This is a genomic window from uncultured Gilvimarinus sp. (assembly GCF_963975215.1).
In the GTDB taxonomy this organism is placed as follows: Bacteria; Pseudomonadota; Gammaproteobacteria; order Pseudomonadales; family Cellvibrionaceae; genus Gilvimarinus.
On the sequence record NZ_CAXBFW010000012.1, the window covers coordinates 1 to 56,720 of the forward strand.

Sequence of the window (56,720 nt, forward strand, 5' to 3'; positions counted from 1 at the left end):
CCAGCGAGCAGCGCATCACACCAGCGTGCAGCCATTTTGGTCAGTGTGGTGGTTGCCAGTTACAACATTTGGCTGCGCCCGATCAGCTGATGGTTAAACAGCAGGGCGTGTTGGATCAACTGCGCCGCTTTGCTTCGTTAGTGCCCGAGCAGCTTGCCGAACCTTTAACCGCTGAGGCGTTTGGTTACCGCGCTCGCGCTCGGTTGGGTGTGCGTTTTAACAAGCTGGGTGAGGTGACGCTGGGCTTTCGTCGCGCCGGTGATAAGCAACTGGTAGCACTGTCGCAATGCCCGGTGTTGCAACCCTCCTTGCAAGCGGTATTGGCGCCACTAGCCCAGTGGCTTGAGCAATTTAATGCGCTGGCCGTGTCTCATGTAGAGTTGGTGGCCAGCGCGCCGTGCACCTTAGTGTTACGTCTGATCCGGCCACTCGCGGCGCCGGCGCTGGAGGCTTTGCAGTGCTTGGCTGATGAGCATCATTGGCAGGTATTTTTGCAGCCCGATCGAGACAGTAAAGCGCTGACGCAAGTTTCTGGTACACCGGTGGACCCGCGTTTGTACTATCAGCTGACGGCCGCTGATAGCAACAATGAGCCGTTGCGTGTTGGCTATCACCCCACCGACTTTACTCAGGTAAACCCGGCGCTAAACGTCAAGATGGTGGCCCAGGTGATGGATTGGCTGGCGCTTACGGCCAATGAGCGGTTGTGGGATTTATTTTGTGGTGTGGGCAACTTTACCTTGCCTGCCGCGCAGTACGCAGCGAGCGTGGTGGGGGTCGAGGCCATCGAGGCGATGGTGGCGCGCGGCCGGGAAAACGCCCGCGCCAACCAGCTTGATAATATTGAGTTTGTTGCGGCCGATTTAACCCAGTCATCAATCGATCGCCTGGTGCAAAAAGCCGGTCGCCCGGACGCTATTTTACTTGACCCGCCCCGCGATGGCGCGCGCGAGGTTTGTGAGCAGTTGGGGGCATTAAAGCGGGCGCGGATCGTTTATGTTTCTTGTAACCCGGCGACGTTTGCCCGCGATGCGCGCATCCTCGTCGATCAGGGTTATCGCTTGCACCGCTTTGGCGTTATGGAGATGTTTCCGCAAACCTCTCACCTCGAAACCATGGCGTTGCTGAGTAAAGGTTAGTAGATAATAGTATGTGCAGCGGTTGTCGTTCTGCTCCTGTCGCCGTGACTGGCAATAGGCACAACGCATACGACAGGGTATGATCAGGCCCACGAATTGGTCCAACACTGACGGTTTACTATGTACCATCAATACTTTGGGTTGGTAGAGCCTGCGTTTTCCATTGCGGTAAACCCGCGCTACCTGTATATGAGCGATCAGCACAAAGAGGCCTTAGCGCACTTACTGTACGGTGTGCGCGGTGGTGGTTTTGTGTTGCTAACCGGTGAGGTGGGTACCGGTAAAACCACGATTATCCGCTCGCTATTGGAGCAGCTACCTGACAACACGGATGTGGCCATGGTGTTTAACCCCATGGCCAATGTGCCCGAGATGCTGGGTATGATTGGCGATGAGCTGGGGGTAAAGTACGTAGCGGATGAGCCTACGGTTAAGTCTCTGACCGACGCCTTGCACTTATACTTGTTAGAAAACCATCGCCGTGGTCGCAACACTGTTTTGCTTATTGATGAGGCGCAGTTGTTATCGGCCGATGCCCTCGAGCAAATTCGCCTGCTTACCAATCTCGAAACCGATACCAAAAAGCTGTTGCAAATTATTTTGGTGGGCCAGCCAGAATTAAACACCTTGCTGTCGCAGCCACGGTTGCGTCAATTAGCGCAACGTATTACCGCGCGCTTTCATTTATCGCCGTTAACGCTTGCTGAAACTCAGGCATACATTGCTCATCGTTTACAGGTGGCGGGGCTGAGTGAAGAGCGCAACCCGTTTCCGCGCGCGATTGTAAAAAAAATTCACCACTTTAGTGGCGGTATTCCGCGGCGCATTAATATTTTGTGCGAGCGGGCGCTGGTGGGGCTGTATGGACACAACAAGCAGCGGGTGGACAATGCCACGTATCGTCTGGCCAGGCGCGAGGTTATTGGCGGGCTGGACGAGCCGGGTAAAGATTGGCGCGGCTGGTTAGTGTTAGGCCTGGGGGCGGCGCTGGTAGTGCTAATGGCGCTATTGTTGTGGGTGTTGTGGCCCGCCGGTGCCGCGCCGGATGATGCCCCCCGGGTGCCGGCAAATCAGCCCGAGAGCGCCTCGCTTAGCAGCGCCGCGGGTGCGGTGCCGCAGGCTCCCGCCAAGCCCGAAGAAATGATTAATTTTGCCCGGTTGCGCGACGCGCAGCAGGCTTTATTTGATCACGTCGGGTTGGCGACCGGGGAGGGCAACCCGTGCTGGCAGGCAACGGCGGACAACATTCAGTGCGAAACCGCTAAGTTTACGACCTGGGCCGAGCTGCGCGAGCTAAATCGCCCGGTGGTGTTGACCTTAAATACCCCTGATAAATTTACCGTTTTTGCGCTAGTGGTGGGGCTAGGAGAGACTCATGCGGCGCTTATCGATAGCGCGGGCGAGCGCTCGAGCATGGCCCTGACAGAACTCGGACGACGTTGGAATGGCGCCGTGTTTTATGTGTGGCACCGCCCGGAGGGTTACACTGGCGCGATAAGTCAGGGCGATCGAGGGCCATTGGTAAACTGGCTGGCGGAGCAGTTTGCTTTTCTCGATGGCCAGTCCCGTCGTCTGGCCGATAACCGCTTTAATCAAGCGCTAACCGAGCGGTTAAAGATTTTTCAGCGCCAGAACGAGCTGACAGCCGATGGCATTTTGGGACAGCGAACCCTGCTTAAGCTCAATGAACAGCTGGGTATTGATACCACGTTAGAGCCAGTGCAGGAGCCTTAACTATGTCGTTGATTTTGGATGCGCTGCGCAAAGCCGACCGCGAGCGACAACAGCAACACAATGGTGTGCCGGGGATAGACGCGACTCACACGTCAAACCAGGATGCCCCGCGTAAACTGTGGCCCTGGTTGGTAGCGTTAGTGGTGCTGGTAAGTCTGTTACTGGCACTGGTGATTTGGTTGCTGCTGGAGCGCAAGCCATCGGTAGCCCCGACGGCGCCATCGGTGCAAGCCCCGGCGGCAGTGCCGCAAGCGCCGCAACCGGCAACGGGTACGGTACAATCCGCCGCGCAACCACACAGTCAAATGCAACAATCCCCGGCCGAGCCGCCACCGGCTCAAGCCGCGGGTGCGGGCTCTGATACCGTTGCGCAACCGGCCCCCGCCGCAACATCGGGTGTTGCAAGTTCGTCCGCCTCAAGTGAGGCTGTGTTGGACGATGAGGTGGCCCGTTTGTATAACACACCGCCACCCGATGAAACGCCGGTAACCGTAGCGCCGCGGCCCGAGGTTACCGCTGTTAGTGCAGGTTCTGTCGCGCCCGAGCCGGCCCCGGTGGCTGAAGAATTACGCAGCAGTTTACTGGCAGCTCACCCAAATGTGGGCACTATTCGCGATTTGCCGCTGGCGGTACAGAATGAGATCCCCACGTTGATGTACTCGGCCCACGAGTATCGCGCGGGAGGGGTTAGTGAGGTCATGATCAACAGCCAGAGCTTACGTGAAGGTCAAACTTTGCAGGGGCTGACGCTTGAAGTGATTGCCGAAGACGGCGTTATTATGCGCAGTGGCGATCACTTTTTTAAACTCACCGCCATGTCCAGCTGGGTGAATATGTAGCGGCTATCTTATGTAGCGGCTATCTATTGGGTTATTTATCTGTTTAGCGCTGGCCGATGACCCGCGCCGGGTTGCCCGCGACGATCTGGTAGGCGGCCACGTCCCGCGTTACGACGGAATGCATTCCGGCTACGGCGCCCTCGGCCATCGTGACGCCATCCACCACCCCGGTATGGCTGCCGAGCCACACATCTTGCTGTAGACAAATACCGCTTGAACTGACCGCCTGCTCGCGAATGAGTTGGCCGGGTGCCAGGCCATGGTTAAACGCATACAGCGAGCAATAGGCCGCTATCCGGCAGTGATCGCCAATGGTAATGCCTGCCCGGCCTCCGTCTAAGCTGGCGTGGTGGTTAATCGAAACCTGTTGGCCCAGGGTAATGGGCCCGTGCAGCACCGCATCGGCGGCGATGTAGGTGTTGTCGCCAATAATGATCGGGCGGCCGGGCTCGGCAAATAGCCGTGCCTCGGGGGCTATAAATACATTTTTGCCTATCTCGATGGTCTCCAGGGCGCGCAGCTGGGCTTGCAGGTTATTTTGCCACGGGGTGGCCCACGCTAAGTGGCGGGGTTTGAGCCGGTAGTACAGCCAGGGCATATAGCTTAGGCGGTGTTTATGTTGTGCTTGATAGGCGGCGGAGTCTGGCATGGATACTCAAAGGCTGTCTTTGTGTTAAAGCCGGTATTGTAGCGCAGTCGCAAGGCGCGCTGGTATGAGGCCGCTTGCCGCGGCAAAAGCTGAAGATGCTGAGAAAGGAGAAGGTGTCCGTCGCCGTCATTGCAGCTGGTAAGTGCTGCTAGGTATCTTTTGTGCACCGAAACACGCGGAGCTAGGGCGTGCATTGTCGGATCGTGGTGGAGTATCGAGTGGACACTCACAGGTAACGTAGGCTCATCAGCGCGGCCAGACTCCCTCTATGCGAACACTGTCGTCGAGCGTATCCCGTTATGCTGGCGGACGGACACCTAACACAAGTGTAGCACTATGAGTTTCTGTGGCTATGGGCTGGTTAGTTGATCTGGCTCTTACCCCGTACGGTTATACTTTTTACGGTAATATAGAGCCTTTTTCTGGCCGGTTTTCGGCCCTGACGGTTATAAAGGTTGGGTATGTTCGATATTGTTTGGCAATCCGATCAGGCGTTGGTGATTAATAAACACGCCGGGGTGAGCTTTCATTCTGAGCAGGGTGACGCGGGTTTATTTGCCCGCGTGGCCGAGTCGTTTGCGTCGCTCTACCCGGTGCACCGGCTGGATAAGCCCACCTCGGGCCTAATGGTGATGGCTAAAACCGCCGCGGCTAACCGCCAGCTATGCGAGCAGTTTCGCGCCCGTCAAGTCGATAAATATTATCTCGCCCTGAGCGATAAAAAGCCCGGAAAAAAACAGGGGGCAGTTATTGGCGATATGGTGGCGGCCCGCCGCGGCGCCTGGATGCTAACCCGCGAGCGCCGCAACCCAGCGCGCACGGCGTTTATCAGCCGCAGTGTGGCCCCGGGGCGCAGGCTGTTTGTGGTCAAGCCCGCCACGGGCCGAACGCATCAAATACGGGTGGCGTTAAAAAGTGTCGGTGCGCCCATACTTGGGGATGCCTTGTACGGTGCGACTCCGGCCGACCGGGTGTACCTGCACGCCTATGCGCTTGGGTTTACTCTCGATGGTGAGTATCGGCGTTTTTCCTGCCGGCCTGATAGCGGGCAACAATTTTGCGATGTGGCGTTCGCCTCGGCCATGGCCGATTTGGCCGAACCCTGGAACCTTAAGTGGCCCGCGTGCTGAGCTGGCGCTTAGGGCTAATAGGGGGCTTTGCGCTTGCAGCCGGCATGTTGTGGCTGCTGATTACGGCCTTTGCGACGCCTGAGCGGGCCGCCCAATCCAATCTGCCTGCGCCAGCCGGGCAGTGGCGTCAGGCCCCGTGCCCAAATGCCCCGGAAGCCGCCGCCGTAGAGGCAAGTTGTGGTAGCTGGCACACCGGGGATGGCCGCTTTTCCCTGCCGGTGGTGGTATTGCATTATCGCGGCACGGATAAACAGCCCGAGCCGCTGCTGTATTTACAGGGTGGCCCCGGTGCCGGTGCGGCTATTGGCGATGGGCGGGCGCTGCAGCGTTGGCGCGACTGGAGAGATTTTGCCGGTCTGCGGCGCGACCTGGTGTTAGTTGACCGACGTGGCACGGGGGGCAGCAAACCTCGGCCGGTGTGTCACGCCTACGAACGCTTTAGTCTGCAGGTGCTGGGGCGCAACCTCTCACTGCAGCAGGAGTGGCGCGAAGCCAAACAAGTGCTGCAGGGTTGTCTGGCAAATATGCCGCAGTTTAATCCGCTGGATTACGGCACCCGGATAAGTGCGGCGGATATCCAACAGCTGGGGTACGCTTTGGGTATAGAGCGCTGGCATGTGCTGGGCGTGTCCTACGGCTCGCGTCTGGCGCTGGCGCTCCAAGCCGAGTCTCTCGCCGTCAGTAAAGGGCCCGCAATCGCCTCGCTGGTATTAGATTCTGTTTATCCACCCGGGCGCGGCGGCTTGATTGAGTGGCCCGGTACTCTGGCGCGGGCTTTAGACGGGTTCTATTTTGCCTGCAGTGAGGATGCCGATTGTCAGCGCCACTGGCGCTCGGGTGATTTTGGCAAGCCTATTACGCCCGTGAACCTGAAGGCGGCTTTGTTTGATGGGTTAACGGCCTTGCGCACTATGCCGATGCAGGTGGATGTTCGGGTAGATGGTCTGCCCCGGCGGATGGTGGTTAATGACCACCGTTTGTTGGCGGCGGTGTTCGCCGCCAGTTATCACCGTCATCGCTGGGCCGATGTCGTCGCCGCACTGGCGGCTATTGGCCCGCGGGACCGGGCGCCGCTGCAACGCTTAATGCAATTGTTTGTCTCGCAGGCAATGTCTGATTCACTCACAAGCCTTACGTTTATGGCGGTAGACTGCCGCGATAATCGTTTGGGGACGCAGCAGGAGTTTAATACCGAGTTGACGCGCCACGAGTCACTTAAGCCTTATTTAGAGGGGATGTGGCGGGGCCAGATTTGTCAGCAGTGGCGCGCGGCGCGCCCGTTGCAATTGCCCGAGGCGCCCGCGCGGGTAGCGGTGCTGGCGGGCGAGTTTGACCCCATTACCCCCGCGAGCTGGGCGCACGAGTTACAACAGCAGTGGCCCGCCAGTAAGCTCACCGAGTTTGCGGCTATTGGCCATCATGTGTTGGGCAGTAAAAGCTGTACCCTGACGCAGCTAGAAGCGTTTTTAGCCGGTCAGCGCGAGCAGTGGCAGGTGTGCGACGACTAGGCCTGCCGGCCTGGCAAAGTTAATTACTCGTACAGGCAAAGGTAGGCTGTGTCGGCGGCTACTTTAACGCCGAATTTTTGGTTGGCTTCGATTTCAAATGTTTCGCCAGCGCCGTAGGTTACCCACTCATCACTGCCGGGCAGCTTAACGGTTAAGGCGCCACTGATCACAGACATATATTCTTTTTGGCTGGTGCCAAACTCGTAATCGCCCGGGGCCATTACGCCGACGGTGGCGGGAAGTTTTTCGCCTTGAAAAGCGATCGAGGCAACCTTGCCCTCGAAATAATTATTGACATCGAACATAGCCGTTTCCTTAACAATGAAAACCGAGTAGTAGGCTTATAGCAGCCAAAAAAAAGGCCGCATCACTTGGATGCGGCCTTTTCGATATTTGGCTCCGCCTGCTGGGCTCGAACCAGCGACCCAATGATTAACAGTCATTTGCTCTACCAACTGAGCTAAGGCGGATCAGTGACTTCCGCTGTGGAAGTGGTGCGCATATTATAGAGCGATCCCAACTTGGTCAACCCCTGACATGAAAAAAGTGTAAGAAAAATCAGTGTTCGTGTAAAAACCCTTCAGTTTGTATTAACTCTATACAATTCAATGGGATAGCCAGCGAGGCTGGTCGTCACATCAGGGCTTAATCGCTATACTGTTTGAAGCTGTTAAGGCCCCTTATATTCAACCATTTACTCACTTTGGAATCTTATGCCGACCAACCCTCTGCTTGAGCCATTGCGCCTTCTGCTCAATGAACCTGGCCAGGTATATAGCGAGCAGCACCTGATAAAGCATCTGGTAGCACAAGAGCTACTGCCGGATAACTATGGCAGTAGTCCGTTGCTGTTGTTTCAGACACACTTTGCTTTGTTTAATGCCTTATACCTGTGGCGCGATGAGTTACACGAGCAGGGGTTGGATTTGGATATTGGGCTGATGGATGTACAGGTGCGCAAACTTGAGCAGGCGGCGGGCCAGAGCGTTACGGGTGCCCGAGAACATAAACTGCGCGAGTACTATCTCGATTGGTCCCACTATCGTGTAGCTACCGAGCAGAGCGTGGAGGATTTACTCAGTGATTTTTGGCAGCAAGTCGCCAGTAAGCCTGTGAACTCCGGTGAACGCGAACAAGCCCTGCAGGTGTTGTCGCTCCATGAGCCGGTCACCCTGGCCGAGGTTAAACAGCGTTATCGGCGTTTGGCGATGGCGCTGCACCCGGATCGCGGTGGCGATACCGAGCAGTTGCAGGAAATTAACTGGGCAATGGCGGTGCTGCGCCGCAGTGTGGCCAGCGATGGACTTGTTTAATTATCGCGATCGTCACGGGCAACATTATCGCGTGTGCCGTGCCGGGCAGAGTGTGCGCTTGTATACCGACGGTATTTTTCACACTCAGTATCACCCTAAAAGAGAGCTGGACGGTAGTGTCTGGGATCTGTTGTGGTTGCCTTGTCGCTTACTGACTGGTGCTTCGGTGCGGCGTATATTGGTGCTGGGGGTCGGTGGCGGGGCGGTGGTGTGTAAGCTGCGCAAGCGCTACCCACAGGCGCTGATTATCGGGGTGGATATTAATCCTGTGCACTTGCGGATCGCGCGGGATTTTTTTGCCGCCGGTGGCGCTAACACGTTATTGCTTGAGGCCGATGCCATCGCTTTTATGAGGTTTTACGGCGGCCCCGGGTTTGACGTGATTGTGGATGATTTGTTTACCGCCTGCGAGGGCGAGCCTACGCGGGTCGTGGATGTGTCGCCGCATTGGGCAGCCGCTTTGTGCCGGGGGTTAACCCCACAGGGCTTGTTGGTGGTTAACTTTGCCGCAAGCGCCGGGTTAATCGAGGGTTGGCGATCGCTGCGCGATGGCACGGTTTATTTTGCCCAGGCGCTTGAGTGGCACCATCGGCGCTATGAAAATCGCATCGGTGCGTTTTACCGCCGGCCCGTAACCCCCGATTGGCGAGCGGTTACCGATTCTATGTTACCGCTGGCCCGGCGCCGAGATTACCTAATCGCCGAACTTTAGTGGGCGTTAGAGTGTGGGGCCGGTAAATTGCAGCACTTTAAACTGGCGGTTATTGGCCAGCTCCTGATACTGAGCGAAATGCGCTTTGGCCTTTTGCTCGATACCAATAAAAGCGTTGACCACAAAAAAGGCCTGCCCGTTTTTTGATAGGTGCGCCGCAGCGCTGGCGATAAACCGCTCGGTTAAATCATCGCTGACATTAAAGCCCTGATGAAAGGGTGGGTTGCACAAAATTAAGTCAAAGCGGCCGTTAATTTCTCGCCCCGCATCCGAGGCGATAACCGCCGCGCTAAGGCCCAGTTGCTCACAGTTGTAGCGTGCGCTTTGCAGTGCGGCGGCGTTATTGTCGGTTAGGGTGTAGTGTGCGAGGTGCTTGTGCAAAATACTGTGGGCGGCACAGGCGGTGAGGTAACCGTAACCACAGCCTAAGTCTAAAACCGTGAGCGGCTGGTGCGTTGAAAGGCTTTGTTGCTTTAATGTTGCGATAAAAAAAGCGCTACCGGCATCGGTTTTTTGCCAGCCAAATTGTCCCGGTTTGCTCCACAGCGATGCGTTATTGGCGCCTCCTTCCGTGAGCGTGGCGATAGCGCGCAAGCGGTGGTAGTCACTATCGTCGAGCGGTGCGGATAACTCTATTTTGCTTAAGCGCGCGCCATAGGCTAAACCGTTTTTTTGCGTGGCTTTGGCACAGCCGAGTCGTTTGGCGGCTTTGTCTAAAATACTTTTTGCGCCTTCGTTTTTTAAGCCGGCAATAATCAGCTGGCCACCCGGCTTTAGTATTCGGGCGGCGGCGTTAATAAGATGGTGAACGACAGGCTTTTCTTTGGATACCCGGTAGTACACAGCGTCGAATGAATCGTCGGCGATGGTGTCGAGGTTAAAATCATTAAAGCTAACCCGGTGTTGCCCCTCGCCCAAGCGAGTGGCTATATCCCAGCGATTGCTGACAAATTGAGTGTTTGGTCGCAGCGGCAGCTGATCGGTAAATTCCCGGGCGGCTTCATCGCACAGCCACAGGGTGTTGTGGGCGGCGTCGGCGTTTTGGTATTGGCTGCCAAGCCAGTCCAGGGCGGGGTCATTCATTGCTTGGCACTCGTGCTTTGGGGGAGGGCGACTTCGGCCTCGGTTAAGGGGCGAAACTGACCGGGGGCCAGCGTTGGGTCGAGTACTATGCCCGCTACTGACTCGCGGTGTAAGCCGGTTACGTGGTTGCCGCAGGCGGCAAACATACGCTTTACCTGATGGTAGCGCCCCTCGTGCAACGTGACGCGTGCGGTGCGTTCAGTGATTGGCTCAAGGATTGCCGGCCGGGTGGGTTTGCTGTCACCTTTTAGCCGTAGCCCTGTGGCGAACTGCGCGATGCAGTGCGGGCTAACGGGCTCGGCCAGCGAGGCTATATAAACTTTATCTTTTGCGACCCGCGGTGCGGTGATGATGTGATTCCATTGGCCATCATCGGTAATCAGCACAAGCCCGGTGGTGTCTTTATCGAGCCTGCCGGCAATTTGCAGGCCCGCTGGCGATACGCCGGTAAGGCAGTCGAGCGCCGTGGGGTGCTCGCTGTCTTCATTGCTGCAAACAACGCCCGCCGGTTTGTGCAGCATATAGTAATGGGCGCGCGGGTACTCCAGTGCCGAGTCGTTTAGCTGCACTTGATCGCACTGAGTGATGTGTTGGCGCGGGTCGGTCGCGGTAGCGCCTGCCACGCTGACGCACTTTGCCCGAAGCCAGCGTTTAACCTCGGAGCGACTGGCGCCCGTGCAGTGCGCTATAAATTTATCCAGTCGCATGGAGAGGCTCACGCCACGGCTCGGGTAAGCTATCGCGCCATCCAAGGGTGTCGATGGTCCGGCCAAAGCGGCCGGTAATGGGGGCGTTTATCGTCAGAGGCTCGCCTGTCAGGGGGTGTTGTAGCTGCAGTTGAGTGGCGGCGAGCAGCAATCGATCGGCGCCAAAGCGACAGGCAAAGAAGTGGTTGTGTACACTTTTGCCGTATTTTGGGTCGCCAATGATGGGGTGGTGCAGATGTTTTAAGTGACGCCTTATTTGATGCTTGCGCCCGGTGCCGGGGCGACAGTGCACCAGTGAGTAACGGCTGGTCGGGTAGCGGTCGACGGCCTCGGGGAGTTCGGTTTGCGCCAGTGGGGCGAATGAGGTTTGCGCGCTTTGCAGTGGTTGGTCACTGCCGGGAGCATCACCGTGTTTATCCGCCTGATAGCGCAAAGGGTAGTCGAGATCGAGAGCCTCTAGGTAGCCCCGCACGAGCGCCACATAGTGTTTACTGACCCGGCCGCCTTGCCATGCATCGTTGAGCAATCGTGCGGTGCCGCCGTCGAGGGCAAAGAGCAGCACCCCGGAGGTGGGCTTGTCGAGTCGGTGCGCCGGATACACCCGCTGGCCAATTTGATCGCGCAGTAACTGAATGGCGAAGCGGGTCTCGTGCCGGTCGATGGGGCTGCGGTGCACCAGCAAACCACTGGGCTTGTTGATCGCCACCAGCTGTTCATCCCGGTAGAGTATGGTGAGTTTGGGCTCACAGGCTGGTGTGTGTATCGGGGTGACCACGTATCGTTAAATCAGTATAAGTTAAACGCTGTTGAGCGTGGGATAGTATCGTTGCTTGTGCACTCAAAGCCCCACTCGCGCTGTTGTTTTATCAGGCTTTGGGCGTTGCTCTCGCAAAAGCCTTCCTGATTGTCGGCGCGCCATAAGACTTCAGTTTTGTCATCGTCTTTTTGGTAGCGCACTTCACAGGGCACTTTTTGGTCCGGTAATAAGTACACCACTTCAATCAGGCGCTGGCTGTTGTCCAGCTCGCAGACGTAGGTGTAGTTATTGATGGGCTCGGCATTGCCGGCGGTACTTGCGGCCAGCAATGCGATTGTTATCCATGCGGTACGAGCCATAAAGCTTGCTCCTTGTGCTCCATTCGGGCACGACAGTTTACGCTCCGGCGATGGCCTTTTCACCGGAATCTACAGTTTGATAAATCAGGGTGTTGATGGTCATGGGGCCAACACCGCCGGGCACTGGTGTGTAAGCGGCAACCCGGTCAACCAAGGGGGCGAGCTCAATGTCGCCAACGCCGCCTGGGTGGTAGCCGGCATCGACCACAACGGCACCATCTTTAATCCACTCGGCTTTGATAAATTCGGGGCGGCCAACGGCGCCAACCACGATATCGGCCTGACGGATATGATCGGCCAGGTTTTGTGTACGGGAGTGGCAGATAGTGACGGTCGCGTTGGCGCCCAGCATCATCATGGCCATGGGTTTGCCTAAAATAGGACTGCGACCTACCACCACGGCGTGTTTGCCGGCCAGCTCAATATCGTAGGCCTCCAGCAAACGCATAATACCTTTTGGTGTGGCGCACCCGTAGGCTTGCTCGCCCATACTCATACGGCCAAAACCCAGGCAGGTAACACCATCGACATCTTTTTGCAGGGCAATGGCGTCAAAGCAGGCGCGCTCGTCAATTTGTTCGGGCACCGGGTGCTGAAGCAAAATACCGTGCACGTTGGGGTTGTTGTTTAACTCGTCGATTTTTGCCAACAGTTGCTCGGTGGTGGTCTCGCTGGGCATTTCTACCTTTACCGACTCCATGCCGATGCGCTCACAGGCGTTGCCTTTCATGCGCACATAGGTGGCCGATGCCGGGTCGTCACCCACGAGAATGGTGGCCAGAATAGGGGTTTGGCCGTTGCCGTTAGATTTTAGTTCGCTAACGCGGGCGGATAACGCTTGTTCGGTTTTTGCCGCTAGGGCCTTGCCATCGAGAAGCAGTGCAGACATGGAGTGCAGTTACCTTAGTTGGCGGCGCGAGTGTTATTAAAAACGCGCTGCGGTGCAAAAAGAAAAGGGCCGATATTCTCACATAGCTTAGGCGAGAGGCCAAGGCGGCGCAGCTGAAATTTACGCTTTTTTTGCTGGTCTTGAGGGGTTGCTATAACAGCCGTTGCCAATATGGCCGCTGCGAATATAAGCGGTGTGCCGTCGGGCGAAAAGAGGGTTGTCAGTGGGGTGCCGCAACGGAAAAGTTTTGCGGGTGTCGCTGGAAATCGATATTTAAGCGGTAAGGGTGGGGTGGCTGACGGGGCTCGAACCCGCGACCACTGGAATCACAATCCAGGGCTCTACCAACTGAGCTACAGCCACCATCGAGACAGGTGTTACCTGTTACTGACGCTAACGAGAAACGCAAAACGGTCAGCGCGAAATCCACTTAATGGATTGTCGACCTTAGCAATAAGTCGACATTCACTAAGTGTTTGGCGCGCCCGGCAGGACTCGAACCTGCGACCATCCGCTTAGAAGGCGGATGCTCTATCCAGCTGAGCTACGGGCGCATGGCTGGAGCATTGAACCGGACGGCTCGCGTAAAATGGTCGGAGTGGAGGGATTCGAACCCCCGACATTCTGCTCCCAAAGCAGACGCGCTACCAGGCTGCGCTACACTCCGATGTCTTGTTGCGGTGGTGTTGATGCCGCGTTTCAAGAGGTGCGCATAATACCCATGGCTCAGCGTGTCGTCAACGATAAAACCAAGGAAATTGTAAAAAAATCCCAGTGGCCGGGCGGCGTCGATTAGCGCGTGGGCAATTTGTTTGGTGCGCAGGCAAATTGCCTGAAATGTCTACGGTCACTGATGGATTCAGCGCAAAAGTAAGGGAGGCTTGTGTCTATCGGGCGCGATGGTCAAAATAGCGGCCTGATTAACGTGGAGGTGTTATGCATAATACTGATGTAGCTTTGGCAATGAAGCAGGGGATGAGGCGTTTGGCCTCTGGGGTCAGTGTATTATCGACCAGAATTGATAACGACCAGCGCTTTGCTATGACTGTCTCGTCAGTGACTTCTGTGTCAGACGAGCCGCCATCGCTATTGGTTTGCATTAATAAGCAGATCTCGCTGCAGGGGCATTTAGAAAATCTGGGTTGCCACTTTGCGGTGAATGTCCTGGCTCACCATCAGGAGCGGGTGTCTAATGTCTGTGCCGGCTTTGAGCCCGTGCAAGACCGTTTTAGTGTCGGCAGTTGGCTTGAGGGGCCGGATTCGGTTCCGTACCTGACCGACTCGGAGGCGGTATTTTTCTGCCAAACCGATAAAGTGGTCAGCTATGGCACGCACCATATTGTGATTGCCCGGATTGAGGATGTGCTGGTCAGTGAGCACGAGTCTGACCCGCTGCTTTATCACAGCGGTGGGTATCAAAGATTAAATGGGATGTTGGCACACGCTGATAAAGGCTAAATTGCCGCCAAGGGCCGGCGGAATATGCGCCTACTGTGGGGGCGAAAGTCTTCTCGTCGCAGCGGGGTTGAATATGACAGTTGTGCGTCGGGAGGATGTTGGAATTATGAAGGTTTTGTGTCTACGGCAAGTTTACGGTTAAGGGACACTAACTTTTTATGCACATCTGCCGCCAGCCGCCGGGGGATTTCCGCAGAAATGACTCTAAAACGTCACAAAACACTGGCAATCTCTTGTAAGCTATTGATATTAAAGGGTTTAAATATAAAGGTTAAATAATGCTCAATTTGTACTCCAGCCAGTAATTACGGGCATTGGAGTGCTTTTCCCAAAAACAATCCACCAAGTTATCCACAGAAAGTGTGGAAAAAATGAAACGCTGAGAAATTGTGCAGAATGGTTACAGTTTGGCTGGTTAAGTAACAATCGACAGTGTCAATTTTTGATCGTACTGATGGTTATATAGCGATACTCGGTAAATAATCAAATTCAATATATGTCCCTGTGCAGAACGTAAGTGCGCAGGGCGTGAGGAGCTCACAACCCATGGGAAATAAACAACAGGTAGCTGTACTGGGTGGCGGAAGCTTCGGTACCGCCATTGCGAATATTGTGGCGGCCAATGGCCATCGCACTTTTTTGTGGATGCGCGATAAAGACAATGCCCTGCGCTGCCAAAGCGCGCGCGAAAACGAGCGTTACCTGCCGGGAGTCGCGTTAACCGACGGGCTGGAGGTGACCGCCGAGCTTGAGCGCGCAGTGACAGGCACTGATTTGGTGTTTGTATCGATTCCGAGCCATTCCTTTCGCGCGGTGGCTCGTCAGCTGCGCCCCTATTTAAAAAGCGATGCCATTGTGGTGAGCACCGCTAAGGGGATCGAGCCCGAGGGCTTTACGCTGATGAGCGACATCCTGCTCGAAGAGCTGCCCGACCATGACATCGGTGTGCTGAGCGGGCCTAATTTTGCCAAGGAAATTGTCGCCAAGCAGCACACGGCCAGTGTTATCGCCAGTGAAAGTGAGCGAGTGTGTCAGGCGGTGCAGGATATTTTGCGCTCGGAGACCTTTCGGGTTTACGCCAATAAAGACCGTGGCGGCGTCGAGTTGGGCGGTGCGTTAAAAAATATCTACGCCATCATTTGCGGCATGGCCGCAGCGATGGGGGCGGGTAAAAATACGCAGGCCATGTTGCTCACTCGCAGCCTCGCCGAGATGGGGCGCTTTGCCGCCGAAATGGGCGCAAACCCGATGACTTTTTTGGGTTTGGCCGGTGTTGGCGATTTAATTTTAACCTGCACGTCGGATCTTAGCCGCAACTATCGGGTGGGCTATCAGCTGGGTAAGGGGGAGCCGCTGGATGCGGTGGTCTCGGGTCTCGGTCAGGTGGCCGAAGGTGTTAATACCCTGCATCAGGTAAAGCAAAAAGCCGATGAGCTCGGGGTGTACATGCCTTTGGTGAGTGGCCTTTATAGCATTTTATTTGAGCGTCGCGCTGTGGCCGATGTGGTGCGCGAATTGATGTTGGGCGAGCAGAGCAACGATGTGGAATACAGCAATAACCTTGAACACCACAGTAAGCTGTAACGAACCTTGGGGGAAACCTACAACGTTCGCTACAGGGCCGTCAGATGGCCAGTACCTCCGGGGCTCAACCTGAGGCGGGAGGTCAATAAACCCATGTTTACCGCTATTTTTTTCGACAGGGACGTTCTTCAGTATGTCTATTAACCGCATTAACACGCCTGCCTGGGTAATTTTTGCCGCTCGTTATCAGCTGCCCGGCATCGTATTGCTCGCGCTGATTTTTTATATTTTTGGCGACCGTTTGCAGTGGTTGTTAGGCTCCCGCTGGGGCGGCAGTTGGGCCGTGCTGGATGCACTGGCCGATACCTTTTTACTGTTGGGGCTGGTGTCTTTGGCGCACTATTGTTTTCGTCAGCAGCGCCTGTGGTCGCTGTTGTTGGCGTCGGCGCTATTGTTGCCGCTGGCGCTGCAGTATCTCGTGCTGTGGATTGGGGGGCAGTACCTTACGCCATTAGCGTTGGGCAGCGTCGATCATGTTGCGCTGCTGTTTACCTGGGGTAACGCCGCCAAAGTTTTCATCGTGTTGCTGCTGTTTGCGGCGGTGGGTGCGGTGGGCGCTTTAGCGCCGCCGCGCCGTGTGGTACCGGCGATAACCGCATTTTTTTTGGCGTTGACAAGCTTTGCTGGCGCTGCGCTGATCGAGCAAAAATATGAGTTTCATGTGTATTCCTGGCAGCGTCTTAACAACCTCGATGCCGCCGCCCCGCTGAGGGCGTATCAGGCGTTGCTGCCACATTCTGACGAGGCCTTGGGGCCGGCCCTTTCGGGGGGCTTGTCGGGCGTTATGCTGCGCGACGGGCAGGCCCCGGCGAGCATTGTGGCGCCGCGCCAAACGGAGGCTGGTAAGCGGTTGAATGTGCTCTTAATTTTTGCCGAGGGGATGTCGGCCCGCACCATTGGAGCCTACGGTGGCGCCGTGCCAGATTTGACGCCCAATATTGACCAGTTTGCCCGCCGTGCGATGGTAGTGAGTGACTATTACAATCACACGGCGGCCACTTACCGCGGTTTACTGGGGCAGTTGTGTGGGGTTTACAGTGGTTTAGGTGGCGCGGCCAGCTGGCGTGAGTTGTTTGCCGCCGGAGGGCAGCGCTCTTATCCGTGCCTGACTCAGCTTTTTGGCGAGCTGGGTTATCGCAGTGCATTTTTTGATGCCCATGTCGCGCGCGATGCCTATGTTGATGAGCTTATGGCCATGATCGGGTTCGACTCAGTGCTCACCGCAGAAAGCGTTAAGCACTATCCGGGCGTGGGTGCCCCTAAAGCGGCCGGCTCGCTCTCGGATCAGCAATATTTTGATGGCCTGATTGGCTATTTGCGTGAACATGAGGGCACCGATGAGCGTTTGTTTATGGCCGGTTATAACCTTGGGACTCACGCGTGGGTCGATGTGCCTGCGGATGAGCTCAGCTACGGCGACGGCAGCGTCAATGCCTTAAATACGATTCACAATTTTGATGGTGCGTTTGGGCGCTTTTGGCAGTATTTTAAAAGCTCGCCCTGGGCAGATAATACCTTGCTGGTGTTAACCTCCGATCATGCTCACTATATGGAAGAGAGCTACGTCGAGGCGCTCGCCGATCACGGTGATCACGACTACCGCCCGCTGTTTATCGACCGTATTCCGTTGCTTGCCTACTACCCGGAAAAAGGCTTCTTGCCGCCGCGCTATAACGCCAAAAACAATACCTCCCTGGGGCTTGCAAAAACCGTGACGTCTCTGCTGGATATCCCGGTCGCCGAGGGGGTGTTTTCGGGCTATTCTATCTTCGCTAAACGCCCCGAGCCGATAGGTTTTGCCTCTTATGGCAATGAGTTTTACCTGATTGAGCAGCGCCAGCTGTACAATCGTAAGTCTGTTACTGATGCGCGCCGGGGTGATTATCAGCAGTTTATGAGTCAGGTGCGTAAAATGCAGCAGCAGGAGCAGGCAGACGAGTTGTGGGAGCCGGGCCCTGCAGTGCTACACTGAGTCAATTGCCAGCCGGGCTACATCCAATTTTTAGGGGAAATGTATGGATAACGAAAAGCTTAAGTCGAACATCACCTCGTCCGACCACTGGATTCGGTTGCTGTTTATGATTCTGTTTGCGCTGGTCTTGTACGTCGCCGGCATTGTTGTCGGGGTTTTGGTATTGGTGCAATTTTTGTTTGCCTTAATCACCGGCAGTGACAATACCAATTTGCGCCAGCTGGGAGACTCACTGACTCAGTACATCGCACAAACCCTGCGCTTTTTAACCTACAACAGCAACGATAAACCGTTTCCTTTTGCCGATTGGCCCGAGCCCGCCCCGGTGGCCGAGGTGGTCGAGCCGGAAGAGGTGGTGACAACCTCGGCCGAGGCCGACAAGCCGGACGCTAACGGGCAGAACACGGATGCAGCGATTATTGCCGAGCAAGATGCCGATGAGAGCTCGTCCAGGCCTGTGTAACAACGGGTGCTTTTTACATTGAATTATTAAGGCGGAAATATGCGTTTATTTATCCTGCGCCACGGGCGCGCCGAACCCTACCAGGCCATGGATGCCAGTCGGGCGCTGGTGCCCACCGGGCGCGACGATGTCCGTCTGGTGGTGGAGCGGCAACGGGATAAAATGCCCGCACTAACCGATGTGTGGGTTAGCCCTTATGTTCGCGCCCGTCAGAGCGCCGAGATCGCCAGAGCGGCGCTGGAGCTGCCGGAATCCTGTGAGCATATTACCGATTTGATTGTGCCCGAGGCCCGTATTGATACCTTGATTGCCGAGCTCTACCGCTCCGGTCTCGAGTCGGTATTGCTGGTAAGCCATCAACCCCTGGTGTCGACCCTGTTGGATACTCTTTGCGGCGCATCTGAGGCGCACCACATGAAAACTGCCTCGCTGGCAGCGCTTGAGCTGGATGTTGTGGCGGCCGATATGGGGCGACTGCTGTGGATCGAGCACCCCTAAGCCTTTTCTTGACGACCCTGGAGTACATATGACCCCCAAGCAACGCCAGTTTAATATTGCGGGGTTGGGCTATAGCGCTCAGCAATGGGGCAGTGAGGCGGGGCGCCCGGTGCTGGCCTTGCACGGTTGGCTGGACAATAGCGCAAGCTTTACCCGCCTGGCGCCACAGTTGGCCTCGTTAAACCTGGTGGTGCTGGATATGGCCGGTCACGGCCAAAGTGAACATCGCCCGGGCAGCGCACCTTACAATATTTGGGACGACGTAGCCGATGTGCTGGCCATTGCCGATGCGTTGGGGTGGCAACACTTTAGCTTGCTGGGCCACTCGCGCGGGGCCATTATTGCGGCCTTGTTGGCCGGCTCGTTTCCTGAACGAATCGACCGTATGGTGTTAATCGAGGGGTTATTCCCCGAGCCGGTCAGCTCTGAAAATGCCCCCAGGCAACTGGCCGACTCTATCCGTAAAAATCGCGAGTTGGCCGATAAGCCGCTGCGGGTATTTGCCGATGTTAACGCCGCGGTAAAAGCCCGTTCGCAGGGGATGTTTCCGCTCAGCGAAGCGGCGGCCCGCTTGCTTACCGAGCGTGGTATAACACCCGTGACCAATGGTTTTACCTGGAGTACGGACCAGCGCCTGCTGGCGCCATCGTCGGTAAAGTTAACCCGCGGGCAAATACACGCGTTTATCTCGGCGATCCAATGCCCTGCCAGAGTGCTGTTGGCCGATGACGGAATGCCTAAGTTCTATCCCGGTTTTACTGAGGCGGCGCAGCAGTATCCGCAATTAGAGGTGATTACTATGGCTGGCGGTCACCACCTGCATATGGAAGAGCAAGCCGACGCGGTAGCGAAACATATTAATGATTTTTTATAAGAAGCAAACGATGCAAAACTCTGTGTTCGGATACTGGTTGGTGTGTGTCTTAATGTTTGTTGCCTGTAGTGGCGCGCAGGCTCTCGAGGGCCCTGGCGGGCCGCTGCAGTTAAACGATTTTCCCGGTGCGAGCATCGAGTCGCGCGCGCAAACCGACGAGCGCGACTACATGGTGGCGTTGGGTAATTACCGCAAAGTGCGCGGCCTGTGGCGGGTTGAAGAGCTGCGCACCAGCGGCGAGCTGACCCGCACTACCTATCGGTTGCCCGATAACCACTCGGCTCGGGAAGGGTTTGATTTTTTTGCCCGCCAGCTCGCGCAATACCCGCTGCGCGAATTGTATGTGTGCCAGTCGCGCGATTGTGGGGAGTCCAACAGTTGGGCCAACAACCATTTTAATGTCTATCAGCTCTATGGCCTGGATCAGTACCAGTACTATGGCGCGTATGAGTTATCGCTGCCCGAGGAGACGGTTTACGTGACCCTCTACGCGGTGCTGCGCGGCAACAAGCGGGTCTATGTGCAGCTGGAGGTTTTATCGAGCGATGGGGCTGAGACGGGCAGTGCCGACCGCCCTCTGGAGTGAGGCCGGCCGGATAAGGCGTTACCGTAATAGCGATAAAAACTCGGTGCGGGTCGCCTGATTACTGCGAAAACTGCCGAGCATGGCCGAGGTTTTCATGCTGGAGTTTTGTTTCTCGACGCCGCGCATCATCATGCACATATGCTTGGCTTCGATAATCACCCCAACCCCGGAGGCGCCGGTGATCTCGGCGATTGATTCGGCGACTTGTACCGTTAGCTGCTCCTGAATTTGCAGCCGGCGGGCGTACATGTCGACGATGCGGGCAATTTTGGACAGGCCTACCACTTTGCCGGTAGGGATGTAGGCGACGTGCGCTTTGCCGATAAACGGCAGCATATGATGCTCGCACATTGAGTACAGCTCGATGTCTTTTACCATAATCATCTCGTTCGAGTCCGACGGAAACAGCGCGCCGTTTACCACTTCCTCCAGTGATTGATGGTAGCCTTTGGTCAAAAACTGAAACGCTTTGGCCGCGCGTTTGGGCGTGTCTATAAGCCCCGGGCGCTGTAGATCTTCGCCGATGCCTTCGATGATTTTGGCAAAATGTTGCTGCATTGCTTGTTACCCTGTCTAGGACGAGCGCTCGGCGCCAGCCGGATGAGTCTAAGTGGAACTTGCCACAGTATTAACGTTTTATGAAAGGGCGGCAACATTACGCCAATCTCTGCACTCGGTAAAGGCTTGCCTCTGGTATTATGGCGGCCTTCTCTCTAATACAGGTGAATTTTGTCGTGCAGCAATTGAATGAGGCACAAGCCCGCGCCGAACTGCTCAGTGTTCGGGATTTTATCCGCTATGGCGCCAGTCGTTTTAACGAGGCGGGGTTATTTTTTGGTCACGGCACCGACAACCCCTGGGACGAGGCGGTGCAGCTGGTGCTGGCAGCGGTTCACCTGCAGGGCTTTAACAGCCCCCATGTGCTGGATGCACGCCTCACCGACGATGAAAAGATTGCCGTTCTAGCCCTGTTGCGGGCGCGTATCGAGCGCCGCGTTCCCGCCGCGTATTTAACCGGTAAGGCCCACTTTTGCGGCCTGGAGTTTAATGTGGATGAGCGGGTATTGGTGCCGCGCTCGCCCATCGCCGAGTTGATCGAGGCCGGATTTTCCCCTTGGCTGGAGCAGGCGCCCGAGTATGTGCTGGATTTGTGCACCGGCAGCGGTTGCATCGGCATCGCCTGCGCTTACCAGTTTCCCGACGCCGAGGTGGTGTTGAGCGATATCAGCGCCGATGCGCTGGCCGTTGCCGCGAGCAATATCGAGGCCCATGGGGCCGGCGACCGGGTAGCGTGCGCTCAGGGAGATCTATTTGCCTCTGTGGCAGGGCGCTGCTTCGATTTAATTGTCAGTAATCCCCCGTATGTGGACGCTGAAGACCTTGCCGCTATGCCGGCGGAGTTCCACGCCGAGCCTGAAATTGGCCTGGGCTCGGGTGTTGACGGGCTCGATTTTACCCGTCGTTTGCTGGCCGGCGCGCCGGATCACCTCAACGATGGCGGCTTGCTGGTGGTCGAGGTGGGTAACAGTGCGCTGGCCCTAGAGCAAGCCTACCCGGCGCTTGATTTTCAGTGGGTGGAGTTTGAACGCGGCGGCCACGGCGTGTTTGTGATCAGCCGTGAGGCGCTGGTGGCCGGCTTGGCTGGCTAAGCGCCTGAGCTTTACCGCTTTTTCACATGTTTGTTGGCGATACAATAGGCGCTAATGTGCGTATAATGTGTCGCCTTTAATTCGTCTAGAGTAATGGAACCGCTATGTCCGGCAACAGTTTTGGCAAACTTTTTACAGTGACAACCTTTGGCGAGAGCCACGGCTTAGCCCTGGGCTGTATTGTTGATGGCTGCCCGCCGGGACTCGCGCTGAGCGAAGAGGATATTCAGCTGGATCTGGATCGGCGCAAACCCGGTCAGTCGCGCTACACCACCCAGCGCCGCGAGGCGGATCAGGTGAAGATTTTATCGGGGGTGTTTGAGGGTAAAACCACCGGCACGCCGATTGGTCTTCTGATTGAGAATACCGATCAGCGCTCGAAAGATTACTCCAATATCAAAGACCAGTTTCGTCCGGCCCACGCCGATTACAGCTATATGCACAAATACGGCGTGCGCGATTACCGTGGCGGTGGCCGCAGCTCTGCGCGCGAGACCGCTATGCGGGTAGCTGCCGGGGCCATCGCCAAAAAATACTTAAAAGAAACCTACGGTATTGCGATTCGCGGCTATTTATCGCAGCTGGGTCCCATCGGGATCGAGTCGGTGGACTGGAACGAAATTGCCAATAATCCCTTCTTTTGTCCCGACGCCAGCAAAGTGCGTGAGATGGAAGAGTACATGCAAGCGCTGGGTAAAGAGGGTAACTCGGTGGGAGCAAAAATTACCGTGGTCGCCAGCGGTGTGGCGCCGGGTTTGGGCGAGCCTGTTTTTGATCGTTTAGACGCCGATATTGCCCACGCTTTAATGAGTATAAACGCGGTCAAAGGTGTTGAGATCGGCGCCGGCTTTGCCAGCGTTGCGCAAAAAGGCACCGAGCACCGGGATGAAATTTTACCCGAAGGGTTTGTCTCTAATAACGCCGGCGGAATTTTGGGCGGCATTTCAACCGGTCAGGACATCATTGCCCACATGGCCTTAAAACCTACCTCCAGTTTGCGCATCCCCGGGCGCAGCGTCGATGTTCACGGCGCGCCCGTCGAAGTGGTTACCACCGGTCGTCACGATCCCTGTGTAGGCATTCGCGCAACGCCCATTGCGGAGGCGATGCTGGCCATGGTCGTTATGGATCACGCCCTGCGCCAGCGCGGGCAAAATGGCGCTGTCGAGCACAGTATTCCGCATATCCCCGCTCAAGCTGAGTGACGCCGGTTGCGGGCACTTTAGCCCGCCCGGGCTCGTGCCCGTCTTCCCGGTGCCGTGTTATAGTTTGGCAATGTTTTTAAGGGGGGCGAATGAAAGACTTACGCATAGCGCTGATACAGAGCGATATAATCCCCGACGACAGCGCCGCTAATTTGGCGGCGTTAGAGCCACTCTTAGCCAAACATTTTGGCGATATGAGGGATGCATCCCCGCCAGATTTAATCGTCCTGCCCGAAGTTTTTACCACGGGTTTTCACCCGCGCGCGCGACAGCACGCCGAGCTCCCTGAGGGCCCCGCTAGCCAGTGGCTCATGGAGCAGGCTAAGCGTTATGGGGCCGCCATCACCGGCTCAGTGGTTTTTGCTCGGGGCGCTTCGCCACGGGGCGAGCACGCCGCACATCATACCAATCGCCTGCTGTGGGCCTCGCCCGATCAGCCGTTACAGCACTATGATAAACGCCACTTGTTTCGCATGGCGGGCGAGCACGAGCGCTATCAACCTGGCCGCCAGCGTACACTTGTAACCCTGAAGGGGTGGCGAGTGTTGTTGCAGGTTTGCTATGACTTGCGTTTTCCGGTGTTTAGTCGCAATCGCGACGATTACGATATTGCGCTCTATGTTGCCAATTGGCCCTCGGCCCGGCACGATCACTGGCGCACCCTGCTTAAAGCCCGCGCCATTGAAAACCAAGCCTATGTCATTGGTGTTAACCGCGTTGGGCAAGACGCCTATGGGCAGGATTATGCCGGTGGCAGCGTGGTATTCTCTCCTTTGGGTGAGGTGTTGGCTGATGCCGCCAACCTGCCGGGGGTGTTAACGGCGCTGCTCAGCGAGGCGGATCTCAGATCCTATCGCGAGCGTTTCCCCGCTCATTTAGACGCCGATGATTTTTCGCTTATCATAGATTAACGGCGCAAGACACTGACACAATAATGGCGATAAGAGAGGTTTTGATGTTCCGCACGGTTTTTGTTTTTGCGTTAATGCTGTTGAGTACTTTGAGCTACGCCGCCGACAAAACGCAGGTTTTTATGGCGGGCGATTCGACCATGTCCATTAAAGAGGTAAAGGACTATCCCGAGACGGGGTGGGGCGTGCCGTTTAGTTACTTTTTTGCGGACAATATTGTGGTCGACAACCGTGCCCGCAATGGTCGCAGCACCCGCACTTTTAAAAGCGAGGGCCGCTGGCAGGGTATTATGGATGCCTTGCAGCCGGGCGATTATGTGTTTATCCAGTTTGGCCATAACGATCAGTCCGAGCACAAAAAAGATCGTTACACACCGCCGGCGGACTTTAGTAAAAACCTAGAGGGCTTTGTTGCCGATGTGCGCGGTAAAAAGGCCGAGCCAATTTTGCTCACACCTATTACGCGTCGCTATTTTAATGAGCAGGGCGTTATCGACCCAACTCACGGTGTGTATGCGGATCTGGTGCGCGAGGTGGCGGCCTCGCAAAAAGTAACACTACTGGATATGGAAGCCATAACCCGGGAGTATTTTCAGGCCATGGGGGATGAGTTTTCGGCGCTGCGCTTTATGCACATTGCCCCCGACCTGCACCCGAACTATCCGATTGGGGTGACTGACGATACCCATTTAAATCATCTGGGTGCACGTGAAGTGGCGCAGCTGGTGCTGACAGAGCTAAAGCGTCAGCAACACCCGCTGGCAAAACAGCTGCGTACCCCCGACCCCAAACACCTAAAGCGCTAGTTATTACAATCTGTTACAAAACAGGCCGCTGATTTAGTAGCCATACTCCGCTGGTTTTTTCTATAGTGGAGGATTTGGGCGGCATGTGTCCGCTGTGCTTGGGTAGTCGCAGTGATTGAGGTGATTTTGTGGGTGTAGTGTTAACGCGTGGCTTGGCTGCGACTGGACTGTTATGGCTGTTGGCGCCAGGTGCGCTGGCGGCCGATACTCACTGTGAGGCGTATCCCGATGATTGCATCGCCATAGGCGAGTGGCAGTTTTCGCTGGGTGTTGGTTTGGGCGGGCGCAGTAACCCGCTGGTGGGGGGCGATACCATTCCGGTAGTGGTGCTGCCGCAAGCCAGCTATTACGGCGAGCGTTTCTTCTTAGATACCACGACCCTGGGGTTTTCTCTGCTTGAAACAGAGCGCCAGTCGGTGGCGTTGGTATCGACTCTCGGTCTCGATCATATGTACTTTAACGATGTGTCGCTGGGTAACTTTGTGATTGAAGGGGCCGGTGGCAGCTACGCATTAAGTGCAGCCCCTCAGGGGCAGGGGGCGAATAACCTCAGCGTCGCTCCTGAGGATAGTACCAATACCCCCAACACCACCGATAAAGACGGCCCCAGTGAGTTTTTTCACAAAAAAAGCGACACCGCCCGCGATCTCGAAGAATTTGTCACGCTGGACGACTTAAGTCCGCGGCGTTTGGCGGTACTGGGGGGGCTGGAATACAGCGCGTTTTATCGGCGCACCGGGTTCAGCGTGCAGGCGCTCAGTGACCTGATTGATGTGCACGGTGGGCAGGAGCTGCGTCTTGGGCTCGACCAGCGGCTGTATCGCGGCCGTAATGAGTTTACTCTGGCGGGTGGTTTTGTCTGGCAGAGCGATGATCTGGTGGATTACTACTATGGCATCGATGCCGGTGAGGTAGCTCAGGTTCCCGATCTAGAATATCAGGCGGATGCCAGCGTAACGCCCTATGTGAGGTTTGACTGGCGCCGCCCGCTCGCCGAGCGCTGGACACTGCAAGCCACGCTGCATCAAAAGTGGTTTGACAGCGCTATAACCGATAGCCCGTTGGTGGATCACAGTGGTTCAACAACAGTATTCCTTGGGGGTATTTACCATTTTTAGTCCGCCACGACAGGGACTTTGGGTGGTCGCAGCTCTGGGGTTGCTAGCGGTGTACCCCGTCAGCGCCGCTGACGAAGAGGTCTCTGGATTAAAGACCGGCGCGGTCGAATTGACCCTGGAGCCCAGCTTGTGCGTACTGGCAGAGGGGGAAAACCTCTGCCGTGATCGTGTGCGCGTGAGCTGGCGGGCAAAGCAAAACCGCTCGCTGTGTTTATACGAGTCCGGCGAGTCAGATCCGCTAGACTGCTGGCAAGAGAGCCGCTCGGGAACGCATACCTCGCTGTTAGAAACCGCGAGTGACATACAGTTTCAGCTGGTGGATGCCAGTGGGCGCGGGCCGATAGTGGCGGCCCGGGCTTTTGAAGTTATCGCCGATGCCAAGCGCTACCGGCGCCGGCGGCGCAACCCGTGGAGCTTTTTTTGATGAGTGTGGTGCTGTTAGCGGAAGATGACCAACGTTTAGCCGGCCTGGTAAAAGACTTTTTGCAGGCTAACGGTTTTACGGTGGTGGTAGAATCCCTCGGGCTTAATGTCCCGCGTCAGGTGCAAAACCTTCAGCCGGATATCGTGATTTTAGATCTGATGCTGCCCGGTAAGGATGGTATTAGTATTTGCAAAGAAATTCGCCCGCAGTACGAAGGGCCGGTGTTAATGCTAACCGCGCGCGATGCCGACGCCGATCAGGTGCTGGGGTTTGACGTGGGGGCTGATGACTATGTCATTAAGCCCGCCGAGCCGCGGGTATTGTTAGCACGCATTAATGCGCTGCTGCGCCGATCTAACCGCGAGCCGGCCGAGACGGGCGATATCGTTGTCGGCCGGTTGGCGGTGCGCACCGGCGCCCGCGAAGTGTACTTTGCCGACGAGGTTGTGCCGTTATCGAGTCACGAATACGATTTGCTGTTAACGCTGACGCGGCAGGCGGGTAAAGTCCTTAGCCGCGAGTATTTGTTTACCACGATTTGTCAGCGGCCCTACGACGGTCTCGATCGCACCGTCGATGTGCGAATTTCTCACCTGCGTAAAAAGCTCGGCGATAATAGCGATAATCCGACGCGTATTAAAACGGTGTGGGGGCGCGGCTATATGTTGGTGGCCGACGCCTGGGAGTAAAGAATTTGCTCGGGCGCGCCTTTTTTACACTCTACTTATTTGTTGTGTTGGCCATTTTAGGGGCTGGCTGGGGGCTCGATCGCCTGTACCTTTCGCTTGCCAGCCCCGAGCAGCCCGACCCGCTTAACCGCGCTTTTTTTACTCTGCTGGAAGCCGGAGTACGCTCCCCTGCTGAGCCGGTTACCGAGTCGCCCCGCGACCGCCTCCAGCGCCAATTAGACGAGCTGCAACTGGCGGCCCGTGTCTATCAGTTGTCGGATTTAGCCGACTCAACTCTGAAGCAAGAAATTATGGCCGGCGAGCCGGTTATGCTAAGTGCCGAGCAGCAGCGCCAGGTCTACTATCGCCTCAGTGACTCACCGTGGGTTGTGCAGCTACTGCTACCTGCGGAGCCAGAGCGAGATGGGTGGTATCGGGTCTTGCTGTTGCTGTTTTACCTGTTGCTGGCACTGGTCATTTACCTTTGGATTTGGCCGCTCGTGCGCGATTTGCGCTCGTTGCAAAAACAAGCGCGTTTGATTGGTCGTGCCGATGCCGGTATGCGGGTGCGCTTAAGTCACCGCTCAGCGGTCTACAGTTTATCGCGTGAGTTTAATCGCATGCAGCAGCGTATTGATGAGTTGCTCGCCTCTTACCGGGAAATGACCTACGCCGTATCCCATGAATTGCGCACGCCCTTGGCGCGAATGAAATTTGCACTGGAGTTGGCGCGAGGCGATGCCAGCGCCGCGCAGCGCCAAAACCAGCTGGATAATTTGCGTACCGATGTGGCGCAAATGGATGCGCTGATTAATCAGTTGTTGAATTACGCGGGCTTTGAAACGCAAACTCAGGCGCTTACCTTGCAGCGGGGGGCTCCCGGTGCCCTGGGGGCTCTCGCTGAGGGTTTAATTGAAGGCTTAACATCGCGCGGTACGTTGCCGGCGCTGCCGAACTTTACCGTGCGCGATAATCTGGCCCAGCGCCCCGTGCACGGCGAGTGGAATTTACTCGAACGGGTGATGCAAAATTTACTGGGCAATGCGGCCAAATACGCAAACAGTAAAGTGTTAGTGACGCTGGACTTTGAGTCCGGTTGTTATCGAATTAGCGTTGAAGACGATGGGCCGGGAATTTCAGAAGCCGATGCAGAGCGGGTTTTTGATTCATTTGTAAGGTTGCATCAAGAGCCCACCCGCGACAGTCAGGGTTTTGGTTTAGGGTTGGCGATTGTGAAGCGAATTATCGACTGGCATGCGGGCTCGGTGGTGGTGAGCAAAAGCCCGAGCCTTGGCGGCGCTTGTTTTACCGTGTGTTGGCCTGCGCCCGATGAAGATGCGAGCTAAAACATCAGCGCTAATGGCGGGCCCGCTAAGGCCATTGTGGGTGTAAAAACGCGAGCCGGTAGGGCTCGCGTTTTTATTGCGTGATGGTTTAAAACTGAAAGGCAAATGCCGCGTAGGGGCCGTCCAGCGTTAAGTCGGCGCCCATACCTTGACTGATGTCGATGGTTTGATTGCGATAGCCAAACTCGACACCAAAGTCGACCAACGAATCAAACAGGTAGCGCAGTTTGAGGGTGTAGTCGACGACTTGGTAGTCGCTAAAATCGGTAAAATTACCCTCGGCGCCAGCGGACCAGCCGGTAAAGGGGAGTTCGGCTTCCAGCAGGGCATAGGCCATCGGCAACACCTCGTCGACTTTCATGCTCTCGTCGGTTTCCGGTGTCATCAGGCTGATACGTCCGTCGTATACCCGCAGCGATAAACCTAAATCCAGGCTCACCCAATTATCCAGAATTTCGTAGTAGGCGGTGCCGTCTACATGAGTTAGCTCGATACTGGAATTGGCGCTACCTTCATCCCAGTTTACCGAGCGCCCGGCGTTAATGTCTGTGTAGGCCAGTCGCGCATTGGGGATTAGCGGAATAGGATGCTCAAAAGAAAGGTGTAAAAAACGATTGCTTTCATCGGTGTAACCAAGTGAGTCAACCGGGGTAGCGGCGCTGCCAATATCGCCGGCATAGTCAGATCGCCATAACCCAATGTCACCTTTGATGCCGATAACGTCAGCGTGGGCGATGCCGCTAACGGCACTGAGGCAGAGCGCGGAAAACAAAACTCTCATGGTAAAGTCCTTGCGGGAGTGCGACACAAGTTTGTGCACAAAAGCACAAACAACAAATCAGGTGGCGATCATAGCATTGTGGATTTAACGAAAACAGTCGCGATTAGTCGGCTTGTGTTGAACTTTGTAAAACCGCTAAAAAATTCTGCGCGGCATTACTTTGGCTGCGCCGGTTATCAAAAACAGCCCCCAGTTCACGGGTTAAGGGCGGCAGTTGTAAGTTGAGTGTGGCCAGCTGCGCGTCGATCATCGAACGGGGCAAAACGCCCCAGCCTAAGCCGATAGATACCATCATTTTAATCGTATCCAGATGGTTGGTTACCATTGATATGTTCAGGGTTAATTCATTGCCCTCGAATAAGCGTTGAATCAGGCGTGTGGTGTGAGTGTTGCTGTCCGGGGCGATGGCTTGGTAGTCGCATAAGTCGCTTAACTGCAGCGGCCCTTGCTGCGCCAATGGGTGTGTTTTGGCGCAAACAAATTCTAGCGTGTCGCGCCAAATGGGTCGCTGTGTTATTCGCCCGCTGGCGTGTCCGCCAAGCGTAATAACGCCTAGCTCAAACTCACCTTGCTCCACGGCCGCTAAGGCTTTCTCTGAGTCTAAAAAGTGTAAATCGAGGTGCACCCTGGGAAAGCGGCGGGAAAACTCACTGAGTACGGCCGGTAAGCGGTGCAGGCCAATATGGTGGCTGGTGGCAAGGCTCAGGGGGCCGCTGACATCGCCGTCAAGATCGGCCAGGGCTCGGCCAGCATCGGTCACCGCTTGTAATATCTCCCGGGCGTGGGGCAGTAGTGCCCGGCCGGCCGGGGTAAGCTGGGTTTGTTTACCGTAGCGGTCAAACAGCTTTTTATCCAGCTGCTGCTCGAGTAGCGCGATGCGCTTGCTGATCGCCGGTTGCGTCAGGTGCAGCCGCGCGGCAGCCACAGAGAAAGAACCGCTCTCGGCAATGGCGACAAATGTGCTTAAGTGTTGCGTATCCATGGCTCTATCTTATCATTCCTTTCTAGAATGGAAAATATAAAAAATATGAATTTGTTTTATTTGTGGTGTGTCTATACTATTAGCCTTACACAAGATATTGGTATTAGCGACCTTGCCACAGAGCGGGCCAATACCGAGAAGTACCGCTGTAAATCAGCACCGTGAATTAGCACAAACGAGGACAACATGGCCGCAAAAACTCTTTACGACAAGCTCTGGGATACCCACCTTGTACAGCAGCGCGACGATGGCTCGGCGCTCATTTATATCGACCGCCACATCGTCCATGAAGTGACATCGCCTCAGGCGTTTGAAGGGCTGCGTTTGGCGGGCCGCAAACCCTGGCGGGTGGACTCGGTGTTGGCGACACCGGATCATAATGTGCCCACCACTGTAAAAGAGCGCGCCTCGGGTATCAGCGGTATCGAAGACCCGGTGTCTTTGATTCAGGTGCAAACCCTGGACGATAACTGCGACGAATTTGGCATTGTCGAGTACAAAATCAACGACAAGCGTCAGGGCATTGTGCACGTCATTGGCCCCGAATCCGGCGCTTGTTTACCGGGTATGACCATTGTCTGTGGCGACTCACACACAGCCACTAATGGTGCTTTGGGTGCCTTGGCTCATGGTATTGGCACCAGTGAAGTAGAGCATGTGTTGGCAACCCAGACGCTGGTGGCCAAAAAAATGAACAACATGTTGATTCGCGTAGACGGCGAGTTGGCCGACGGCGTAACCCCTAAAGATGTGGTGCTGGCGATTATTGCTAAAATCGGCACCGCCGGCGGCACCGGTTTCGCGGTTGAGTTTGGCGGCGATGTGTTTCGTGCTATGAGCATGGAAGGGCGCATGACCGTCTGCAATATGGCTATTGAGGCGGGCGCCCGTGCCGGCATGGTCGCCGTGGACGATATCACCATCGATTACGTTAAAGGCCGCGCCTACGCACCGACGGGTGAGATCTGGGGGCGCGCGGTAGAGGCCTGGCGCGACTTAAAGTCTGACGACGGCGCCCACTTTGATGAAGTGGTGGTGTTAAACGGTGCCGATATTATGCCGCAAGTCAGCTGGGGGACCTCGCCCGAGATGGTGGTGGGCGTGCACGAGAATGTACCCGACCCGGCGCAAGAGCCCGATGCGGTGAAGCGCGATGGTATGCTGCGCGCGTTGGAGTATATGGGTTTAAGCGCCGGTCAGCCGATTGCCGATATCAAACTCGATCGCGTGTTTATCGGCTCGTGCACTAATTCGCGCATTGAAGATATTCGCGCTGCCGCCGAGGTGGTGAAAGGCCGCCAAAAAGCCGCCAGCGTTAAACAGGCGATGGTGGTGCCGGGCTCTGGTTTGGTCAAGGCCCAGGCCGAGGCCGAAGGCTTGGATAAGATTTTTGTCGAGGCGGGCTTTGAGTGGCGCGAGCCAGGCTGCTCTATGTGCCTTGCCATGAATGCCGATAAGTTAGGGGCGGGAGAGCACTGCGCCTCTACCTCTAACCGCAACTTTGAGGGGCGTCAGGGCTATGGCGGGCGGACTCACCTGGTGAGCCCCGCGATGGCAGCCGCCGCCGGTGTGGCTGGCCATTTTGTTGATGTTCGTGAATTTGTGCGCACTTAAGCGGGAGCTATTATGAAGCCTTTTACCCAAGTTACCGGCATTGTGGCGCCCATGGATCGCGCCAATGTCGATACCGATATGATTATCCCTAAGCAGTTTTTAAAATCCATTAAGCGCACCGGCTTTGGCAAAAACCTGTTTGATGAGCTGCGTTATTTGGATGTGGGACAGCCGGATCAGGAGTGCACCGGCCGCCCGCTCAACCAGGATTTCGCGCTGAACCAGGCGCGCTTTCAGGGCGCCGAGATTTTGCTTACGCGCAAAAACTTTGGCTGCGGTTCGTCGCGCGAGCACGCCCCCTGGGCGCTTGATGATTATGGTTTTCGCTGCGTTATCGCGCCGAGCTTTGCCGATATTTTTTACAACAACTGTTTTAAAAATGGCTTGTTGCCGCTGGTGTTAAGCGAAGAAGTTGTCGAGCAGTTGTTTCAGCAGATGTATCAAACCGAGGGTTACCAGCTGACCGTGGACTTGCAAAAGCAGCAAGTCATTACGCCGGCCGGTGAAGCGTTTGATTTTGAGGTTGATGAGTTTCGCAAGCACTGTTTGTTGAATGGGCTGGATGATATTGGCTTAACTCTTGAACATGCTGATGCCATTAAGGCTTATGAAACAGCTCGCCGGGAAAGTGCACCGTGGCTGTTTGATGCGGTAAAAAATTAACGCCTGTGTTAATGATTGTACGCAAAGGAGTGTTGTGTGAAGCGCTTTCATATCGCCCTGGCGGTAAAAGATCTAACCGAGTCGATTGCCGATTACTCCCGGCGCTTAGGTTGTAAACCAAGCGCTGTGGTGCCGGATAAGTACGCCATGTGGCGTACCGATTTGTTAAATTTTTCTATTAATGTAATTCCTGAACGGGCCGGCCAGTTGCGCCACCTTGGGTTTGAGGCGGATGAGGCGGCAGGTTTTTCCAGTGAGGTGGATGTCAACGGCATCGAGTGGGAGTTGTTTTCGCCGGCGGCGCAAGACGATAAAATTTTTGAGATTTACGGCGCGCCATCAGTGTAGCTGGTGGCGCGCCCCGATAATGATTAGGAGCAAGCGTGTCTAAAAAAATTATGATTTTGCCGGGCGATGGTATTGGCCCGGAGATTGTTACAGAGGCTCAGCGCGTATTGAACGCGGTAAACGACAAGTTCTCATTGGGCCTGTCGTTTGTCGAAGAGCTGATTGGTGGAGCCTCTATCGATAAACACGGTGAGCCTTTAACCGATGCGGCGGTGGAAAATGCCCGCGGCTGTGACGCGATTTTGTTGGGCGCCGTGGGTGGGCCCAAGTGGGATGGTATTGATCGGGCTATTCGCCCTGAGCGCGGCCTGTTAAAAATTCGCTCGCAGTTGGGGTTGTACGCCAACTTGCGCCCGGCGTTGTTGTACCCACAGCTGGTGGATGCCTCCAGCCTTAAGCCCGAGGTGGTGTCTGGCCTGGATATCTTAATCGTGCGCGAGTTAACCGGCGGCATCTATTTTGGCGAGCCGCGCGGTATTCGCACGCTGGAAAACGGCGAGCGCGAAGGCTACAACACCTATAAGTACAGCGAGAGTGAGATCGAGCGAATTGGTCGCACCGCCTTTGAAATGGCGCGCAAACGCGGCAAAAAGGTCTGCTCGGTGGATAAAGCCAATGTGCTTGAGGCGACTATTTTGTGGCGCGAAGTTATGGACCGTTTGGCGCCCGAGTACCCGGATGTCGAGCTGTCGCACATGTACGTTGATAACGCCGCCATGCAACTGGTGCGGGCGCCCAAGCAGTTCGACGTGCTGGTGACCGGCAATATGTTTGGCGATATTTTGTCTGATGCCGCCGCCATGCTCACCGGCTCCATCGGTATGCTGCCGTCGGCGTCGCTCAACCAAAGCGGGCAGGGGATGTACGAGCCGTGCCACGGCAGTGCGCCGGATATCGCCGGCCAAGGCATTGCCAACCCGCTGGCGACGATTTTGTCGGCGTCTATGATGTTGCGTTACTCGCTGGGTATGGTTGAGGCGGCCGACGCCATTGAGGCGGCGGTGGGTAAAGTGCTGGATCAGGGCTTGCGTACCGCCGATATTGTTACCGAGGGCAGTACCAAAGTCAGTACCTCGGCCATGGGTGATGCGGTGTTGGCGGCCCTGTAAAAGGGTGGTCAATTTGCAGCCAGCGGCTGTTTGCGGCAAGATATATAGCGCTCGAAGCGATGCTCACAAGGCTCGGGGAGAGCGTTAATTCATTCAAAAGAGAGTTATAAAATGAAAGTAGGTTTTGTAGGTTGGCGCGGTATGGTCGGCTCTGTCCTGATGGAGCGTATGCAGGCAGAGAACGATTTTGACGGCATTGAGCCGATGTTTTTCACTACCTCCAACGTGGGTGGCGAAGCGCCCAAGGTGGCTGAAGGGCTGCCGCCATTAAAAGATGCCTACGCTATTGACGACCTTAAAGCACTCGACGCTATTATCTCCTGCCAGGGTGGCGATTACACCAAGGCAGTATTCTCCGACCTGCGCGCTGCCGGTTGGGATGGTTACTGGATCGATGCGGCTTCGAGCCTGCGTATGGATAAAGATTCACTGATTGTGCTGGACCCGGTTAATCTGGATGTTATTAAAGATGGTCTGGCTCGCGGTGTTAAAAATTACATCGGCGGCAACTGTACCGTTAGCCTAATGTTGATGGGTTTGGGCGGTTTGTTTGCTAATGACCTGGTTGAGTGGGCGACCTCGATGACTTATCAGGCGGCCTCTGGTGCCGGCGCGCGCAATATGCGCGAGCTGATCGAGCAGATGGGCACCATTCGCGACGGCGTTGCCAGCGAACTGGCTGACCCCGCCTCCGCCATTTTGGAGATTGACCGTAAAGTGGCCGCCACTATGCGCTCGGGCGATTTCCCCACCGAAAATTTCGGTGCGCCGTTGGCCGGTAGTGTATTGCCGTTTATCGACAGTCAGCTGGAAAACGGCCAGAGCCGTGAAGAGTGGAAGGCGCAGGCTGAAACCAACAAGATTTTAGGCAACGATGGCAACCCAATCCCGCTGGATGGTACCTGTGTACGTATCGGCGCTATGCGCTGTCACGCTCAGGCTTTGACCATTAAGCTGAAAAAGGACGTGCCGCTGGATGAGATCGAACAGATCATTGCCGCACACAACGAGTGGGTAAAGGTTGTTCCAAACGATAAAGAGTCTACTCTGCGCGATCTGACTCCCACCGCTGTGACCGGTACCTTGAGCATCCCGGTTGGGCGTTTGCGCAAACTCAGTATGGGCGGTGAGTACCTCAACGCCTTTACCGTAGGGGATCAGCTTTTGTGGGGCGCGGCCGAGCCATTGCGACGCATGCTGCAAGTGCTGCGCAACGCTTAACAGGCTTGCTTTTGCCGCGTTGGCGGTCGTAAAAAGCCCCGGCTCACACCAGAGTCGGGGCTTTTTTATGTTGAACCGCGTCGCATTTTTACGCATTTTTTTAGAAGCTGGGCTTATTTGCTTAAAAAGCGAACTATAAGCGCTGGCCGTCGCCGGGTTAAGTATTGATAAAAAGCTATTTATAATGAATACTTACGGCTATTAGTGAAGAAATATTCGAGGTTGAAAAGCCTCATTACAACAATTTTCGGGTATGCCGCGCCACAGTGTTGTGGCTGACAGGACGTCCAATGGCGGGTGGTCGTCAGGAGGCCGGGGGAGACAATAAAAGGAAAATGCTATGCATCTTCGTAAGCTGGTAATACTGCTTGGGGTTTTATCACTGTTAGTTTCGCGCTCTGTTTTGGCGCTGGGGCTCGGTGACATATCGCTAAATTCGTCTCTCAATCAGCCGCTGGACGCTCATATCGGTCTGCGAGATCTGGGTGATCTCAGTGCGGAGCAGATCGTCATTAAGCTCGGTACAGAAGAGGATTTTGAAAAGGTCGGGCTAGAGCGCTCGTTCTTTTACACGCAATTGCGTTTTAATGTTGTCGCCGATGGGCCCAATGGCCCGTTTGTGGCGGTTACCAGTCGCGACCCGGTACGCGAGCCGTACCTGAGTTTTGTGGTCGACATGCGTTGGACCAGCGGTCGGGTAATGCGCGAGTACACTTTGCTGCTAGACTTACCGACCTTCTCAGGTGAAACGGCTGCGCCGGTGCAGGGCAGTGTGACGCCGATCGAGTCAAACAGTCGACCCGCAAAGAGCGAGCCGGTACGGCAGCGCACTGAATCCGGCGCCGTACCGGCTGAAACTGCCGGGAGCGATGTCTACGGTCCTGTAAAAGCCAGCGATACATTATGGGAAATCGCCCGCGATTATCGTCCGGGTAATGCCTCTATCCATCAAACCATGCTGGCCATCCAGCAGGCCAACCCAGACGCTTTTATACGCAATAACATAAACCTGCTGCGCAAAGGGCAGGTGCTGCGCATCCCGTCTGAGAGTGAAATTCGCAATCTTAATAATCGTCAGGCTATCAGCCGTGTTGCCGAGCAAAACCGTGAGTGGTCGGGCGATGCCATGGGCGCTCAGCTCGATGGCTCTGGTCGCACCCGCGATAACCGCGCGGCACCGAGTGAGGTAAGTGGCCGTGTACGCCTTGCGTCAGGCAGCAATGAAGCCTCTGATACCAGCAACCCTGGTGCCGGTTCGGCCGGTAGTGAAGAGCTCTCCCGTGAGCTGACCGATGCTAAAGACGAACTGGCCCGTACCCGTGGAGAAAACTCTGAATTGCGCTCGCGCGTGGGCGACCTCGAAGAGCAAATTGAAACCATGGAGCGCTTGCTTGCCGTTAGTAACGAGCAAATGCGCGCTCTTGAGTTAGCCGCGCAGCAGGAAGAGGGTGCCGATACCACGGCTGAAGATTCAGCGATCGCGAAAACCCCCGCGGCGGCCGATAAAGCACCGGCTGCAAAAACGGCTGCGGCTAAGGCCGGTGGCGCTGAACCTGAGCAAAATGCTAAACAGCCTGCAGAACAAACAACCGCTGAGACCGGGGCGCAAGCGGCTAAGCCGGAAGAGGCACAGCCCAATCGCAATACGACCAAAGTAGTACGTCGCGCACCTGAGCCGACGCTCATGGACAAAGTGATGAACAATCTGTTGTGGATTGTTTTGGCACTGGTTGTCGTTGTGTTGTTGATTGTATTTGCTCTGCGTAAGCGGAGCTCAAAAGCCGGTGACGATGACGAGTTTAGCTCTGACTACGACGAGCCGATTCCCTATGAGGATGACGAGAGCGAGGCGGAGTTTGAGCAAGCTGACGCCGAGCAAGAGCAGCCGTTGGCCGAAGACCCGCTGTTTACCGAAAAGGATGATGATGGTGATGCGTCCGTCGAGGCAGAAACGGGTGACGTAGTTGGCGAGGCGGACATTTACATTGCGCTGGGTAAATATGACCAGGCCGAAGAAATGCTGCTGGCCGGGCTTGAGCGCGAGCCGGGTTCGGTAGCGATTAGTCTCAAATTGCTTGAGCTTTATGGCGAAAGTAATAACCTGGAAGCCTTTGATGCACGCTTTGCGGCTATCGCTGAGCAGGGCGACCAGAATGCTATTGCGCGGGCAAAAAGCTTGCGTGAGCAACACTTCCCGGGCGCTGCCGAGTTTGTCCTGCCGGCTGCTGTAGCCGGCACTGCGGCGGCTACAGCAGACGATTTGGGTGAAGACGACTTTGCGCAAACCTTTGACCTTAACGATGAGTCAGAGGCGGCTGACAGCCAGGAGCTTGACCTGGATGACGACTTTGATTTCGACCTCTCTGATGAGCTGGGTGACTCAACGCTGGACGATTCGTCAGAATCTACTGACTTTGAGGCGCCTACCGGTAGCGATGAGTTGGAGCTGGACGAGTCGTCAAGCCGTTATGACCTGTCGTTTGACGAAGGCGATGCACAAGAGCAGGACGATGTGCTCGAGTTTGACTTAGATCTCGATGACGAAAGCGATATCAGCGAGCCGACTGACGATTTATCCCTTGAACTCGATGACGCGCCGGAAGCTGAGCCGGATGCGGCGGATGATCTGGAGCTCAGTCTCGATGATGTGGAGCCTATGGCGCCGGAAGATGTGGCGGCACCTCAGCAGCTGGACTCTGATGAGTTGGCTGATTTGGAGTTTGATCTCGATGCTATTAGCGACGACTCGGGGGAGACTGACACTGACGGTGGCGTATCCCTGACCGATGAGGCGCCGTTGTTGGATGAAGATTTTAGCTTTGATACACCGTTAGATCTGGAGCCCGAAGAAGACGAAGCGCCGGTTTACGACGAGCCAGAGCCGTACAGCCCGTCGGCTGCCGGTGAGCCGCGTGCGTCGGTGGCGCTGGACGACGAAACCTCAACAGACACTGAAGATGACGTTCCAACGCTCGATTTGGCTGAAGACGAAGCAGATGACTTTGATCTGGATAAGGCCATGGACGATTTTGATTTGGAGTCTATGGACGCCGATATGGCGGCTCTTGATGACGCAGACTCTGAAAGCCCGAAGGAAAGCTTAGCGGACGCTGGTGCCGATCAAGCACAGGCGGAGCCGGAAGCGTTTGATGCGGATGACGACGATGCTTTTGATCAGGCGCTCGGTGGCTTAGACGTTGATGAGTCGGCGCTAGATGATGCTCCGGACTTTGACAGTTTGGCTGAGCTCGATGACGACAGCGATGTTGACGATGAGGATCTCGACTTTTTAACCGACAGTGACGAGGTCACCACCAAGCTTGATCTGGCTCGTGCTTATATCGATATGGGTGATCTCGATGGTGCTCGCGATATTCTCGCCGAAGTGGCCGAAGAGGGTAACGACGAGCAAAAAGCTGAGGCGAACAGCTTGTTGGAGAAGGCTCAAGGCTAACTCTGTAGCTGCTCTAAAGGCCTTGCCCACCTAGGTGCGCAGGGCCTTTTTTATTTGTAGGGTGAGGTTTTGCCGCCTCCGCATCGCACATCCTAAATGTGCTTACGCTTAGAGCTTAGTTATGCAAGAAAGATTTTATACCCGCAACTGCGAAATCACGCCCACTACGCCCTGGCCCGAAGGCATGCAGCGTATTGCCCTGGGTGTTGAATACAACGGCCGCGACTTTCACGGTTTTCAGGTGCAGCCCGGTGGCGTACCGACGGTGCAGGGGTATTTGCATCAGGCCCTGTCAAAAGTTGCCTGCGAGCCAATTACTTTGATTTGTGCCGGGCGTACCGATGCCGGTGTGCACGCTACCGCTCAGGTTGTGCATTTTGATACCTTGGCGGTGCGCCCGGAAAAGGCGTGGGTGTTAGGTGCCAGGCCGCATTTGCCTGAGGGGGTTGGGGTGCGTTGGGCTCGGGCTGTAAGCAACAGTTTTCACGCCCGGTTTAGCGCCCGATCCCGCGCTTACCGCTATTTAATAAGTGATGGTGAGTCGCGCCCGGCGCTGTTGCACGACCAGGTAACCTGGGTGCGCCATAAGCTTGATGCCGAGGCGATGGCGGTTGCGGCGCAAGGGTTGGTGGGTGAGCATGATTTTACCTCCTACCGTGCCGCTCAGTGCCAAGCCCATAGCCCGGTGCGGCTGGTAGAGCACATACACCTGTCACGCCGAGGTGATCTTATTGTGCTGGAGATTAAAGCGAATGCGTTTTTGCATCATATGGTGCGCAATATTGTGGGCGTGTTGTTAGAGGTCGGCCGTGGTGCCAGGCCCATAACCTGGCCGGTCGAGGTGCTTAAAGCGCGCGAGCGGGCGGCAGCGGCGGCTACCGCCAGACCCAACGGTTTGTATTTGGCCTCGGTCGATTACCCGGCTCACTTAGATTTACCGCGGGTGAGCCCCGGGCCTTTGTTTATTGCCGACCCGATTGGGCAGCTGGCTGAGCGAGTGGGCTGCAGCAATATTGGATAAAATCTGTTAGTATTCAGCCCTTTGCGGTCGCTCGTCAGCAGCGAGCCGGTTTTGATTGCATGATAGGTAATCCGCTTGAACTCTTCGCGCGTAAAAATATGTGGCATCACCCGGGTAGGCGATGCACTGCAGGCCGTTTCCAGCGGGGCGGATGCTATCGGTCTGGTGTTTTACGAGCCCAGCAGTCGGGCTGTTGATATTGCTTGCGCGCGCGATATTGCCTATGCCGCAGGCCCATTAGTGACGGTGGCCGGCTTATTTGTAAACGCCTCGGCCGCAAGGGTTTGCGAGGTGCTGCGCGAAGTGCCACTGCAGCTTTTGCAGTTTCACGGTGATGAATCTGCCGATTTTTGCGAACAATTTGAACGCCCTTATCTCAAAGCGATTAGAATGCGACCGGACTTAGACCTCAAGGCCGCCATGCAGCCTTTTGCGGGCGCCGCGGGCTTTTTGCTGGACGCTTATCAGGCTGGGGTTCCCGGTGGTACCGGGGCTACCTTTGACTGGCAGCGGGTGCCGGCAAGTGCCCCACGCCCGGTGGTTTTGGCGGGTGGCCTAACGCCGGACAATGTCGCTCGGGCGATTGCCACCACAGGTTGTTATGGTGTAGATGTCAGTGGTGGTGTCGAGGCCTCACCGGGCATCAAAGACGCCGCAAAAATGGCCCAATTTATTACCAATGCCAAATATCCTAGCGCCAACCATGGCGCACCTCTGAAAGGTGAGTTGAACTGTGAGTGAGAAAGAGCAGAAATCTGCGGTTAATTACAGTGCGTTTCCCGATGCGAAGGGTCACTTTGGCCAGTTCGGTGGACGCTTTGTCTCCGAGACCTTGATCTATGCGTTGGATGAGCTGCAAGAAATCTACAGCAGCTTAAAAGACGATGCCGAGTTTCAGGCCGAGTTTGATCGCGATCTGGCGCATTACGTCGGCCGCCCGTCGCCGCTTTACCATGCCGAGCGAATGAGCCGCGAGCTGGGTGGGGCGCAAATTTATTTTAAGCGCGAAGATTTAAACCACACGGGTGCGCATAAAGTTAACAACACCATCGGGCAGGCTCTGCTGGCGAAAAAAACCGGTAAAACCCGTGTTATCGCCGAGACAGGTGCAGGTCAGCACGGCGTAGCGACGGCCACTGTGGCCGCGCGATTAGGGCTTAAGTGCCAGGTGTATATGGGGGCAGAGGACGTTCGCCGCCAGGCGTTGAACGTGTACCGCATGAAGCTGTTGGGCGCCGAGGTGATTCCGGTGACTTCTGGCTCCAAAACCCTAAAAGATGCCATGAACGAGGCCATGCGTGACTGGGCCACCAATGTCGATGATACGTTTTATATCATTGGTACGGTTGCCGGGCCGCACCCATACCCGCAGCTGGTACGTGATTTTCAAGCGGTTATTGGCCGCGAAGCGCGCGCTCAATGTCTTGAGCGTACCGGTCGCTTACCCGATGCGCTGGTTGCTTGCGTGGGTGGTGGCTCTAACGCCATTGGCCTGTTTCACCCGTTTTTGGATGATGAGACCGTGGCCATGTATGGCGTTGAGGCCGGCGGCGATGGCGTTGCGACTGGTCGTCATGCGGCGCCGCTCAATGATGGCGTTCCGGGTGTACTACACGGCAACCGCACCTATTTAATGGAAGACGAGAACGGTCAGATCATCGAGACGCACTCGGTGTCAGCGGGGCTCGACTATCCGGGCGTTGGCCCTGAGCACGCGTGGTTAAAAGATCTGGGGCGGGTTAACTACGTCGCCATTAATGACAATGAAGCGTTGGACGCTTTTCGCAGCACCACCAAGGTGGAAGGTATTATGCCGGCGCTCGAAAGCTCACACGCATTGGCTTACGCGGCAAAACTCGCACCGACCATGACCAAAGATCAGATTATTATTGTCAATCTGTCCGGTCGCGGCGACAAAGATATTCTCACGGTAGCCGATATCGACGGCATTACGGTGTGACCTAAACGCAATTGGATAAACTTTCATGAGTCGAATCAGTCAACAGTTTGAATCTTTGCAGGCCCGCGGCCGCAAGGCGTTAGTCGCCTATATTGTTAACGGTGATCCGTGCCCGGAGGCGAGCTTGCCCACCATGCACAAAATGGTTGAGGCGGGGGCCGATATTATCGAGCTGGGCGTGCCTTTTTCCGATCCGATGGCCGAAGGGCCGGTTATCCAGCTCGGGCACGAGCGGGCTCTGGAGTCAGGTACAAGCTTGAGCGGCACCCTCGATCTGGTGGCTGAGTTTCGCAAAACCGATACCACGACTCCGGTTATCTTGATGGGTTACGCCAACCCGGTAGAGCGCATGGGCTATAGCCGTTTTGCCGAGCGCGCCGCGCAAGTGGGTGTTGATGGCTTGCTCACCGTCGATTTGCCACCAGAAGAGCTGGGCGAGCTTAAAGCTGAATTGGCCGAGCGCGATATTGATAATATCTTTTTGTTGGCGCCAACCACGGCCCCAGAGCGCGCTCGCCATTTGGCCAGTAATGCCAGCGGGTTTTTGTACTATGTGTCGCTTAAGGGCGTGACAGGTGCCGGGCACCTGGATGTGGATGCTGTTAAGGCCAAGCTCGAGGAATTTGGTGCGCTGACCTCGCTGCCTATGTGTGTGGGCTTTGGTATTAAAGATGCCGAAACGGCGACCAAGGTGGCGCGTCTGGCTGACGGCGTTGTGATCGGCAGTGTCCTGGTGGATGCTATGGGCAAACACGCGGGCCAATCGCCGGACAAGATCGCCGACGCAGTCGGTGCTATTATTAGTGATATTCGTCGGGGGTTGGATAGCCTGTAAGCAGCGCGCCCCCGCTTGTAAGATAAAGCAAACCAATTAAGAGATACCACCATGAGTTGGCTAGAGAAACTGGTTCCCAGTGTTGTACGCGCTGATGGCAAGAAGGGCTCGAGTAAAGTCCCGGAAGGTCTATGGAAAAAGTGCGTTAAATGTTCTGCGGTTTTGTATCGCCCAGAGCTGGAAAAAAACCTCGACGTCTGCCCAAAGTGCGACCATCACATGCGCATCGGTGCCCGCCGTCGGTTGGATATCTTTCTTGATGAAGATCGTCGCCAGGAAATAGGCACAGACGTCGAGCCAATTGATCGCCTCAAGTTTAAAGACGTTAAAAAGTACAAAGACCGTTTGAGCACGGCGCAAAAGACCACCGGCGAGAAAGACGCGCTAGTGGCCATGAAAGGTGAGCTAAAAGGCATGCCTATTGTGGCGGTTGCCTTTGAGTTTGCTTTTCACGGCGGCTCGATGGGGTATGTTGTGGGCGAGCGCTTTGCGCGCGCAGCCAAGATAGCCCTGGAAGAAAATATTCCGCTGGTGTGTTTTTCGGCCACCGGTGGTGCCCGTATGCAAGAGGCGCTGATCTCACTGATGCAGATGGCTAAAACCTCCGCCGTGATTGAGCGCTTAAAGCAGCAGGGGACGCCTTACTTCTCGATTATGACCGATCCCGTCTATGGCGGTGTGTCTGCGTCGCTGGCGTTGCTGGGCGATATTAACGCGGCGGAGCCAGGCTCGCGCGCCGGTTTTGCCGGCCCCGCCATTATCGAGCAAACCATTCGGCAAAAATTGCCGCCAGGGTTTCAGCGCGCCGAGTTTTTGCTCGAGCATGGCGCTATCGACATGATCATTCATCGGGGGCAAATGCGCGATAAACTTGCCGGCTTGTTGGCAAAGTTTACTCTCCAGGGTACAGCGCCCGCTCAGCCACAAGAGGAAGTGAGCTAGTGGCGCAAGGCGCTGGCGAGCTTTACCCCTTTGTTATGATACGGCATCGGTGCTTAACCGCTGCCCTACCAAAAGCGCCCCAAACCGGGCGCTTTTTTGCTGCCACTACCGCTTTAATGGCCTGTTGAGGTCGCCTGATGATGGGTTTTACTCAACTTGATGACTGGCTCGCATGGCTTGAACAAGCACACCCAACCGAGATTGATCTGGGGCTTGATCGGGTGCGGCAGGTGCTTGAGCGCCTGCCGCTGGGCGATTTGCCACCGGTTATTACTGTGGCCGGAACTAACGGTAAGGGCTCTTGTGTTACCGCAGCCAGTGCTTTACTAATGGCAGCAGGCTGGTGTGTTGGCAGTTATACGTCCCCCCATATAATGCATTATTGCGAGCGAGTTCGAATCGCCGGTAAAGCCGTTAGTGAGGCTGACATGTGTCGCGCCTTCGCGGTGGTAGATGCGGCTCGCGCTCAGGTCTCTCTCACTTATTTTGAGTTTGGAACGCTCGCTGCACTGGTGCTTTTTTGCCAGCAAAACGTTGATGTTATGGTGCTCGAGGTCGGTTTGGGCGGGCGCCTGGATGCGGTGAACGTGATTGCCCCCGATGTGGCGGTGATTACCAGCATTGCGATCGATCACGAGGCCTGGCTGGGTAGTGACCGAGAAAGTATTGGTCGCGAGAAAGCCGGTATTATGCGTGCGGGTAAGCCGGTTATTTGTGTCGATAGTGATCCACCGGCTTCGCTGTTGCAATACGCCGCCGATATCGGCGCACCTTTGCGGTTAATCGGGCGCGACTTTATTGTGCAAAATGCCGCCGGCGAGGCGCAGCCTGCCGCTAACGTTAATGCCAGCGCCGAGTCTTGGCGCCTGTTTGATGTGGCGAGCAGCAAGTCGTTGGCACTTCCGGCGGTGTCGTTAGTTACGGCCAGTGTGGCGGCAGCCATAGAAGCCGTTAGTGCCCTTGGGGTTGATGTGGAATCGCTCACGCTGGCCGATGTGTTGGGTGGCCTGCAGTTACCCGGTCGTATGCAGCGGCTTCACTATGGGGCGACGCCCGTGTTGCTGGATGTTGCGCATAACCCTGCAGCGACGGCCTATTTGGCAGAGGTTGTAGCGCGACAACATACGCCGGGCCGGGTTGTTGCCCTGGTTGCCATGATGGCTGATAAAGATATTGCGGGGGCGTTGCAGCCTCTACTGCCCCTGGTCGATGACTGGCTGGCCGTAGGGTTGGAGGATGTCGCTCGTGCGGCCGATGTCGATACTCTGGCGGCAATAATTGCTCAAAGCGGCGGGCAGGTTTCGGTCTGCCCCGATATGGCCGATGGCTTGGCGCGGTTATCTGCAGCAGACTTGAGCGAAGATGATCTGCTACTGGTGTTTGGTTCCTTCTTTACCGTGGCCGCCGCAATGGCTATATTAGCGCCAGACATAGTGGCACAATTGGCTGGGGAGACTAAGTGAATAACGGGTTAAAACAGCGTTTGATCGGAGCTTTGGTGCTGGCCGGTATTGCCGTGATTTTTTTGCCGGGCTTTTTTAAGCAGCACGCTCCTTATCAAGTCGATACCCGAAGCCAAATCCCTCCTCGCCCCAATATCACCCCGGTAGTCATTGATAAGCCGCAGTCGGCCTCCGCGATGACGGCGGCTCCCGAGCCCAGCACCATGTTTTTGCCCGAGAATGAGCAGCCCTTGTTGGATTCAGATGTGGAGATAGCTAGCTCGTCATCCAGCGCGGGCGAAGCGGCGCAGGCCGTATCTTCCGCCACTGACACCCAAACCCCGGAGGTGATCCCCGCACCTGAACCGGAGGCTGATACCTCGCTGCTGGCCGATGCCTGGATGGTGCAGGTGGCTAGCTTGCGCTCATCTGAATCGGCTCAGGCGCTGCGCAAACGCTTGCAAGAGCGCGGCTATAAAGCTTATGTGCGCTCGGCACAAACCTCTCAGGGTGAGGTGAGCCGTGTGTTTATCGGCCCCAAACTGGATAAGGCCCTGGCGCTAGAGGTGAAGCAAGAGGTAGACCCTGTGTTTAAAGTCAATTCTATGGTGTTGCCATTCAAACCGTGAGCTGGGGTATGCCCGCAGGGGCTGCTCTGTTAGAATCAGCGCCTTCTGAAAACCGGAGTCACTGAACCCATGAACTGGGCAGACTGGACCATCGTCGGCGTTATGGCTGTGTCCTGCTTGATCAGCATAAAACGAGGTTTCGTCAAAGAAGCTTTGTCGCTGGTAGTCTGGGTGGCGGCTTTTGTTATTGCCTCGATCTTTGATGATCGCCTGGCGGTTCTCATGACCGATCTAATTCCTACTCCTTCGCTGCGGGCTATGGCCGCTTTTGGGATTTTATTTGCCGCTACGTTAATCGTAGGGGCCATGGTGAATTATTTGATTGGCGAGTTGGTTCGTATGACCGGGCTGTCCGGCACCGACCGTCTGTTTGGAATGGTATTTGGCTTGGTTCGCGGTGCACTGGTAGTGCTGGCCGCGGTAATACTGCTGCCCTCATTGGTTCCTGTAAATCAAGATCTTTGGTGGCAAGAGTCTGTATTGATTCCCCGATTTTTAGTATTTGAAGCCTGGGCCCGGGACACAACCGATCAGGCGCTCGAATGGATTACATCATTTTTTTAATGGTTCGCATTACACGAAGGTGAGGCAAATATGTGCGGTATTGTTGGTATAGTGGGTAAACGCGACGTCAATACGCAGCTTTATGATGCGCTGACTATCCTCCAACATCGCGGCCAGGACGCAGCCGGTATTATGACTTGCCAAGGTGGCAAAATGACCCAGCAAAAGGCCAATGGCTTGGTGCGCGATGTATTTCGCACCCGCCATATGCAGCGCCTGGTGGGTAATGTGGGCATTGGTCATGTGCGTTACCCCACCGCGGGTAGCTCGGGCCCCGCGTTGGCGCAGCCCTTTTACGTCAACTCCCCCTACGGCATTGCGCTGGCTCATAACGGCAACTTGGTGAATGCCGACAGCCTCAGCGAGGAGTTGTTTAAAACAGATTTGCGCCACGTTAATACAGATTCTGACTCTGAAGTTCTGCTGAATGTGTTTGCTCACGAGCTGCAATTGCAGGGTAAGTTAGTGCCGGATCAGGACGATATTTTTGCTGCGGTCGAGGGTGTGCACAAGCGTGTCAGTGGTGGCTACGCGGTGGTCGCCTTGATTGCCCGTTATGGCATTGTTGCCTTTCGAGACCCTAACGGTATTCGTCCGTTGGTGTACGGCAAGCGTGAAACCGACAAAGGTGAAGAGTATATGGTTGCCTCCGAGAGTGTCGCGCTCGACGTTCTTGGGTTTGATTTAATTGGCGATGTCGCCCCCGGCGAGGCCATCTATATTACCTTTGACGGTGAGTTACATCGCAAACAGTGCGCCAAGAATACTCGCCTAAGCCCCTGTATTTTTGAGCACGTATATTTTGCCCGTCCCGACTCCATTATGGATGGCGTGTCTGTTTATAAAGCGCGTTTGCGCCAGGGTGAAAAACTCGCCGAGCAAATTATGGCCGAGCGGCCCGATCACGACATTGATGTGGTGGTGCCAATTCCCGATAGCTCACGGGTTGCCGGCCAGGCGTTGGCCTATAAAATCGGGGTTAAGTTTCGCGAAGGCTTGATTAAAAACCGCTACATTGGCCGTACTTTTATCATGCCTGGGCAGCAGATGCGCAAAAAATCCGTGCGGCAAAAGCTCAACCCCATCGAGTTGGAGTTTCGCGGCAAAAATGTGTTGCTGGTGGATGACTCGATTGTGCGTGGCACTACCTGCCAGCAAATTATCCAAATGGCCCGCGAGGCGGGAGCGGCAAAAGTGTATTTTGCCTCAGCCGCACCGGCGGTGATTTACCCTAACGTGTACGGCATTGATATGCCCACCAGCAAAGAGTTAATTGCTCACGGCCGCAGCCATGACGAAGTCTGCAAAGAGATTGGTGCTGACTGGCTGATTTATCAGGATCTGGAAGATCTGGTGGCCGCGTCGGCCGAAGGTGCCGATGGCGTATCAGAGTTTGATTGTGCTGTGTTCGATGGTCGCTATATTACCGGCGATGTCGATAAAGAATATTTAGACAAGATTGAAGCCGCACGTCAGGAAGGCAAAACCAAAAAGAAAAAAGAGTTGCGGGAAAAAGAAGAGGAAAGCCCGATAGGGCTACATAATGACAGTGAAGATTTGCATATTCACTAACGCAGGATAAGCAGTAAGCGGCGGAACGGTTATGAGTGATTTACAAGAGTTGCGTAAACAGGCACTGGCCGGGGCCGGTATCGATACCCTGGCCGTGCGGGCAGGGCAGAGCCGCAGTGCTGAAGGGGAGCACTCCGAGGCTTTGTACCTGACCTCAAGCTATGTATTTGATAGCGCCGAGCAAGCCGCTGCCCGCTTTGGTGGTGACGAGCCCGGTAATGTCTATTCGCGCTATACCAATCCAACCGTACGAACCCTCGAAGAGCGCATCGCTGCCATGGAGGGCACCGAGAGTGCCGTGGCCACGGCATCGGGTATGGCGGCTATTCTGTCGACCTGCATCGCGCTGTTAAAGTCTGGCGATCATATTGTTTGTTCGCGCAGTGTATTTGGCACCACAACGGTGTTGTTTACCAAATACCTGGCGCGCTTTGGCGTGACGACCACATTCGTCGACCCCATCGACTTTAACGCCTGGCAAGAGGCGTTTACGCCGGATACTCGTTTAGTGTTTGTCGAGACGCCGTCTAACCCGCTGTGTGATGTTGTCGATTTGCAGCGCTTGGCGGATTTAACCCATGAGCACGACGCCTTGTTTGTGGTGGATAATTGTTTTTGCACCCCCGCGTTGCAGCAACCGATTAAGTTCGGCGCCGACCTGATTGTGCACTCGGCCACCAAGTATATTGACGGTCAGGGCCGCTGTTTGGGTGGGCTGGTGGCCGGGCCAAAGGATTTAGTCGATGAGGTGCTAGGCTTTATCCGCAGTGCTGGCCCTACCATGAGCGCTTTTAACGCCTGGGTGTTTTTAAAGGGGCTGGAGACGTTGCGGCTGCGTATGGATGCCCACTCAGCAAATGCGCAAGCGCTGGCCGAGTGGCTGTTGGCGCAGCCTCAAGTCGAGAAGGTTTACTATGCCGGTTTGCCGGATCACCCCGGGCACGCATTGGCGGCGCGGCAACAGCGCGGCTTTGGTGGTGTTTTGTCGTTTTGTGTCAAAGGTGGCCGTGAACAAGCCTGGCAGCTGATCAATGCAACCCGGATTATGTCGCTCACGGCTAACCTTGGCGACGCCAAAACCACCATTGTCCATCCAGCGACGACAACGCACGGCCGCTTAAGTGATGAGCAAAAGCTTGCTGCGGGCATATCCGATAACCTGATTCGCGTGGCGGTGGGGCTTGAAGATGTGAATGATTTAAAAGCCGACCTGGCCCGTGGTTTTGCGGTTATCGCGTAGCGCCTGAGAGCCCAATTATGCGAGATAATGTTAATGCCGCTTGCCGTGAAATAGGTAAAGTACTTCTCGGTAAAGAGCACGAAGTAAAGCTGGCATTAACCTGCCTGCTGGCCGGCGGTCATCTGCTGATTGAAGATTTGCCGGGTATGGGCAAAACCACACTCGCCCACGCACTGGCAAAGGTGTTGGGGCTAGAGTATCAGCGGGTACAATTTACCAGCGATATGTTGCCTGCTGACATTATCGGTGTCTCTACCTTTGATACCAGTGCCAGTCAGTTTACCTTTCACCCCGGGCCGGTTTTTACTCAAGTGTTGTTGGCGGATGAAATTAATCGCACCACACCCAAAACCCAGAGCGCGCTACTTGAGGCTATGGAAGAGCAGCAGGTCAGTATTGACGGTAAAACCCGGCCCTTGCCCCAGCCTTTTTTTGTGATTGCCACGCAAAACCCCGAATCGCAAATGGGAACCTTCCCTTTGCCTGAGTCTCAACTCGATCGCTTTTTAATGCGTATTAGTTTGGGGTATCCGTCCCCAGAGGCGGAGCGAATTATTTTCTGTGGTGGCGATCCGCGCCGGGCGATTCCCACACTCGCCCAGTGTATTACTGTCTCGCAATTGGCTGAGATAAAAAAGCAAGTACGGAGCCTAAAAGCGTCCGACTCGCTGATTGCCTACCTGCAACGTCTGGTGCATGCGACGCGCTACGAACAGGGCTTTAGGCACGGTCTGTCTCCCAGGGGCGCGCTGGCTCTGCTGCAGGCTGCGAAGGCCTGGGCCTATGTGGCGGGGCGCGATTATGTTATCCCGGAAGATTTACAGGCGGTGGCCCCGGCGGTTATTGCGCATCGGGTGAGCGGCGCCGAGATAACCGGCAGTGCGCAGCGTTTGATTAGTGAACTGCTGGAGAGTGTTGACGTCATCACCGCTGGCGCCGCTACCTGAGTGAGTGTACCTGCCACTAAACTTATGAGATTTTCAGTCGACAAATACCCTAAGAACACCTATACCCTTAGTAGTGCTGAGTCGTCAGGAGAACAGATGTTGATCGGAGAGCCATCATGATAACCAGCTTTTTTGGCCAATATTTACTGCTAAAAGGCATTGTAACGGGCTCCCGGTTGCGTGAGGCAATGGCGCTGCAAAGTGAAGTCAACCAAACACTGGCTCAAAGAGCTTTGATGGCTGGAGTCCTCAGTCAGCAGCAGCTGGAAAAGCTACCTTTGTCCGGCTGTGAAAATGATGCTTTGTTTAGCCAGATCGTCGTCAACCTGGGCTGGATAAACCGCGCCGCGTTAGAGGCATTGCACGCCGAGCAGCGGACCCTGCAGTTAACGCTGGGCGAGGCGCTGGTTAAATGCGGCTATTTAAGCGATAACAACCTGCCCAATTTATTGACGGATTACCATTACTGGAACCTGCGTAACTTGCAGTTGTTTGGCGCTCAGGTCTCTCGCAGCCAGTTTGCCAGCGAGGTTGATACCTTCAGTTTTGCCCTGACACAGCATATGCTTAAAGTGTATGGCCTGCATGTAAAACCCGATTGCGCTGATCATTCGCCGGTAACCGACGCTCCGGTCTGGGCCTGGCAAATACAGACGCAACACCACCGATTAAACATTATGGTGCCAGATGTTGGTGAGGGCATTGCCCGATTGCTCAATCGGGCCGAGCTGATAGGTGCGCTTAATTTACCGTCTTTGGCAGATCCTGAGCTCGAGGGGGCCGGGGATATCCCCTCGCCAATGACTCCGACGCAATTCTTTGCCAGCTTGTTGCATTTGCTGTTGGCTGATTCGGGCGGTCAGGCAATACGACAAATCGATGGCGAAGAGGCTGTGGCCTACAGTGCCGGGCAAGAGTGCCTGCGCTGTTGCTATAGCATCGAGGGTGAGCTGTTTGATATCTTCGCCTGTCCGGCTTAACCGCTCGCCGATACTTCTTTGCTCTGCCGTTCAGTTTGCTGCTATTCAGGTAAAGCGCTGTGAGCTTTGAGTTTAACAAACGATTTGATGCGTTGTTTTGGCGTTGGGCCAAACGACGCACCAGCGCGCAAAAAACCGTTACGCTTAAGCATCGCGCTATTTATGTGTTACCGAGTAAAGCCGGTGTGTGTTTTTTTGTTGCGGTTATCTTGCTGTGGCTACTGGGTACCAATTACGAAAATAATCTGGTGCTGGCCGCGAGCTTCTTTCTTGTTAGTTTGTTTATCGTTGCGATCATTCACGGGTTTCGTAATCTGGCGGGCTTGCAGCTTACGGCATTACCGGCGCGGCCGGTGTTTGCCGGAGAGCCTCTTGAGTTGTCGGTACGCCTTAAGGCCAGGGCCGGTACAACGAGTGGCCGCGTGTCGTTAGCGGCCGATGTGAACCGGGCCGTGGTTACTGATGTCGCGAAAGACACAGAAGAGCAGCTGGCGTTACGTTTAGCCACTCAAGGCCGGGGCTGGTTCACGCCAGAGCGAATATTAGTGCAAAGCTATTATCCGCTGGGGTTACTGCGGACCTGGTCGTGGGTACGCTTTGATGTACGCCTGCTGGTTTATCCGAAGCCTCTGGCCTGTGCTCAGCCCGCCACCATTGGCCGCGACGATGGTGAACGCAGCGCTACGCAACTGCAGGGCGATGATTTTGATGGTTTTAAACGTTACCAACCCGGTGCGCCGCTGACACATATTGCCTGGAAGCTATACGCGCGCGGAGCGGGGCTTCACATTAAACAGTACGCCAGTGCCGAGCTTGATAGTGTGTGGTTGGACTTTCGCGCCGTGTCGGGTGATCGTGAGGCGCGCCTCTCTGCTCTTTGTTATTTGGCGCTGCAATGGCACCAAGCTGGGCGCACTTTTGGTTTGCGCCTGTTAGAGCAGCAGATCGAGCCCGCCAGTGGTCAGGAGCACCTTCATCGGGTGTTGCAGGCTCTGGCGTTGTTTGAGCTGGAGCAAGAGCCCTTATGACCACCCGTGTCGATAAGCTACCTCGCCAGGGGCTGCTCTGGATGTTGTCGGCACAGGCGATTGTGCTTTTGCCGCTGGTATTTGAAGTGCCGGTTTGGCTGACCTTGCTGGCGATTGCTACCGGCATCTGGCGCTGGAAAATTGCCGTTGCTGGCTGGCCGTTTCCCGGCAAGCTTGTGCGGTTTATGTTGGTATTGCTGGTTTGCACTGGGTTGTTGCTCAGCTTTAGCGGCAGCTTTGGCATGCAAAGCATGCTTAGCTTATTGGTGGCGGGTTTTGTTTTAAAGTTGATTGAGCTGAAGCGCCGGGGCGATTTTTATCTGCTGTGTTATTTGGCCTACTTTGTCACCGGAACACAACTGCTCTTTGCCGCCTCTTTGCCTAGCTCGATATACGGCTTGCTGTCGTTGTTGGCCGTCACCGGCGTGTTACTGGTTAATAACGGCTCGGTGGCTCGTGTAAGTGTCGCGCGGCAGTGTCAACGTTTGGGCATTCTGGCGCTGCAGGCGCTACCCATTATGTTGGTGCTGTTTTTTGTAGTGCCCCGCATTGGTTCTTTATGGACAATCCCCCTGAATAAATCGGCCGGCCAAACGGGCGTGAGCGACTCTATGGCGCCGGGTGACTTCAGCAATTTAATGCGCTCTGGCGAGTTGGCGTTTCGGGTGAGCTTTGATGGACAGATACCGGCGCCGCAACAGTTGTATTGGCGCGCCCTGGTGTTTGACAGCTTTGATGGCAGAACCTGGCGTCAGAGCCGGCAGCAAGATGTGCAGCGTGGGCGCGCAAGTGCGCAATGGCCAAACTGGCATAACGCTTTGCAGTTAAGTGGTGAGCGCCTGAGCTATCAGGTGTTGTTGGAACCTACCGCGAAGCAGTGGTTGTATGCACTCGCGGCCTTTACTGAGGTGCCTCAAAGTGCCCGGGTCAGCCCTGGGTTAACTCTGTATGAAACCGACCGGGTCAATCAGCGAAAACAATATCGGGTAAGTTCTGTGCTGGATTTTCGCCTGCAGCAAGACGGGCTATCCGAGAATCAAGCCGCCCAGGCCATGACCTTGCCGGACGGGTATAACCCCGAGACCCGGCGCCGCGCGCAACAATGGCGTGCCGAGGCCGCAAACGAGCGTGAACTCATGCAGCGCCTACTGGGCTATTTTAACCAGCAGTTTCGTTACACCTTGCAACCGCCGCAGCTGGGTGAGCATACGGTTGATGAGTTTTTATGGCAGTCACAGGCCGGTTTTTGCGAACATTTCGCCGGCAGTTTTGTGTTTTTTATGCGCGCGGCGGGCATTCCCGCCCGGGTTGTGGTGGGTTATCAAGGCGGGCAAGTTAACAGTAACGAGGGTTACCTGGTGGTTCGCCAATACGATGCCCACGCCTGGGCCGAGGTATGGCTTGTCGGTGAGGGCTGGGTGAGGGTAGATCCAACCGCCGCTGTAGCCCCCGAGCGTATAGAGCGTGGCGTCGAGTTCTCACTCAGTGACGATGACAACCAATTGCTAGGCAATGGGTTTAGTCGCCGGTTTCAATTGTTGGGCGACTTACAACTGCGTTGGGATGCGCTTAATTACCGCTGGCAATTATGGGTGATGGGCTACGACAGCGCCGCACAACAAGCGCTGTTACGTAAATGGTTTGGGCGGGTCAGCCCTTGGCATTTGGCTTTGCTGGTAATAACTGTTGTGGCCCTGACGAGCCTATTACTGCTGCTACCGTTATTGCGACGCAGTGGGCGAGGCTTGCCTCCGGCCGAACGAGCTTATGCCCGGGTTGCTAAAGCGCTGGCTCGCTGTGGTTTACCACGCCATGTGGGTGAGGCGCCGCGCCAGTACGCCGCCCGTATAAGCCGCGAGCGCCCCGATTTGGCCGACGATATCAATATGTTGACAGCGCTGTTTGAGCGCGCCAGTTATGGCGACTCGCAATCGGCGTTGGGCCGCTTGCAAAGTGCAGCGCGCCGCTTTACTCCCCGCCGTTAATCTCTCCCGCCTATACTTGTTTTTGCCCGCCTAAGGTGCGCCAGCTATTGGAGTGCACCCATATGATGCGAAAAAATGTGCGGCGCCTTTATGTGGTGCGCCTTAGTGCTCGATAAATGTACATGTGTTTTGTAACCTACTGTTAATAAACAAAAAATTATATGGGCATAAAAAGTGCATTATTTTGCATTGTGCACTTGTGTGAGGCGGCTGACGTATCTTCGTATAACCAGCCGTTTATTAAGACACTTTATTGTGCATGGTTAATGGCCGTAGGGCTTTGTACGACAGTTGCCGTAAAAGATGATAATAGGAGTCACCATGATGTTTTTTTCTCGTAAGTTGACGTGGGGAGCGTCACTTGCCTCGTTGCTATTGTTGGCGCCAGCGGCGCTGGCACAAGAAGCCAACGGTGCCAATACGGCGTGGATTTTAACGGCAACGGCTTTGGTGCTGTTTATGACCCTGCCTGGGTTGTCGTTGTTTTACGGCGGTTTGGTTCGCAGTAAGAATATTTTGTCGGTGTTGATGCAGTGCTTCGCCATCGCTTGCGTCGCGTCACTGCTGTGGTTGATGGTGGGTTACAGCCTAAGCTTTGGCGAAGGTAACGCCTGGATCGGGGATTTTAGTCACGCTATGTTCAGCGGTATCGGCAAAGATACTCTGGCGGGTGATATCCCGGAGTCGCTCTTTGCGCTGTTTCAAATGACGTTTGCCATTATTACCCCAGCGTTGATTGTGGGGGCCTTTGCCGAGCGGATGAAGTTTTCGTCTATGTTGATTTTTTCGGCGCTGTGGTTACTGGTGGTGTACGTGCCGGTTTGTCACTGGGTGTGGGGCGGCGGCTTCTTGGGTAGTTGGGGGCTGTTGGATTTTGCCGGTGGTACGGTAGTGCATATCACCGCCGGTGTTGCCGCGCTGGTCGCCGCGTTAGTGCTGGGTAATCGCGATGGGTTTGAAACCGTTGCCATGCCCCCGCACAACATGACCATGACTGTTACCGGGGCCGGTATGCTCTGGGTCGGCTGGTTTGGCTTTAACGGCGGCAGCGCTCTGGCGGCCAATGGCGATGCCTCTATGGCCATGCTGGTGACTCATATTTCCGCCGCCGCTGGTTCGCTGTCCTGGATGACGATCGAGTGGATTAAGTTTAGAAAGCCCAGTGTGCTGGGCATTGTGACGGGTATGGTGGCAGGCCTTGGTACCATTACTCCGGCTTCGGGCTATGTGGGGCCGGGCGGCGCGCTGGTTATCGGTTTGTTGGCCGGCGTTGTGTGCTTTGTGATGACACAGCTGATGAAGCGTGTCTGGAAAATTGACGATTCGCTGGATGTGTTTCCGGTGCACGGCATCGGCGGTATTTTAGGTACCTTATTAGCCGGGGTGTTTGCCTCGCCCAATCTAGGCGTGTTTAGTGGCCACGGTTTCTCGGATGCCGTCGAGGGTATGTCCGGTCAGGTATGGGTACAGTTTTTGGGCGTGATTATTACCTTCGGTTACACCGCCGTGGCGACTTACGTTATCTTAAAGTTGACCGGGGTGTTGACCTCTGGCCTTAGAGTTTCTCGCGAGGATGAACTACAGGGGCTGGATATCACCATGCACGAAGAAGAGGGCTATAAGTTGTAAGCCCCTCACTTAGTCAGTAAAACAAAAAAGCGCTGCCCAAGGGCAGCGCTTTTTTGTGTGTGGCATTGGTAATCTAGCGAGATATTAACGAAAGGCGATCAGTGCGGCCGTTACCGCCACATTAAGAGACTCGACTTGATTGTTCATGGGGATTTTTACCCAGTGGCTGCACTCGTTTTGCACCTTAGCAGACACGCCCTCGGTTTCGTTGCCTAATACAAACACGTTTTGTTCGCCGCTATAGTGCTGCAGCGTTTGTTTGGCGTGGGATGAAAGCCCTATTACCTGATAACCCGCCTGTGAAAACTTGTGCAGCGTAGCGGCTAAAGGCTCGCTGGTGCGTAAAATGGGCGCGCGAAATACGGTGCCGGCACTGGCTTTAATGACCAGCGGGTCGATTTGCGCACAGCCTTTTTCGGGCAAAATAATGCCGTCTATATTGCCGGCACAAGCGCTGCGGATAATCATGCCTAAATTTTGCGGGTTGGTGATGCCGTCCAGTGCCAACAGGTTACTGGTTTTTGTTTTTTTTGCGGCTAAAAAGTCGTCCGCGGTACTGAACTTTTGGCAAATCAAATCCACCGCCACGCCCTGGTCTTGCTTGGCATTTTTAGAGATGCGCGATAGGGCGGCACGGTCGTGGTATAACACCTCGGCCTGGCGCTTTTCGGCCTCGGCCATAATCTCATCGATAATCCCGCCGCGCTTATTGCTTTGTGCCAGATGCAGACGGTACACCTCGACGCCGGGCTGCTGTAACGCTTCGAGTACCGGTTTGCGACCGTATACGGTTAACAGCGTATTAAAGAATTGTTTTTTGGCGAGGTAGGCGTCGCTGTCGCGTTGCATGGTGGTTATCCGCTATTCGGTGGTAGCCGCAACTGAATGCGGCGCTGTACAAAGCAGCGTCGCAAGGATACCACAAATCATTCGCTAGCTTTGGCGCAGGTAGCAGTCTTCGTCGTTATCCAGCAGGGCTGCCAACACATCGCTGCGGGTAATTAAGCCCACCAGTTTCCCCTCGGCAACAACAGGGTAGTTTTTTGGGGTGTGTTGCAGCATAACCTCGGCAATTTTGACGATGCTGTCGGTGGGGGCGAAACTGACCACCTGCGTTTGCATTACGGTAGCGACACTGGCGGGCTCTTCGCAGTAAAAAGCGCCGTGCAAAATCTCTTTGATGCAGTCGCGCTCCGATACAAAACCGATCACCCGGCGCTCGGCGTCGATGACCGGTGCGCCCGTGACTTTTCCGGCAAGCAGTTTATGAACGACTTGCAGCAGGTTGGTGTTTTGCTCAAACGCCAGTGGTGAGCTTTGCATATAATCTTGCACGAGAATCGAGTGCATAGTGATCTCCAGCCGTGAGTCTATCGCCTAGTATTCACACCAG

The 56,720-nt window shown here is 55.5% G+C and carries 55 protein-coding genes and 4 tRNA genes; 43 read left to right on the forward strand and 16 right to left on the reverse strand.

The annotated features are described in order from the left end of the window. The 3 genes from rlmD to AAC019_RS09610 form a co-directional block, all read left to right on the forward strand. Positions 1-1,139: 23S rRNA (uracil(1939)-C(5))-methyltransferase RlmD (gene rlmD / locus AAC019_RS09600; RefSeq protein WP_339898572.1), on the forward strand; the 1,139-nt coding region annotated here is incomplete at its 5' end. A gap of 120 nt (positions 1,140-1,259) precedes the next feature. After that, positions 1,260-2,873, forward strand: coding sequence for an AAA family ATPase (locus tag AAC019_RS09605; protein ID WP_339898573.1), 1,614 nt, complete (start codon positions 1,260-1,262; stop codon positions 2,871-2,873). A gap of 2 nt (positions 2,874-2,875) precedes the next feature. Next, positions 2,876-3,712: a general secretion pathway protein GspB gene (locus AAC019_RS09610; RefSeq protein ID WP_339898574.1), complete on the forward strand. Its 837-nt coding sequence runs from the start codon at positions 2,876-2,878 to the stop codon at positions 3,710-3,712. 43 nt (positions 3,713-3,755) lie between these two features. On the opposite strand, the gene AAC019_RS09615 is transcribed toward AAC019_RS09610, so the two are convergent. Beyond that, entirely contained in the window at positions 3,756-4,361 is a 606-nt protein-coding gene (locus AAC019_RS09615) for a DapH/DapD/GlmU-related protein (RefSeq protein ID WP_339898575.1), read from the reverse strand. Between the two features lie 461 nt (positions 4,362-4,822). Between AAC019_RS09615 and AAC019_RS09620 the strand changes: the two genes are divergently transcribed. Together AAC019_RS09620 and AAC019_RS09625 are read left to right on the forward strand one after the other, a co-directional pair. Further along, entirely contained in the window at positions 4,823-5,491 is a 669-nt protein-coding gene (locus tag AAC019_RS09620) for a TIGR01621 family pseudouridine synthase (RefSeq protein ID WP_339898577.1), read from the forward strand. After that, the gene (locus AAC019_RS09625) at positions 5,476-6,999 is read left to right on the forward strand and encodes an alpha/beta hydrolase (RefSeq protein WP_339898578.1); all 1,524 of its coding nucleotides are present in this window, start codon (positions 5,476-5,478) and stop codon (positions 6,997-6,999) included. The genes AAC019_RS09620 and AAC019_RS09625 overlap by 16 nt, the downstream gene beginning before the upstream one ends. A gap of 23 nt (positions 7,000-7,022) precedes the next feature. Here the strand turns inward: AAC019_RS09625 and AAC019_RS09630 are convergent, their stop codons facing one another. Beyond that, positions 7,023-7,304, reverse strand: coding sequence for a pyrimidine/purine nucleoside phosphorylase (locus tag AAC019_RS09630; protein WP_339898579.1), 282 nt, complete (start codon positions 7,302-7,304; stop codon positions 7,023-7,025). Between the two features lie 89 nt (positions 7,305-7,393). Continuing rightward, positions 7,394-7,469: transfer RNA gene (locus tag AAC019_RS09635), tRNA-Asn, on the reverse strand. Positions 7,470-7,712: 243 nt separating this feature from the next. Here AAC019_RS09635 and AAC019_RS09640 point away from each other — a divergent pair. Further along, entirely contained in the window at positions 7,713-8,312 is a 600-nt protein-coding gene (locus AAC019_RS09640; protein WP_339898581.1) for a DNA-J related domain-containing protein, read from the forward strand. Next, the gene (locus AAC019_RS09645) at positions 8,299-9,024 is read left to right on the forward strand and encodes a class I SAM-dependent methyltransferase (protein ID WP_339898583.1); all 726 of its coding nucleotides are present in this window, start codon (positions 8,299-8,301) and stop codon (positions 9,022-9,024) included. The genes AAC019_RS09640 and AAC019_RS09645 overlap by 14 nt, the downstream gene beginning before the upstream one ends. A gap of 6 nt (positions 9,025-9,030) precedes the next feature. Here the strand turns inward: AAC019_RS09645 and AAC019_RS09650 are convergent, their stop codons facing one another. The 8 genes from AAC019_RS09650 to AAC019_RS09685 all read right to left on the reverse strand — a co-directional run bounded on the left by AAC019_RS09650 (position 9,031) and on the right by AAC019_RS09685 (position 13,486). Beyond that, on the reverse strand, positions 9,031-10,107 hold the full coding sequence (locus AAC019_RS09650) for a methyltransferase (RefSeq protein WP_339898585.1): 1,077 nt from the start codon (positions 10,105-10,107) through the stop codon (positions 9,031-9,033). Then, positions 10,104-10,814 (reverse strand): pseudouridine synthase, encoded by a 711-nt coding sequence (locus AAC019_RS09655; RefSeq protein ID WP_339898587.1) that lies wholly within the window; start codon positions 10,812-10,814, stop codon positions 10,104-10,106. The genes AAC019_RS09650 and AAC019_RS09655 overlap by 4 nt, the downstream gene beginning before the upstream one ends. Beyond that, positions 10,801-11,589 carry a pseudouridine synthase gene (locus AAC019_RS09660; protein WP_339898588.1) on the reverse strand — a complete coding sequence of 263 codons (789 nt, stop codon included), beginning with the start codon at positions 11,587-11,589 and terminating at the stop codon, positions 10,801-10,803. Before AAC019_RS09660 ends, AAC019_RS09655 begins: the two co-directional genes overlap by 14 nt. 11 nt (positions 11,590-11,600) lie before the next feature. Beyond that, positions 11,601-11,930, reverse strand: coding sequence for a hypothetical protein (locus tag AAC019_RS09665; RefSeq protein WP_339898589.1), 330 nt, complete (start codon positions 11,928-11,930; stop codon positions 11,601-11,603). A gap of 37 nt (positions 11,931-11,967) precedes the next feature. Then, positions 11,968-12,819, reverse strand: coding sequence for a bifunctional methylenetetrahydrofolate dehydrogenase/methenyltetrahydrofolate cyclohydrolase FolD (gene folD, locus AAC019_RS09670; RefSeq protein WP_339898590.1), 852 nt, complete (start codon positions 12,817-12,819; stop codon positions 11,968-11,970). A 287-nt stretch (positions 12,820-13,106) separates the two neighbouring features. Continuing rightward, positions 13,107-13,182: transfer RNA gene (locus AAC019_RS09675), tRNA-His, on the reverse strand. Between the two features lie 114 nt (positions 13,183-13,296). Next, positions 13,297-13,373 (reverse strand) — tRNA-Arg (locus AAC019_RS09680). Positions 13,374-13,409: 36 nt separating this feature from the next. Beyond that, positions 13,410-13,486 (reverse strand) — tRNA-Pro (locus AAC019_RS09685). Positions 13,487-13,755: 269 nt separating this feature from the next. On the opposite strand from AAC019_RS09685, the gene AAC019_RS09690 reads away from it, so the two are divergent. From AAC019_RS09690 to AAC019_RS09720, 7 genes are all read left to right on the forward strand, one after another. Next, entirely contained in the window at positions 13,756-14,277 is a 522-nt protein-coding gene (locus AAC019_RS09690) for a flavin reductase family protein (RefSeq protein WP_339898591.1), read from the forward strand. 546 nt (positions 14,278-14,823) lie between these two features. Beyond that, positions 14,824-15,861, forward strand: a complete 1,038-nt coding sequence (locus tag AAC019_RS09695) for an NAD(P)H-dependent glycerol-3-phosphate dehydrogenase (RefSeq protein ID WP_339898592.1) — start codon at positions 14,824-14,826, stop codon at positions 15,859-15,861. A 133-nt stretch (positions 15,862-15,994) separates the two neighbouring features. Beyond that, positions 15,995-17,833, forward strand: a complete 1,839-nt coding sequence (locus AAC019_RS09700) for a sulfatase-like hydrolase/transferase (protein WP_339898593.1) — start codon at positions 15,995-15,997, stop codon at positions 17,831-17,833. A 43-nt stretch (positions 17,834-17,876) separates the two neighbouring features. Then, positions 17,877-18,296, forward strand: a complete 420-nt coding sequence (locus tag AAC019_RS09705) for a DUF4389 domain-containing protein (protein ID WP_339898594.1) — start codon at positions 17,877-17,879, stop codon at positions 18,294-18,296. A gap of 39 nt (positions 18,297-18,335) precedes the next feature. Further along, positions 18,336-18,794 carry a phosphohistidine phosphatase SixA gene (gene sixA / locus AAC019_RS09710; protein ID WP_339898595.1) on the forward strand — a complete coding sequence of 153 codons (459 nt, stop codon included), beginning with the start codon at positions 18,336-18,338 and terminating at the stop codon, positions 18,792-18,794. 28 nt (positions 18,795-18,822) lie between these two features. Next, on the forward strand, positions 18,823-19,668 hold the full coding sequence (locus tag AAC019_RS09715) for an alpha/beta hydrolase (protein WP_339898596.1): 846 nt from the start codon (positions 18,823-18,825) through the stop codon (positions 19,666-19,668). A gap of 52 nt (positions 19,669-19,720) precedes the next feature. Then, positions 19,721-20,254 carry a DUF4892 domain-containing protein gene (locus AAC019_RS09720; protein WP_339898597.1) on the forward strand — a complete coding sequence of 178 codons (534 nt, stop codon included), beginning with the start codon at positions 19,721-19,723 and terminating at the stop codon, positions 20,252-20,254. A gap of 18 nt (positions 20,255-20,272) precedes the next feature. On the opposite strand, the gene folE is transcribed toward AAC019_RS09720, so the two are convergent. Next, on the reverse strand, positions 20,273-20,812 hold the full coding sequence (gene folE, locus AAC019_RS09725; RefSeq protein ID WP_339898599.1) for a GTP cyclohydrolase I FolE: 540 nt from the start codon (positions 20,810-20,812) through the stop codon (positions 20,273-20,275). A gap of 176 nt (positions 20,813-20,988) precedes the next feature. Here folE and prmB point away from each other — a divergent pair, with 176 nt between their 5' ends. From prmB to AAC019_RS09765, 8 genes are all read left to right on the forward strand, one after another. Continuing rightward, on the forward strand, positions 20,989-21,903 hold the full coding sequence (gene prmB / locus AAC019_RS09730; protein ID WP_339898601.1) for a 50S ribosomal protein L3 N(5)-glutamine methyltransferase: 915 nt from the start codon (positions 20,989-20,991) through the stop codon (positions 21,901-21,903). Positions 21,904-22,007: 104 nt separating this feature from the next. Beyond that, entirely contained in the window at positions 22,008-23,108 is a 1,101-nt protein-coding gene (aroC, locus tag AAC019_RS09735; protein WP_339898602.1) for a chorismate synthase, read from the forward strand. An 89-nt stretch (positions 23,109-23,197) separates the two neighbouring features. Further along, positions 23,198-24,019 carry an amidohydrolase gene (locus AAC019_RS09740; protein WP_339898604.1) on the forward strand — a complete coding sequence of 274 codons (822 nt, stop codon included), beginning with the start codon at positions 23,198-23,200 and terminating at the stop codon, positions 24,017-24,019. 44 nt (positions 24,020-24,063) lie between these two features. Beyond that, a complete protein-coding gene (locus tag AAC019_RS09745; protein WP_339898606.1) occupies positions 24,064-24,825 on the forward strand; it encodes a rhamnogalacturonan acetylesterase in 762 nt (253 codons plus the stop codon). A 128-nt stretch (positions 24,826-24,953) separates the two neighbouring features. Continuing rightward, entirely contained in the window at positions 24,954-25,943 is a 990-nt protein-coding gene (locus AAC019_RS09750; protein ID WP_339898607.1) for a MipA/OmpV family protein, read from the forward strand. Positions 25,944-25,965: 22 nt separating this feature from the next. Continuing rightward, positions 25,966-26,367: a DUF3019 domain-containing protein gene (locus AAC019_RS09755; protein WP_339898608.1), complete on the forward strand. Its 402-nt coding sequence runs from the start codon at positions 25,966-25,968 to the stop codon at positions 26,365-26,367. Continuing rightward, positions 26,367-27,056: a response regulator transcription factor gene (locus AAC019_RS09760; RefSeq protein WP_339898691.1), complete on the forward strand. Its 690-nt coding sequence runs from the start codon at positions 26,367-26,369 to the stop codon at positions 27,054-27,056. Before AAC019_RS09755 ends, AAC019_RS09760 begins: the two co-directional genes overlap by 1 nt. A gap of 5 nt (positions 27,057-27,061) precedes the next feature. Further along, positions 27,062-28,381 carry an ATP-binding protein gene (locus tag AAC019_RS09765; protein ID WP_339898610.1) on the forward strand — a complete coding sequence of 440 codons (1,320 nt, stop codon included), beginning with the start codon at positions 27,062-27,064 and terminating at the stop codon, positions 28,379-28,381. 88 nt (positions 28,382-28,469) lie between these two features. Here the strand turns inward: AAC019_RS09765 and AAC019_RS09770 are convergent, their stop codons facing one another. After that, positions 28,470-29,162 carry a TIGR04219 family outer membrane beta-barrel protein gene (locus AAC019_RS09770; RefSeq protein ID WP_339898611.1) on the reverse strand — a complete coding sequence of 231 codons (693 nt, stop codon included), beginning with the start codon at positions 29,160-29,162 and terminating at the stop codon, positions 28,470-28,472. Between the two features lie 103 nt (positions 29,163-29,265). Next, positions 29,266-30,144 (reverse strand): LysR family transcriptional regulator, encoded by an 879-nt coding sequence (locus AAC019_RS09775; protein WP_339898613.1) that lies wholly within the window; start codon positions 30,142-30,144, stop codon positions 29,266-29,268. Positions 30,145-30,330: 186 nt separating this feature from the next. On the opposite strand from AAC019_RS09775, the gene leuC reads away from it, so the two are divergent. From leuC to AAC019_RS09880, 21 genes are all read left to right on the forward strand, one after another. Further along, the gene (gene leuC / locus AAC019_RS09780; protein ID WP_339898615.1) at positions 30,331-31,758 is read left to right on the forward strand and encodes a 3-isopropylmalate dehydratase large subunit; all 1,428 of its coding nucleotides are present in this window, start codon (positions 30,331-30,333) and stop codon (positions 31,756-31,758) included. A 12-nt stretch (positions 31,759-31,770) separates the two neighbouring features. Then, on the forward strand, positions 31,771-32,421 hold the full coding sequence (leuD, locus tag AAC019_RS09785; protein ID WP_339898616.1) for a 3-isopropylmalate dehydratase small subunit: 651 nt from the start codon (positions 31,771-31,773) through the stop codon (positions 32,419-32,421). Between the two features lie 36 nt (positions 32,422-32,457). Then, entirely contained in the window at positions 32,458-32,769 is a 312-nt protein-coding gene (locus AAC019_RS09790) for a hypothetical protein (protein WP_339898618.1), read from the forward strand. Between the two features lie 35 nt (positions 32,770-32,804). Then, positions 32,805-33,878, forward strand: a complete 1,074-nt coding sequence (gene leuB, locus AAC019_RS09795) for a 3-isopropylmalate dehydrogenase (protein ID WP_339898620.1) — start codon at positions 32,805-32,807, stop codon at positions 33,876-33,878. A 111-nt stretch (positions 33,879-33,989) separates the two neighbouring features. After that, positions 33,990-35,099 (forward strand): aspartate-semialdehyde dehydrogenase, encoded by a 1,110-nt coding sequence (gene asd / locus AAC019_RS09800; RefSeq protein WP_339898621.1) that lies wholly within the window; start codon positions 33,990-33,992, stop codon positions 35,097-35,099. 340 nt (positions 35,100-35,439) lie between these two features. Further along, positions 35,440-38,553, forward strand: a complete 3,114-nt coding sequence (locus AAC019_RS09805; RefSeq protein ID WP_339898623.1) for a FimV/HubP family polar landmark protein — start codon at positions 35,440-35,442, stop codon at positions 38,551-38,553. Between the two features lie 121 nt (positions 38,554-38,674). Beyond that, positions 38,675-39,574 carry a tRNA pseudouridine(38-40) synthase TruA gene (truA, locus tag AAC019_RS09810; protein WP_339898625.1) on the forward strand — a complete coding sequence of 300 codons (900 nt, stop codon included), beginning with the start codon at positions 38,675-38,677 and terminating at the stop codon, positions 39,572-39,574. A 75-nt stretch (positions 39,575-39,649) separates the two neighbouring features. Further along, on the forward strand, positions 39,650-40,315 hold the full coding sequence (locus AAC019_RS09815) for a phosphoribosylanthranilate isomerase (protein ID WP_339898626.1): 666 nt from the start codon (positions 39,650-39,652) through the stop codon (positions 40,313-40,315). After that, positions 40,308-41,534, forward strand: a complete 1,227-nt coding sequence (trpB, locus tag AAC019_RS09820; protein ID WP_339898627.1) for a tryptophan synthase subunit beta — start codon at positions 40,308-40,310, stop codon at positions 41,532-41,534. The genes AAC019_RS09815 and trpB overlap by 8 nt, the downstream gene beginning before the upstream one ends. A gap of 25 nt (positions 41,535-41,559) precedes the next feature. Next, a complete protein-coding gene (gene trpA, locus AAC019_RS09825; protein WP_339898628.1) occupies positions 41,560-42,369 on the forward strand; it encodes a tryptophan synthase subunit alpha in 810 nt (269 codons plus the stop codon). Positions 42,370-42,420: 51 nt separating this feature from the next. Beyond that, the gene (gene accD, locus AAC019_RS09830; RefSeq protein ID WP_339898629.1) at positions 42,421-43,311 is read left to right on the forward strand and encodes an acetyl-CoA carboxylase, carboxyltransferase subunit beta; all 891 of its coding nucleotides are present in this window, start codon (positions 42,421-42,423) and stop codon (positions 43,309-43,311) included. A gap of 137 nt (positions 43,312-43,448) precedes the next feature. Beyond that, positions 43,449-44,774 (forward strand): bifunctional tetrahydrofolate synthase/dihydrofolate synthase, encoded by a 1,326-nt coding sequence (folC, locus tag AAC019_RS09835; RefSeq protein ID WP_339898630.1) that lies wholly within the window; start codon positions 43,449-43,451, stop codon positions 44,772-44,774. Then, positions 44,771-45,382 (forward strand): SPOR domain-containing protein, encoded by a 612-nt coding sequence (locus AAC019_RS09840; RefSeq protein WP_339898631.1) that lies wholly within the window; start codon positions 44,771-44,773, stop codon positions 45,380-45,382. The genes folC and AAC019_RS09840 overlap by 4 nt, the downstream gene beginning before the upstream one ends. A 69-nt stretch (positions 45,383-45,451) precedes the next feature. Beyond that, positions 45,452-45,946 (forward strand): CvpA family protein, encoded by a 495-nt coding sequence (locus AAC019_RS09845; protein WP_339898632.1) that lies wholly within the window; start codon positions 45,452-45,454, stop codon positions 45,944-45,946. 30 nt (positions 45,947-45,976) lie between these two features. Beyond that, a complete protein-coding gene (purF, locus tag AAC019_RS09850; protein ID WP_339898633.1) occupies positions 45,977-47,518 on the forward strand; it encodes an amidophosphoribosyltransferase in 1,542 nt (513 codons plus the stop codon). A 31-nt stretch (positions 47,519-47,549) separates the two neighbouring features. After that, entirely contained in the window at positions 47,550-48,758 is a 1,209-nt protein-coding gene (locus tag AAC019_RS09855; protein ID WP_339898634.1) for an O-succinylhomoserine sulfhydrylase, read from the forward strand. A gap of 17 nt (positions 48,759-48,775) precedes the next feature. Next, positions 48,776-49,705, forward strand: a complete 930-nt coding sequence (locus AAC019_RS09860; RefSeq protein WP_339898635.1) for an AAA family ATPase — start codon at positions 48,776-48,778, stop codon at positions 49,703-49,705. Between the two features lie 116 nt (positions 49,706-49,821). Then, the gene (locus AAC019_RS09865; protein WP_339898636.1) at positions 49,822-50,685 is read left to right on the forward strand and encodes a hypothetical protein; all 864 of its coding nucleotides are present in this window, start codon (positions 49,822-49,824) and stop codon (positions 50,683-50,685) included. A 59-nt stretch (positions 50,686-50,744) separates the two neighbouring features. Beyond that, positions 50,745-51,713: a DUF58 domain-containing protein gene (locus AAC019_RS09870; RefSeq protein ID WP_339898637.1), complete on the forward strand. Its 969-nt coding sequence runs from the start codon at positions 50,745-50,747 to the stop codon at positions 51,711-51,713. Continuing rightward, positions 51,710-53,698, forward strand: a complete 1,989-nt coding sequence (locus AAC019_RS09875) for a DUF3488 and transglutaminase-like domain-containing protein (RefSeq protein ID WP_339898638.1) — start codon at positions 51,710-51,712, stop codon at positions 53,696-53,698. The genes AAC019_RS09870 and AAC019_RS09875 overlap by 4 nt, the downstream gene beginning before the upstream one ends. Before the next feature lie 324 nt (positions 53,699-54,022). Then, positions 54,023-55,327, forward strand: coding sequence for an ammonium transporter (locus AAC019_RS09880; protein WP_339898693.1), 1,305 nt, complete (start codon positions 54,023-54,025; stop codon positions 55,325-55,327). A gap of 84 nt (positions 55,328-55,411) precedes the next feature. Here AAC019_RS09880 and AAC019_RS09885 read toward each other — a convergent pair whose 3' ends face one another. Both AAC019_RS09885 and AAC019_RS09890 read right to left on the reverse strand, forming a co-directional pair. Then, positions 55,412-56,176, reverse strand: a complete 765-nt coding sequence (locus tag AAC019_RS09885) for an RNA methyltransferase (protein WP_339898640.1) — start codon at positions 56,174-56,176, stop codon at positions 55,412-55,414. 84 nt (positions 56,177-56,260) lie between these two features. Continuing rightward, the gene (locus tag AAC019_RS09890) at positions 56,261-56,677 is read right to left on the reverse strand and encodes a CBS domain-containing protein (RefSeq protein WP_339898641.1); all 417 of its coding nucleotides are present in this window, start codon (positions 56,675-56,677) and stop codon (positions 56,261-56,263) included. Positions 56,678-56,720 lie beyond the last annotated feature (43 nt).

Bases quoted from the DNA above. Each gene is read 5' to 3' on its own strand.
- AAC019_RS09640 (WP_339898581.1), top strand. From the start codon at position 7,713: ATGCCGACCAACCCTCTGCTTGAGCCATTGCGCCTTCTGCTCAATGAA.
- AAC019_RS09705 (WP_339898594.1), top strand. From the start codon at position 17,877: ATGGATAACGAAAAGCTTAAGTCGAACATCACCTCGTCCGACCACTGG.
- AAC019_RS09845 (WP_339898632.1), top strand. From the start codon at position 45,452: ATGAACTGGGCAGACTGGACCATCGTCGGCGTTATGGCTGTGTCCTGC.
- AAC019_RS09650 (WP_339898585.1), bottom strand. From the start codon at position 10,107: ATGAATGACCCCGCCCTGGACTGGCTTGGCAGCCAATACCAAAACGCC.
- AAC019_RS09770 (WP_339898611.1), bottom strand. From the start codon at position 29,162: ATGAGAGTTTTGTTTTCCGCGCTCTGCCTCAGTGCCGTTAGCGGCATC.
- AAC019_RS09890 (WP_339898641.1), bottom strand. From the start codon at position 56,677: ATGCACTCGATTCTCGTGCAAGATTATATGCAAAGCTCACCACTGGCG.
- AAC019_RS09620 (WP_339898577.1), top strand. From the start codon at position 4,823: ATGTTCGATATTGTTTGGCAATCCGATCAGGCGTTGGTGATTAATAAA.
- purF (WP_339898633.1), top strand. From the start codon at position 45,977: ATGTGCGGTATTGTTGGTATAGTGGGTAAACGCGACGTCAATACGCAG.
- folC (WP_339898630.1), top strand. From the start codon at position 43,449: ATGATGGGTTTTACTCAACTTGATGACTGGCTCGCATGGCTTGAACAA.
- asd (WP_339898621.1), top strand. From the start codon at position 33,990: ATGAAAGTAGGTTTTGTAGGTTGGCGCGGTATGGTCGGCTCTGTCCTG.
- AAC019_RS09610 (WP_339898574.1), top strand. From the start codon at position 2,876: ATGTCGTTGATTTTGGATGCGCTGCGCAAAGCCGACCGCGAGCGACAA.
- folE (WP_339898599.1), bottom strand. From the start codon at position 20,812: ATGCAGCAACATTTTGCCAAAATCATCGAAGGCATCGGCGAAGATCTA.
- AAC019_RS09700 (WP_339898593.1), top strand. From the start codon at position 15,995: ATGTCTATTAACCGCATTAACACGCCTGCCTGGGTAATTTTTGCCGCT.
- folD (WP_339898590.1), bottom strand. From the start codon at position 12,819: ATGTCTGCACTGCTTCTCGATGGCAAGGCCCTAGCGGCAAAAACCGAA.
- AAC019_RS09715 (WP_339898596.1), top strand. From the start codon at position 18,823: ATGACCCCCAAGCAACGCCAGTTTAATATTGCGGGGTTGGGCTATAGC.
- AAC019_RS09740 (WP_339898604.1), top strand. From the start codon at position 23,198: ATGAAAGACTTACGCATAGCGCTGATACAGAGCGATATAATCCCCGAC.
- AAC019_RS09645 (WP_339898583.1), top strand. From the start codon at position 8,299: ATGGACTTGTTTAATTATCGCGATCGTCACGGGCAACATTATCGCGTG.
- AAC019_RS09775 (WP_339898613.1), bottom strand. From the start codon at position 30,144: ATGGATACGCAACACTTAAGCACATTTGTCGCCATTGCCGAGAGCGGT.
- AAC019_RS09655 (WP_339898587.1), bottom strand. From the start codon at position 10,814: ATGCGACTGGATAAATTTATAGCGCACTGCACGGGCGCCAGTCGCTCC.
- AAC019_RS09690 (WP_339898591.1), top strand. From the start codon at position 13,756: ATGCATAATACTGATGTAGCTTTGGCAATGAAGCAGGGGATGAGGCGT.
- AAC019_RS09860 (WP_339898635.1), top strand. From the start codon at position 48,776: ATGCGAGATAATGTTAATGCCGCTTGCCGTGAAATAGGTAAAGTACTT.
- truA (WP_339898625.1), top strand. From the start codon at position 38,675: ATGCAAGAAAGATTTTATACCCGCAACTGCGAAATCACGCCCACTACG.
- AAC019_RS09865 (WP_339898636.1), top strand. From the start codon at position 49,822: ATGATAACCAGCTTTTTTGGCCAATATTTACTGCTAAAAGGCATTGTA.
- leuD (WP_339898616.1), top strand. From the start codon at position 31,771: ATGAAGCCTTTTACCCAAGTTACCGGCATTGTGGCGCCCATGGATCGC.
- AAC019_RS09760 (WP_339898691.1), top strand. From the start codon at position 26,367: ATGAGTGTGGTGCTGTTAGCGGAAGATGACCAACGTTTAGCCGGCCTG.
- AAC019_RS09855 (WP_339898634.1), top strand. From the start codon at position 47,550: ATGAGTGATTTACAAGAGTTGCGTAAACAGGCACTGGCCGGGGCCGGT.
- AAC019_RS09805 (WP_339898623.1), top strand. From the start codon at position 35,440: ATGCATCTTCGTAAGCTGGTAATACTGCTTGGGGTTTTATCACTGTTA.
- AAC019_RS09885 (WP_339898640.1), bottom strand. From the start codon at position 56,176: ATGCAACGCGACAGCGACGCCTACCTCGCCAAAAAACAATTCTTTAAT.
- AAC019_RS09875 (WP_339898638.1), top strand. From the start codon at position 51,710: ATGACCACCCGTGTCGATAAGCTACCTCGCCAGGGGCTGCTCTGGATG.
- AAC019_RS09630 (WP_339898579.1), bottom strand. From the start codon at position 7,304: ATGTTCGATGTCAATAATTATTTCGAGGGCAAGGTTGCCTCGATCGCT.
- AAC019_RS09745 (WP_339898606.1), top strand. From the start codon at position 24,064: ATGTTCCGCACGGTTTTTGTTTTTGCGTTAATGCTGTTGAGTACTTTG.
- AAC019_RS09605 (WP_339898573.1), top strand. From the start codon at position 1,260: ATGTACCATCAATACTTTGGGTTGGTAGAGCCTGCGTTTTCCATTGCG.
- AAC019_RS09665 (WP_339898589.1), bottom strand. From the start codon at position 11,930: ATGGCTCGTACCGCATGGATAACAATCGCATTGCTGGCCGCAAGTACC.
- AAC019_RS09720 (WP_339898597.1), top strand. From the start codon at position 19,721: ATGTTTGTTGCCTGTAGTGGCGCGCAGGCTCTCGAGGGCCCTGGCGGG.
- sixA (WP_339898595.1), top strand. From the start codon at position 18,336: ATGCGTTTATTTATCCTGCGCCACGGGCGCGCCGAACCCTACCAGGCC.
- AAC019_RS09695 (WP_339898592.1), top strand. From the start codon at position 14,824: ATGGGAAATAAACAACAGGTAGCTGTACTGGGTGGCGGAAGCTTCGGT.
- trpA (WP_339898628.1), top strand. From the start codon at position 41,560: ATGAGTCGAATCAGTCAACAGTTTGAATCTTTGCAGGCCCGCGGCCGC.
- leuC (WP_339898615.1), top strand. From the start codon at position 30,331: ATGGCCGCAAAAACTCTTTACGACAAGCTCTGGGATACCCACCTTGTA.
- accD (WP_339898629.1), top strand. From the start codon at position 42,421: ATGAGTTGGCTAGAGAAACTGGTTCCCAGTGTTGTACGCGCTGATGGC.
- AAC019_RS09880 (WP_339898693.1), top strand. From the start codon at position 54,023: ATGTTTTTTTCTCGTAAGTTGACGTGGGGAGCGTCACTTGCCTCGTTG.
- aroC (WP_339898602.1), top strand. From the start codon at position 22,008: ATGTCCGGCAACAGTTTTGGCAAACTTTTTACAGTGACAACCTTTGGC.
- AAC019_RS09615 (WP_339898575.1), bottom strand. From the start codon at position 4,361: ATGCCAGACTCCGCCGCCTATCAAGCACAACATAAACACCGCCTAAGC.